54 protein-coding genes, 1 tRNA gene, 3 pseudogenes and 1 riboswitch (1 of these 59 running past the window's edge) are annotated in these 57671 nt (G+C 41.1%); of the genes and pseudogenes, 49 read left to right on the top strand and 9 right to left on the bottom strand.

Annotation, left to right across the window (positions count from 1 at the left end; all coding sequences use genetic code 11):
• Positions 1–85, top strand: partial view of a DUF1294 domain-containing protein gene (locus SB660_RS17125; protein WP_058015110.1) — the end only. Its footprint begins 182 nt before the window's first position; the window shows 85 of its 267 coding nt (coding positions 183–267); its start codon lies off the left edge, out of view; it ends in the stop codon at positions 83–85.
• A gap of 17 nt (positions 86–102) precedes the next feature.
• Here the strand turns inward: SB660_RS17125 and SB660_RS17120 are convergent, their stop codons facing one another.
• Positions 103–507 (bottom strand): hypothetical protein, encoded by a 405-nt coding sequence (locus SB660_RS17120; RefSeq protein WP_003216690.1) that lies wholly within the window; start codon positions 505–507, stop codon positions 103–105.
• A 179-nt stretch (positions 508–686) separates the two neighbouring features.
• On the opposite strand from SB660_RS17120, the gene SB660_RS17115 reads away from it, so the two are divergent.
• A complete protein-coding gene (locus SB660_RS17115; protein ID WP_050943605.1) occupies positions 687–1775 on the top strand; it encodes a M42 family metallopeptidase in 1089 nt (362 codons plus the stop codon).
• 353 nt (positions 1776–2128) lie between these two features.
• Positions 2129–3925: a carbon starvation protein CstA gene (cstA, locus tag SB660_RS17110; RefSeq protein ID WP_410583490.1), complete on the top strand. Its 1797-nt coding sequence runs from the start codon at positions 2129–2131 to the stop codon at positions 3923–3925.
• A 41-nt stretch (positions 3926–3966) separates the two neighbouring features.
• On the opposite strand, the gene sspI is transcribed toward cstA, so the two are convergent.
• Positions 3967–4188: a small acid-soluble spore protein SspI gene (gene sspI / locus SB660_RS17105; protein ID WP_003216243.1), complete on the bottom strand. Its 222-nt coding sequence runs from the start codon at positions 4186–4188 to the stop codon at positions 3967–3969.
• A gap of 113 nt (positions 4189–4301) precedes the next feature.
• Between sspI and SB660_RS17100 the strand changes: the two genes are divergently transcribed.
• The 3 genes from SB660_RS17100 to pheT all read left to right on the top strand — a co-directional run bounded on the left by SB660_RS17100 (position 4302) and on the right by pheT (position 8887).
• Positions 4302–5045 (top strand): TrmH family RNA methyltransferase, encoded by a 744-nt coding sequence (locus SB660_RS17100; RefSeq protein ID WP_410583488.1) that lies wholly within the window; start codon positions 4302–4304, stop codon positions 5043–5045.
• Positions 5046–5422: 377 nt separating this feature from the next.
• The gene (gene pheS / locus SB660_RS17095) at positions 5423–6457 is read left to right on the top strand and encodes a phenylalanine--tRNA ligase subunit alpha (protein WP_044139943.1); all 1035 of its coding nucleotides are present in this window, start codon (positions 5423–5425) and stop codon (positions 6455–6457) included.
• A 15-nt stretch (positions 6458–6472) separates the two neighbouring features.
• Entirely contained in the window at positions 6473–8887 is a 2415-nt protein-coding gene (gene pheT, locus SB660_RS17090; RefSeq protein ID WP_410583486.1) for a phenylalanine--tRNA ligase subunit beta, read from the top strand.
• 38 nt (positions 8888–8925) lie between these two features.
• Here the strand turns inward: pheT and rnhC are convergent, their stop codons facing one another.
• On the bottom strand, positions 8926–9849 hold the full coding sequence (rnhC, locus tag SB660_RS17085) for a ribonuclease HIII (protein ID WP_081042328.1): 924 nt from the start codon (positions 9847–9849) through the stop codon (positions 8926–8928).
• Between the two features lie 134 nt (positions 9850–9983).
• Between rnhC and zapA the strand changes: the two genes are divergently transcribed.
• The 15 genes from zapA (at position 9984) to SB660_RS17010 (ending at position 26883) form a co-directional block, all read left to right on the top strand.
• Positions 9984–10250 (top strand): cell division protein ZapA, encoded by a 267-nt coding sequence (gene zapA, locus SB660_RS17080; protein ID WP_058015117.1) that lies wholly within the window; start codon positions 9984–9986, stop codon positions 10248–10250.
• A gap of 7 nt (positions 10251–10257) precedes the next feature.
• Positions 10258–10791: a CvpA family protein gene (locus tag SB660_RS17075; protein ID WP_180310399.1), complete on the top strand. Its 534-nt coding sequence runs from the start codon at positions 10258–10260 to the stop codon at positions 10789–10791.
• Positions 10792–10905: 114 nt separating this feature from the next.
• The gene (polX, locus tag SB660_RS17070) at positions 10906–12618 is read left to right on the top strand and encodes a DNA polymerase/3'-5' exonuclease PolX (protein ID WP_061409019.1); all 1713 of its coding nucleotides are present in this window, start codon (positions 10906–10908) and stop codon (positions 12616–12618) included.
• 21 nt (positions 12619–12639) lie between these two features.
• A complete protein-coding gene (locus tag SB660_RS17065) occupies positions 12640–14997 on the top strand; it encodes an endonuclease MutS2 (protein WP_410583498.1) in 2358 nt (785 codons plus the stop codon).
• A 14-nt stretch (positions 14998–15011) separates the two neighbouring features.
• A complete protein-coding gene (locus SB660_RS17060; protein ID WP_007501637.1) occupies positions 15012–15416 on the top strand; it encodes a DUF350 domain-containing protein in 405 nt (134 codons plus the stop codon).
• 165 nt (positions 15417–15581) lie between these two features.
• A complete protein-coding gene (locus tag SB660_RS17055) occupies positions 15582–16037 on the top strand; it encodes an immunity 63 family protein (protein ID WP_058015119.1) in 456 nt (151 codons plus the stop codon).
• Between the two features lie 101 nt (positions 16038–16138).
• Complete coding sequence (locus SB660_RS17050; RefSeq protein ID WP_410583483.1) at positions 16139–17860, top strand: AMP-binding protein; 1722 nt, start codon at positions 16139–16141, stop codon at positions 17858–17860.
• A gap of 167 nt (positions 17861–18027) precedes the next feature.
• Positions 18028–18612 (top strand): fatty acid metabolism transcriptional regulator FadR, encoded by a 585-nt coding sequence (gene fadR, locus SB660_RS17045; RefSeq protein WP_003216590.1) that lies wholly within the window; start codon positions 18028–18030, stop codon positions 18610–18612.
• Positions 18613–18638: 26 nt separating this feature from the next.
• Positions 18639–19418 carry an enoyl-CoA hydratase gene (locus SB660_RS17040; protein WP_180310401.1) on the top strand — a complete coding sequence of 260 codons (780 nt, stop codon included), beginning with the start codon at positions 18639–18641 and terminating at the stop codon, positions 19416–19418.
• A 31-nt stretch (positions 19419–19449) separates the two neighbouring features.
• A complete protein-coding gene (locus tag SB660_RS17035; protein WP_410583481.1) occupies positions 19450–20223 on the top strand; it encodes an electron transfer flavoprotein subunit beta/FixA family protein in 774 nt (257 codons plus the stop codon).
• A gap of 44 nt (positions 20224–20267) precedes the next feature.
• Positions 20268–21245, top strand: coding sequence for an electron transfer flavoprotein subunit alpha/FixB family protein (locus tag SB660_RS17030; RefSeq protein WP_410583479.1), 978 nt, complete (start codon positions 20268–20270; stop codon positions 21243–21245).
• 75 nt (positions 21246–21320) lie between these two features.
• Entirely contained in the window at positions 21321–22799 is a 1479-nt protein-coding gene (locus SB660_RS17025) for an alpha-N-arabinofuranosidase (RefSeq protein WP_410583477.1), read from the top strand.
• A 245-nt stretch (positions 22800–23044) separates the two neighbouring features.
• Positions 23045–23359 (top strand): thioredoxin, encoded by a 315-nt coding sequence (gene trxA / locus SB660_RS17020; protein WP_007501629.1) that lies wholly within the window; start codon positions 23045–23047, stop codon positions 23357–23359.
• A 139-nt stretch (positions 23360–23498) separates the two neighbouring features.
• The gene (gene uvrC / locus SB660_RS17015; RefSeq protein ID WP_410583475.1) at positions 23499–25271 is read left to right on the top strand and encodes an excinuclease ABC subunit UvrC; all 1773 of its coding nucleotides are present in this window, start codon (positions 23499–23501) and stop codon (positions 25269–25271) included.
• Between the two features lie 63 nt (positions 25272–25334).
• Positions 25335–25512: riboswitch (Lysine riboswitch) on the top strand.
• 141 nt (positions 25513–25653) lie between these two features.
• Positions 25654–26883, top strand: a complete 1230-nt coding sequence (locus SB660_RS17010; RefSeq protein ID WP_061409010.1) for an aspartate kinase — start codon at positions 25654–25656, stop codon at positions 26881–26883.
• Between the two features lie 142 nt (positions 26884–27025).
• On the opposite strand, the gene SB660_RS17005 is transcribed toward SB660_RS17010, so the two are convergent.
• Positions 27026–27469 (bottom strand): YslB family protein, encoded by a 444-nt coding sequence (locus SB660_RS17005; protein WP_058015126.1) that lies wholly within the window; start codon positions 27467–27469, stop codon positions 27026–27028.
• Between the two features lie 280 nt (positions 27470–27749).
• Between SB660_RS17005 and SB660_RS17000 the strand changes: the two genes are divergently transcribed.
• From SB660_RS17000 to SB660_RS16980, 5 genes are all read left to right on the top strand, one after another.
• Positions 27750–28358, top strand: a complete 609-nt coding sequence (locus tag SB660_RS17000) for a succinate dehydrogenase cytochrome b558 subunit (RefSeq protein ID WP_058015127.1) — start codon at positions 27750–27752, stop codon at positions 28356–28358.
• Between the two features lie 37 nt (positions 28359–28395).
• Complete coding sequence (sdhA, locus tag SB660_RS16995; RefSeq protein WP_058015128.1) at positions 28396–30156, top strand: succinate dehydrogenase flavoprotein subunit; 1761 nt, start codon at positions 28396–28398, stop codon at positions 30154–30156.
• A 1-nt stretch (position 30157) separates the two neighbouring features.
• Positions 30158–30922, top strand: coding sequence for a succinate dehydrogenase iron-sulfur subunit (gene sdhB, locus SB660_RS16990; protein ID WP_088001954.1), 765 nt, complete (start codon positions 30158–30160; stop codon positions 30920–30922).
• A gap of 121 nt (positions 30923–31043) precedes the next feature.
• Positions 31044–31505: an acyl-CoA thioesterase gene (locus SB660_RS16985; RefSeq protein ID WP_058015130.1), complete on the top strand. Its 462-nt coding sequence runs from the start codon at positions 31044–31046 to the stop codon at positions 31503–31505.
• Between the two features lie 78 nt (positions 31506–31583).
• Positions 31584–32303, top strand: coding sequence for a biotin--[acetyl-CoA-carboxylase] ligase (locus SB660_RS16980; RefSeq protein WP_410583471.1), 720 nt, complete (start codon positions 31584–31586; stop codon positions 32301–32303).
• A 226-nt stretch (positions 32304–32529) separates the two neighbouring features.
• Here SB660_RS16980 and SB660_RS16975 read toward each other — a convergent pair whose 3' ends face one another.
• Positions 32530–33660 carry a 2-methylaconitate cis-trans isomerase PrpF family protein gene (locus tag SB660_RS16975; protein WP_410583470.1) on the bottom strand — a complete coding sequence of 377 codons (1131 nt, stop codon included), beginning with the start codon at positions 33658–33660 and terminating at the stop codon, positions 32530–32532.
• Between the two features lie 135 nt (positions 33661–33795).
• Here SB660_RS16975 and SB660_RS16970 point away from each other — a divergent pair, with 135 nt between their 5' ends.
• The 10 genes from SB660_RS16970 (at position 33796) to SB660_RS16925 (ending at position 41362) form a co-directional block, all read left to right on the top strand.
• Positions 33796–34656 carry a LysR family transcriptional regulator gene (locus SB660_RS16970; protein WP_061409004.1) on the top strand — a complete coding sequence of 287 codons (861 nt, stop codon included), beginning with the start codon at positions 33796–33798 and terminating at the stop codon, positions 34654–34656.
• Between the two features lie 153 nt (positions 34657–34809).
• Positions 34810–36126, top strand: a complete 1317-nt coding sequence (locus SB660_RS16965) for a CitMHS family transporter (RefSeq protein ID WP_410583467.1) — start codon at positions 34810–34812, stop codon at positions 36124–36126.
• A gap of 206 nt (positions 36127–36332) precedes the next feature.
• Positions 36333–36557 carry a spore germination transcription factor GerE gene (gene gerE / locus SB660_RS16960; protein ID WP_003184172.1) on the top strand — a complete coding sequence of 75 codons (225 nt, stop codon included), beginning with the start codon at positions 36333–36335 and terminating at the stop codon, positions 36555–36557.
• Between the two features lie 149 nt (positions 36558–36706).
• A complete protein-coding gene (locus SB660_RS16955) occupies positions 36707–37147 on the top strand; it encodes a MarR family winged helix-turn-helix transcriptional regulator (RefSeq protein ID WP_003216546.1) in 441 nt (146 codons plus the stop codon).
• Between the two features lie 7 nt (positions 37148–37154).
• On the top strand, positions 37155–37973 hold the full coding sequence (racE, locus tag SB660_RS16950) for a glutamate racemase (RefSeq protein WP_410583465.1): 819 nt from the start codon (positions 37155–37157) through the stop codon (positions 37971–37973).
• Between the two features lie 101 nt (positions 37974–38074).
• Positions 38075–39136 (top strand): GerMN domain-containing protein, encoded by a 1062-nt coding sequence (locus SB660_RS16945; protein ID WP_410583463.1) that lies wholly within the window; start codon positions 38075–38077, stop codon positions 39134–39136.
• Positions 39137–39287: 151 nt separating this feature from the next.
• A complete protein-coding gene (rph, locus tag SB660_RS16940; RefSeq protein ID WP_058014504.1) occupies positions 39288–40016 on the top strand; it encodes a ribonuclease PH in 729 nt (242 codons plus the stop codon).
• A gap of 10 nt (positions 40017–40026) precedes the next feature.
• Positions 40027–40629 (top strand): XTP/dITP diphosphatase, encoded by a 603-nt coding sequence (locus SB660_RS16935; protein WP_410583461.1) that lies wholly within the window; start codon positions 40027–40029, stop codon positions 40627–40629.
• A gap of 14 nt (positions 40630–40643) precedes the next feature.
• Positions 40644–41168 (top strand): YfcE family phosphodiesterase, encoded by a 525-nt coding sequence (locus tag SB660_RS16930; protein WP_180310409.1) that lies wholly within the window; start codon positions 40644–40646, stop codon positions 41166–41168.
• 120 nt (positions 41169–41288) lie between these two features.
• A tRNA-Arg gene (locus SB660_RS16925) sits at positions 41289–41362 on the top strand.
• Between the two features lie 535 nt (positions 41363–41897).
• On the opposite strand, the pseudogene SB660_RS16920 reads toward SB660_RS16925, so the two are convergent.
• Positions 41898–42832, bottom strand: a pseudogene (locus tag SB660_RS16920) (SDR family oxidoreductase).
• A 1713-nt stretch (positions 42833–44545) separates the two neighbouring features.
• On the opposite strand from SB660_RS16920, the gene SB660_RS16915 reads away from it, so the two are divergent.
• From SB660_RS16915 to SB660_RS16900, 4 genes and pseudogenes are all read left to right on the top strand, one after another.
• Positions 44546–45274: a hypothetical protein gene (locus SB660_RS16915; protein ID WP_410583459.1), complete on the top strand. Its 729-nt coding sequence runs from the start codon at positions 44546–44548 to the stop codon at positions 45272–45274.
• 213 nt (positions 45275–45487) lie between these two features.
• Positions 45488–45598, top strand: a pseudogene (locus tag SB660_RS16910) (ArpU family phage packaging/lysis transcriptional regulator); the annotation flags it as partial.
• 17 nt (positions 45599–45615) lie between these two features.
• Positions 45616–46130: pseudogene (locus tag SB660_RS16905) on the top strand (site-specific integrase).
• A gap of 233 nt (positions 46131–46363) precedes the next feature.
• Complete coding sequence (locus tag SB660_RS16900) at positions 46364–47137, top strand: hypothetical protein (protein ID WP_410583457.1); 774 nt, start codon at positions 46364–46366, stop codon at positions 47135–47137.
• 413 nt (positions 47138–47550) lie between these two features.
• Here SB660_RS16900 and SB660_RS16895 read toward each other — a convergent pair whose 3' ends face one another.
• The 3 genes from SB660_RS16895 to SB660_RS16885 form a co-directional block, all read right to left on the bottom strand.
• Entirely contained in the window at positions 47551–47895 is a 345-nt protein-coding gene (locus SB660_RS16895) for a hypothetical protein (RefSeq protein WP_328699197.1), read from the bottom strand.
• Positions 47896–47911: 16 nt separating this feature from the next.
• On the bottom strand, positions 47912–49459 hold the full coding sequence (locus SB660_RS16890) for a T7SS effector LXG polymorphic toxin (RefSeq protein ID WP_410583455.1): 1548 nt from the start codon (positions 49457–49459) through the stop codon (positions 47912–47914).
• A 94-nt stretch (positions 49460–49553) separates the two neighbouring features.
• Complete coding sequence (locus tag SB660_RS16885; protein WP_019744112.1) at positions 49554–49742, bottom strand: hypothetical protein; 189 nt, start codon at positions 49740–49742, stop codon at positions 49554–49556.
• Positions 49743–49934: 192 nt separating this feature from the next.
• Here SB660_RS16885 and SB660_RS16880 point away from each other — a divergent pair, with 192 nt between their 5' ends.
• The 9 genes from SB660_RS16880 to SB660_RS16840 all read left to right on the top strand — a co-directional run bounded on the left by SB660_RS16880 (position 49935) and on the right by SB660_RS16840 (position 57570).
• Positions 49935–50114, top strand: a complete 180-nt coding sequence (locus tag SB660_RS16880; protein WP_339163374.1) for a hypothetical protein — start codon at positions 49935–49937, stop codon at positions 50112–50114.
• 282 nt (positions 50115–50396) lie between these two features.
• Complete coding sequence (locus SB660_RS16875; protein WP_410583453.1) at positions 50397–50981, top strand: DUF4241 domain-containing protein; 585 nt, start codon at positions 50397–50399, stop codon at positions 50979–50981.
• A 267-nt stretch (positions 50982–51248) separates the two neighbouring features.
• Positions 51249–52529, top strand: a complete 1281-nt coding sequence (locus SB660_RS16870; protein WP_410583451.1) for a Kelch repeat-containing protein — start codon at positions 51249–51251, stop codon at positions 52527–52529.
• Positions 52530–52780: 251 nt separating this feature from the next.
• Entirely contained in the window at positions 52781–52930 is a 150-nt protein-coding gene (locus tag SB660_RS16865; protein WP_024427820.1) for a teichoic acid D-Ala incorporation-associated protein DltX, read from the top strand.
• A gap of 14 nt (positions 52931–52944) precedes the next feature.
• Entirely contained in the window at positions 52945–54450 is a 1506-nt protein-coding gene (gene dltA, locus SB660_RS16860) for a D-alanine--poly(phosphoribitol) ligase subunit DltA (protein WP_410583449.1), read from the top strand.
• On the top strand, positions 54447–55631 hold the full coding sequence (gene dltB / locus SB660_RS16855) for a D-alanyl-lipoteichoic acid biosynthesis protein DltB (RefSeq protein WP_058014512.1): 1185 nt from the start codon (positions 54447–54449) through the stop codon (positions 55629–55631). The genes dltA and dltB overlap by 4 nt, the downstream gene beginning before the upstream one ends.
• A 21-nt stretch (positions 55632–55652) precedes the next feature.
• Complete coding sequence (gene dltC / locus SB660_RS16850; protein WP_003216498.1) at positions 55653–55889, top strand: D-alanine--poly(phosphoribitol) ligase subunit 2; 237 nt, start codon at positions 55653–55655, stop codon at positions 55887–55889.
• Positions 55889–57055 (top strand): D-alanyl-lipoteichoic acid biosynthesis protein DltD, encoded by a 1167-nt coding sequence (dltD, locus tag SB660_RS16845; RefSeq protein WP_061408854.1) that lies wholly within the window; start codon positions 55889–55891, stop codon positions 57053–57055. The genes dltC and dltD overlap by 1 nt, the downstream gene beginning before the upstream one ends.
• 95 nt (positions 57056–57150) lie before the next feature.
• Positions 57151–57570, top strand: a complete 420-nt coding sequence (locus SB660_RS16840) for a YkvA family protein (RefSeq protein ID WP_058014514.1) — start codon at positions 57151–57153, stop codon at positions 57568–57570.
• Positions 57571–57671 lie beyond the last annotated feature (101 nt).

The raw sequence follows: 57671 nt of genomic DNA, 5'->3' as shown, positions 1-57671 counted from the left end.
AACAAAACATCCTGCCTTTCAAATTGGCATGCCAGTGTTAATCATCGTGCAGTTGATTATATTAGGATATATCAAGTTCATCTGAAAAAGGAGCAGACGCCATCAAGACGGCGTGTCTGCTCCTTTTTTTTGTTTGATTTTTTTAATGGGCTGATCCCAATCAATTTTTGTTTGAGGATAACGTTCGATAATGTTTTCCTCCAATTTTTCAAAGTCTTCTAATGTAAATTCACTTAGCTTCTCAGGTGACTCCGTCCAAACGTAAATGGAGTGGACAAACAGAGGATGATCCTTAGAAGGAACATGCTTTTCCCCTTCAAACAAGACACCTTTATAGACGAAATTAAAATTTTTACGTGCATTTTGCTGTTCGTCCATAAAATAAAAGCCTTCTTTTAATTGTGCTTGTTTCAGCTTTCTTCTCGGGTTTGAGAAGAATTTTACCGCCATGTAGAAGATGTAGACAAGCAGTGCAACAAGAGCTAGTCTAATGAGGATTACAAACATGACAGGATGCACCTCCAATACCGTTATCTGATGTACTACGAATGAAAAGGGCAAAAGGTTTCAACTTTTTTTAAAAAAATATTTCGGAAAACGAAAAAATATTCATAAAAAGATCGTATTGAACGAAAGAGGTTTTGTATAATAAGAATGCACCATGAAGATAAAGGAGGATATATGGAATGACGAAGCTAGATCAAACATTAACTATGCTGAAAGACCTAACGGATGCAAAAGGGATTCCAGGAAATGAACGTGATGTCAAAAAAGTCATGCAGACATACATAGAATCATATGCAGATGAAGTCTCTAGTGACCGCCTTGGCAGCTTAATCGCTAAAAAGGAAGGAAACGCAAACGGACCTAAAATTATGCTCGCTGGTCACTTAGATGAAGTAGGATTCATGGTGACAAAAATTGATGACAAGGGCTACATTCGCTTCCAAACTGTCGGCGGATGGTGGTCACAGGTCATGCTCGCGCAGCGTGTGACCATTGTAACGAAAAAGGGAGACATTACAGGTGTGATTGGCTCAAAGCCGCCGCACGTCTTGTCACCTGAAGCTCGAAAAAAATCGATTGAGATTACAGATATGTTTATTGATATCGGTGCATCAAGCAAAGAACAGGCAATGGAATGGGGCGTTCTGCCTGGAGATCAAATCGTCCCTTATTTTGAGTTTACAGTGATGAATGATGAAAAAATGCTCCTTGCAAAAGCATGGGACAACCGTATCGGCTGTGCAGTAGCGATTGATGTCATGAAGAACTTACACAATACTCAGCATGAGAATATTGCTTACAGTGTTGCAACTGTACAGGAGGAAGTTGGCCTGCGCGGGGCCAAAACAGCAGCGGCTACAATCCAGCCTGATATAGGGTTTGCCATTGATGTTGGTGTAGCAGGAGACACGCCGGGCATTACTGAAAAAGAAGCAACAAGCAAACTTGGCAAAGGGCCAACGATTGTTGTATTTGATGCTTCGATGGTATCTCATAAAGGGCTTCGAGATTTTGTTGTCCAAACAGCGGATGAATTGAACATCCCTTACCAATATGACTCCATGCCTGGCGGCGGGACAGATGCTGGCGGCATCCATTTAACTGGTCATGGTGTGCCATCACTATCAATCGGGATACCAAGCAGATATATTCATACCCATGCAGCGATGATTCACCGAGATGATTATGAAAATGCAGTGAAGCTTTTAACAGAAGTGATCAAAAGACTTGATCAAAAAACGGTTGAACAGATCACGTACGGTTCTTAAGTAAGAATGCCTTTCCTCAGTATAGGGGAAGGGCTTTTTTTTATTTCTTTGAATTTCCCAGGAAATGAACGCTGTTTTTTCATTACGTCAAAAGAACTGTTTTTGACAGAAGAAGAAAAAATATTCTAGTGAATAAGGCACATGTGATCTGGCTTTTATTTTTGTAAGATGAAAGCAATAAAAAGGACAGAGCCTAAAGAATGCCCTGTCAAAAGAGAGTTTATGGAAGTAGGTGAAGCTACCTCAAGAATAAACAGATTATTCACATTTGTCAACTCGGTTTTAAAAGAAAGAAAAATCAATCAATTTATGTTATATTTGTAACAAATTGTTTGTGCAAAGGGGATGGTTAAATGAATGCGGTTACAATTGTCATAGCATCTATGTGTATTTTAGCGATTGCCTATCGTCTTTATGGCACATTTATGATGGTCAAGGTCTTAAAGGTGACAGACGATCATCCTACACCTGCTCACACATTAGAGGACGGGAAAGATTATGTACCAACTAATAAATGGGTCACATTTGGGCATCACTTTGCTGCGATTGCAGCTGCCGGTCCGTTAGTGGGGCCGATTTTAGCTGCACAATTCGGGTATTTACCGGGTCTCCTTTGGCTGTTAATTGGCGCAGTGATTGGCGGAGCTGTACATGATCTTGTCGTCTTATTTGCGTCGATGCGAAAAAAGGGGAAATCGTTATCAGAGGTAGCGAAGGAAGAGCTGGGACCTGTCGCAGGATTTTGTACAGGGCTTGCGATGCTGTTTATCATTACGATCACAATGGCAGGTTTGTCTATGGTGGTGCTTCATGCATTAGAACGTAACCCTTGGGGGACATTTGCAGTCGGAATCACGATTCCAATTGCGATGGGAGTTGGTCTTTATTATAAAAAGACAGGCAATTTAAAACTAGCCACAACTGCGGGATTTATTTTGCTGATGGTTGGTGTATTCCTTGGGCCGAATATTCAAGGCACGGCACTTGGCGAGCTTTTAACACTTGATACAAAAACGCTTGCCCTTGCTCTGCCGATCTATGCTTTTTTTGCTGCGGCATTGCCGGTATGGCTGCTGCTTGCACCGAGGGACTATTTAAGCAGCTTTATGAAAATAGGTGTTTTTATCGCCTTGATTGCTGGAATCTTTGTCGTCAATCCAACAATTCAATTCCCAGCCTTTACGGAGTTTGTGAATGGAGGAGGTCCTGTTTTAGCTGGTCCTGTCTGGCCTTTTATTTCAATTACCATTGCTTGCGGTGCCATATCTGGTTTCCACGCATTTGTTGGATCTGGGACAACGCCTAAGATGCTTGACCGCTGGAGTGATATGAAGCCTGTCGCGTTTGGCGCAATGCTAGTAGAATGTCTAGTTGGAATTATGGCGTTAATTGCCGCTACGGCTCTTCATCCAGGCGATTATTTTGCGATCAACAGTACGCCAGAAGTTTTCAGAACACTTGGGATGAGTGTCGAGAACCTTCCGCAGCTGAGTAAGGAAATTGGTCTTGATTTAGAAGGAAGAACAGGTGGAGCTGTGACATTAGCTGTAGGAATGGCGTATATCTTTACGGGAATTCCGTTCTTTGGTCATTTGGCGTCTTATTTCTTCCAATTCGTCATTATGTTTGAAGCTGTCTTTATTTTAACCGCTATTGATGCAGGGACACGTGTGGCACGCTATTTAATTCAAGACTTCTTTGGTGAAGCTTATAAACCGCTTAAACGAAATGACTGGGTCCCTGGGTCAGTGTTCGCAAGTGCGCTTGCTTGTTTTATGTGGGGGTACTTGCTGTACTCTGGAGACATCGGGTCGATTTGGGCGCTGTTTGGGGTGTCAAACCAATTAATGGCATCGGTCGGTCTCATTATCGGAGCAACCGTTGTATTAAAAATTGCAGATAAAAGGCGATATATGCTGACTTGTTTAATTCCACTTGCTTACTTATATGTGACAGTGAATTATGCGGGCTATTGGATGGTAGCAAATGTATACCTTAATCCCGCGGCATCAGGTTACAGCGTGCTGAATGCGGTGCTGTCGATCATTATGCTGATCTTAGGATTTGTGATTATTGTGTTTGCAATTAAAAAATGGGTCGACATTTGGCGTGATCCAGCGCTTCGGATGGAAACACCGATCACTGGCTAAATGAAAAAGCCGGTTTGCTTATGATAGCAAACCGGCTTTTTTTATTGCTGCTGATGAGGCTTTAAGCCTTGCTCTAATGTTTCAAGAATCTCGTTTTTCTCGTTTTCTGATGCTTCTTGCCATAGCACTTCGAACAACACGCCAAGACCTGGCAGCATTTTTTCCTCACCGCTTTGAATGGCATCTAAAATCGTATGCTCAAGCTGCTCTTGATTATGGCCAGTGATGTTTTGAATGACTGCGCCTCTTAAATTAAAATCCATTGCCCACACTCCTTTTTTGATGGTAATAGCCCTATTCTGTCTCAAAGACAGGTTTATTATGTAGTGTGCATGAGATATAATAAATTCATGATATTTAAAGGAGTTAAAGTCGCTTGAAATATATAGAATCAGCAAAAAACACAAACATTAAACAGTGGAAAAAGCTCCATACAAAAAAAGAACGAACGAAAATGGGGCTGTTTCTCGTGGAGGGAATCCACTTAGTAGAAGAAGCATTGAAGAGCGGGGTTGTGAAAGAATTAATGGTCACATCGCCTGATAAGCTTCCTTCTCATATCGATCCTGACATTGAGCTTTATGAACTGAGCGAGGAAGCCTTTTCTGCCATGACCGAAACGGAAACGCCTCAGCACATCGCGGCAGTTTGTACAGTTCCTGTATTTGAAGAAAAGAAGTATGAACGACTTCTTCTGTTAGATGCAGTGCAGGACCCAGGGAATTTAGGCACACTCATTCGGACAGCAGATGCCGCTGGTCTTGATGCTGTGATCTTAGGCGATGGAACAGTTGATGCATATAACGGAAAAACGCTCCGTTCCGCACAAGGGTCGCATTTCCACCTGCCAATTTTAAAGCAAAGCCTTCAGCAGACCATACCAGCATGTAAGGAGCAAGGCATTCCTGTATACGGAAGTGCGCTAAACAATGCGAATGCGTATAGAAGCGTAACGGCAGAAGGTCCGTTTGCATTGATTGTTGGCAATGAAGGAGCGGGTATAAACCCAGAGATTCTGCAAATGACAGACCACAATTTATATGTGCCAATGTATGGCCAGGCAGAATCATTAAATGTGGCTGTTGCAGCGGCTGTACTTGTTTATCATTTGCGTGGATAGTGTTGCAACATGCGCTCATTTTCACTATAATGAAACTAATATTTTAAAAACCATGATAGAGGAAGATTGTTTCAAGGAGCAGCCTTATAGGGAGAATGCATCGTAGACTGAAAGTGCATTTAAGGAATGCTGAAACAGGAATTCACCTCTGGAGTTGTCACCGGGACCGCAAGCTTTGCGTAAAGGTGAACCGGATTCGTTTGATTCCGTTATGTCAATGAAGCTTATTCGCACATGTATTTGTGCTTAACAAGGGTGGTACCGCGACCACAACTCGTCCCTTCTTTTCTAGAGGGGTCGGGTTTTTTTATTGTCTTCAAACGATCAAACAGCCGTTTATCCAGGCGGTTTTGTATATCAAAAGGAGGATTACACTCATGCAAGAAACGTTAAAACAGCTTGAATTAGAAGCGATAGCGAAGGTTGAAGCAGCTAGCTCGCTCAAAGAAGTCAATGACATTCGTGTTCAATATTTAGGGAAAAAAGGACCGATCACAGAAGTACTCCGCGGAATGGGCAAGCTCTCCGCAGAAGAAAGACCGAAAATGGGCGCACTCGCAAACGAAGTGAGAGAGCAGATTGCTGGTGCCATTGCTGAAAAAAATGAGCAGCTGGAAAAAGAAGAAGTGAAGAAGAAACTTGCGTCTCAAACGATCGATGTTACATTGCCAGCAAGCCCAATCAAAATAGGGGCAAGACATCCATTAACGATTGTTGTCGAAGATATTGAAGATTTATTTATTGGCATGGGCTATACCGTTGAGGAGGGTCCTGAGGTAGAAACGGATTATTATAACTTTGAGGCGCTGAATCTTCCAAAGGAGCATCCGGCACGTGATATGCAGGACAGCTTCTATATTACCGAGGATACACTGCTCAGAACACAAACGTCACCAGTTCAAGCACGTACACTTGAAAAATATAAAGGACAAGGTCCTGTGAAGATCATCTGCCCTGGGAAAGTATATAGACGAGACAGCGATGACGCGACTCATTCACATCAATTCATGCAGATTGAAGGGCTTGTTGTCGATCACAATATTAGCATGAGTGATCTAAAAGGTACGCTTGAGACAGTCGCAAGAAAAATGTTTGGTGAAGATCGTGAAATTAGACTGCGTCCAAGCTTTTTCCCATTCACAGAACCATCTGTCGAAGTGGATGTGTCCTGCTTTAAATGCGGAGGAAAAGGCTGTTCTGTATGTAAAGGAACAGGCTGGATTGAAATTTTAGGAGCTGGGATGGTTCATCCAAATGTTCTGAAAATGAGCGGATTTGATCCAGAAACTTACCAAGGTTTTGCTTTTGGAATGGGTGTTGAACGGATTGCAATGCTCAAATACGGCATTGATGATATTCGCCATTTCTACACAAATGATATTAGATTCACAAAGCAATTCAAGCAGGACTAAGAGGAGGAAATCAACATGTTTGTTTCATATAAATGGTTAGAAGACTATGTCGATTTAGAAGGCATTCAGCCGGATGAATTAGCAGAGAAAATCACAAGAAGCGGAATTGAAGTGGAAGCCGTTGAATATAAAGGCGAAGGCATTAAAGGAGTTGTCGTTGGACACGTCGTGGAGCGAGAACAGCACCCGAATGCCGACAAGTTAAATAAATGTCTCGTGGATATCGGAGAAGACGAACCGGTTCAAATTATTTGCGGGGCTCCGAATGTGGATAAAGGTCAATATGTGGCTGTCGCAACGGTTGGCGCAGTCCTTCCTGGGAACTTTAAAATTAAAAAAGCAAAGCTGCGCGGCGAAGAGTCTCATGGCATGATTTGTTCTCTGCAAGAATTAGGTGTCGAAAGCAAACTCGTACCAAAGGAATATGCAGAAGGTATTTTTGTTTTCCCAAATGACGTCAAACCCGGGGATGATGCCCTTCAGGCACTTCAATTAGACGATGCAGTACTTGAGCTTGGCTTAACACCAAACCGTGCGGATGCTCTGAATATGCTAGGTGTCGCCTATGAGGTTGCAGCCATCTTAGGGAAAGACACCAAACTTCCTGATACAGCACATGACACGTCTTCAGAAAAAGCAGCAGACTATATTTCGGTGAAAATTGAAGATCAAGAAGCGAATCCACTTTATGCAGCGAAGGTCATTAAAAATGTAAAGATTGGACCAGCACCGCTTTGGATTCAAACAAGATTGATGAATGCAGGCATTCGCCCAATTAACAACGTCGTCGATATTACGAACTTTGTACTGCTTGAATATGGTCAACCGCTTCATGCGTTTGATTATGACCGCTTTGGTTCAAAGCAAGTGGTCGTACGTAAAGCGACTGATAGCGAAAGCATTCAAACACTTGATGAGCAAGAGCGTACACTTTCATCAAAGCATCTTGTGATCACAAACGGAACGAAAGCGCACGCTGTCGCAGGCGTCATGGGCGGTCTTGAATCAGAAGTGCGTGATGAAACGACAACAATTCTTTTAGAAGCGGCATATTTCAACGGTCAAACAGTCCGTCAAGCATCTAGAGACTTAGGGCTTCGCAGTGAATCAAGCACACGATTTGAAAAAGGACTTGATCCGCAGCGTACGAAATCTGCAGCCGAAAGAGCAGCGCAATTGATCAGCATCTATGCTGGTGGTGAAGTGCTAAGCGAGACTGTGGAGGAAAACCACCTTGAAATAAATATGAATGTCATCCACGTATCTACTGAGCGTGTGAACAAGGTGCTTGGCATGAGCATTTCAAAAGAAGATATGATTCAAATTTTCAAAAAACTGGGCTTTACAGTAGGCGAATCAAATGACGTTCTTGTCGTAACGGTTCCTTCTCGCAGAATGGATATCACGATTGAAGAAGATCTGATTGAAGAAGTTGCGAGATTATACGGATATGATAATATCCCATCTACACTGCCTGCGACAGCTGGTACAGTTGGCGGTCTCACGCCATATCAAGTGAAGCGCAGAAAGGTGAGACGTTTCTTAGAAGGCGCAGGTCTTTCTCAAGCGATCACGTATTCATTGACAAATCAGCATAAGTCTACTGCCTTTGCATTGAATCCAGCTTATAAAACAAGACTTTCCCTGCCAATGAGTGAGGAACGAAGTGTGCTCAGACAAAGTCTTCTGCCAAACTTACTTGATTCAGTTGCATATAACTTGGCAAGACAAGCTGATTCCTTTGGTTTTTATGAAACGGGTTCTGTGTTCTTAGCAGAAGCTGAAGGGGCAAAACCGGTGGAAAAAGAACATGTCGCTGGTGCGCTGACAGGTTTATGGCATAAAAATCTTTGGCAGGGCGAGAAAAAAGCTGTCGATTTTTATGTAGCGAAAGGAATTGCAGAAGGTCTATTTGAAAAGCTTGGTGTATCAGACCAAATCACATATGTTCAAGCAGAGCGTGAAGGTCTTCACCCAGGTCGGACAGCAGATGTTCATTTAAATGGAAAAGTCATTGGGTTTGTTGCTGCACTTCATCCAGTCATTGAAAAGGAATTAGATTTAAAAGAAACATATGTCTTCGAGTTTGATTTAACAGATGTGATGACGTCGGAATCGAAGGATATGAAATATACAGCGATTCCGAGATTCCCTGCTGTGACAAGAGATATTGCACTTGTTGTAGATCAGCATATCTCAAGCGGACAGCTGGAGCGTGTCATCTATGAGGCAGGCGGGGATTTACTGACTGATCTATCCGTCTTTGACGTGTATGAAGGTGAACACATGGAAGAAGGCAAGAAATCTGTTGCATTCTCTCTCCAATATTTAAATCCGGAACAAACTTTGACAGAGGAAGAAGTCACCGCAGTTCATACGAAAGTATTGAAAGCATTAGAAGATACGTATCAAGCCGTCTTGCGCGGTTAAAGAAAAAAGAGCTAAGGCCATATGGGCCTAGCTCTTTTTTATAACCATTTTTTTGCTTTTTGTGTGTTGGCAAAATGCAGTTTTGTAAATTGACGTAAAGCCTCTTCGCCGTGCAGCTTGATGAGCTTTGCAGCCGCCTTGTCTACATGAGGGCCGGCTCCTTTTGGAATGTCAAACCCTGCTGCTTTAGATAACTTATCCATTTCAATTAAAAAAGCGTACCTTGCAATAATGGAAGCCGCAGCAACTGACAAATGAATGCCTTCTGCTTTTGTGCTAAAGTACGTCCGTTCCCGAATAATTTTTTTTCCAGCAAGATGCTTGAAATAAATACCCGGTTCTGCAAATTGGTCAATTAAAATAGCTTCAGGCTGTTTCCCATCTAATTTCTCCAGCACAGAGGTGATGACTTGGTTGTGAAGGAGCGCCTTCATTTTTCCTTGGCTCATGCCCTTTTCCTGCATCGCATTGTACTTTTCATTTCGGAGTACAAGAAGGCTGAACGGAATGGTTTTGATGAGATCTTTGGCAATGTTGATAATTTGCGGGTCTTTTAGGCCTTTTGAGTCTTTTACGCCAAGCTCTTTCATGAGAGCAAGCTTGCTTGAATCAACATAGGCGGCACAGACCGTTATCGGTCCAAAATAATCACCTGTTCCTACTTCATCTGAACCGATGACGGACATAGAAGCAATCCCTGACGGCGGACTATATTTTGTGACAGCAGGTGCTTTTGGACTTTTCGGATCAGCAGTTTGTAAATGGCTGAATTGACTGGCTTCAGCTTCTGCCTTTTGACCTTGAAACAGCACTTTTCCAGATCGATAGGCTGTAATCGTACAGCCAGGAACCTTTGCTTGAAAAAGGGCGCCTGGTGGTAACGTATCAGTTAAGTGGTGCGCATACGCGCTCTTCATCTTTTTAAGGTCTTCTGATGTTGCTTTTAAGACGGATTGGGGCACAGTGGATAACTCCTTTTTACCTTGATATCATTGATTTCTAAAGTGTACCATAACAGGGAAGGGCTCGTCTTTCCATTCAATGTCTAAACATGTTATGATAGAGACTAGGATTCTCGTGGAATGGAGGAGAAACGTTGTCTGACGGCGGTAAAACGAAAACAACAAAAACAACAGTTGAGATTTACGGACAGTCCTTTACGATCATCGGTCAAGAAACGAAGATGCATATGCGACACGTTGCTTCAATTGTTGATGATAAAATGAGAGAAATAAATGAAAAAAACCCATACCTTGATATAAACAAATTAGCTGTACTGACAGCAGTCAATGTCGTCCACGACTACTTGAAATTAAAAGAGCAATACGAAAAACTAGAGAATCAGCTTAGAGAAAAGGAATGAAATTACCGTGATCGATATCATCATTTTGTTTTTGCTTCTTATGGGAACGCTTGTCGGTCTAAAACGCGGGTTTATTCTTCAATTTATTAAATTGATCAGCTTTGTTGTTTCTATCTTAGTGGCTTCCATGTTTTATCAGTCACTTGCACCACAGCTTACGTGGATTCCAGCACCTAATTTTAGCGGCGGTCAAGCGCAGCTCGCTTTCTTTAGTGGGAATCTAGAAACAGCTTATTATAATACCATTGCGTTTATCATTCTGTTTATCTTGACCAAAATCCTGCTCGCCATCATTGGCGGATTGCTCACAACCATTGCAAGTATACCTGTGATTAAGCAGGTCAACAAACTGCTTGGCGGTGTTTTAGGATTTCTTGAAACCTATCTATTTGTATTTATTCTCTTGTTTGTCGCTGCATTACTTCCAGTCGATGCACTGCAAACAATGTTGAGTAAATCCATATTAGCAGATGCGATCGTAAGCAACACCCCTTATCTGTCCGGTCTTATCAAAGACTTATGGACGACGTATGGAGTTTAAAAACTTCTCCTTTCTTGGAGAAGTTTTTTCTCATTCCATGACAGAAAGTTGTAGGATGAAGGAAAAGTTTGTATATTTATAAAGGAAGATGCCAAAGCGGCTGGAGGATGAGAGATGAATAAAAAAGATATTATCAAACTTCTTGAAACAATTGCAGTATATATGGAGCTAAAAGGAGATAATCCTTTTAAAATTTCTGCCTTTCGTAAAGCAGCAGCGGCACTGGAACAAGATGACCGCAGCCTTTCTCAAATAGATGATCTATTAGCATTACCCGGCATTGGAAAAGGAACCTTTGCTGTGATCACTGAGTATATCGAAAAAGGACAATCAGAAACACTCGAACAATTAAAAAAAGAAGTGCCTGAAGGACTTGTCCCGCTTTTGAAATTGCCAGGACTCGGCGGGAAGAAGATCGCTAAGCTTTACCAAGAGCTTGGCGTCCATGATGCACAGTCTCTAAAAGAAGCATGCGAAACGGAAAAGGTACAAGCGCTTGCTGGCTTCGGCAAAAAAACAGAAGAAAAGATTCTCGCAGCTCTTGAGGAAGCAGGAAAGCAGCCGGAACGACTGCCAATTGGATTTGCATTAGATGTGGCAGAGCGGATTGATCACGCGCTTGAAGAGATGAAAGGTATCATCCGTTTTTCAAGAGCTGGCAGCTTAAGACGTGCTCGCGAAACCGTCAAAGATTTAGATTATATCATTGCAACAGACAATCCTGAGCAAGTCAGAGAGCAGCTCGTTGCACTTGATGATGTGAAAGATGTGATCGCAAGCGGTGATACGAAGGTATCTGTTGTGCTTGCCCTTGATTTTGAGATCAGTGTCGACTTCCGGCTTGTGACAGAAGACCAATTCGCAACTACGCTGCACCATTTCACTGGCTCAAAAGATCACAATATTCGAATGCGTCAGCTTGCAAAGGAACGCGGAGAGCGCATTAGCGAATATGGTGTGGAAACGATTGAAACTGGAGATGTAAAAACGTTTGAAGACGAAAGCGCTTTTTATGCACATTTTCAACTTCCGCTCATTCCTCCAGAAATTCGTGAAACCGGAGCAGAGATTGATACGTATAAAGAAAGTATGCAGTTTGTAGAACTGAAAGATATCAAAGGCGACCTTCATATGCACTCGACATGGAGTGACGGAGCCTTCTCTATTCGTGAAATGGCGGAAGCATGTATCGCAAAAGGCTATGAATACATGGCGATTACAGACCACTCGCAATATTTAAAAGTAGCAAACGGCTTAACAAAAGAACGTTTGCGCCTGCAAGCAAAAGAAATTGATAAGCTTAATCAGGAATTCGAGCATTTTCACATTTTCAAAGGGGTCGAAATGGATATCCTTCCGGATGGATCGTTAGATTATGATGATGACTTTTTAAAAGACATGGATTTTGTCATTGCGTCTATTCATTCTAGCTTCTCTCAGCCGGAAGAAGTCATTATGGAACGCCTTGAAAATGCCTTGCGTAATCAGCATGTCGATTTAATTGCACATCCAACAGGCCGTTTGATCGGCAGACGGGATGGCTATGCCTTAAATATAGATCAGCTCATAGAACTTGCGAAGAAAACAGGCACTGCACTTGAACTCAACAGCAATCCGTCAAGACTTGATTTGAAAACAGAGCATTTAATCAAAGCAAATGAAGCGGGTGTGAACATCATGATCAATACAGATGCGCACAACATCGCCATGCTGGAACATATGGAAGTCGGTGTAACAGCTGCAAGAAAGGGCTGGACACCAAAAGCAAATGTCGTGAATACTTTTACTCTAAACGAGATCAAAAAGTTTTTAACGCGTGACAGGTAGTCGTTAGGAGGCTGGACCATGCTGCAACAAAAAGTGTTAGCATCATTAGAATTTCATAAAGTAAAAGAAAAAGTGATGTCCTATACCGCATCCACATTAGGAAAAGAAAGAGCGCAGGATTTAACACCTCTGACGGATATAGAAACCATTCAGCATTTGCTGGAAGAGGTAGCAGAAGCGCAAGATGTGATCCGATTAAAGGGATCGGCGCCATTTGGCGGGTTAACAGATATTAGACGCGCAGTGAAACGGGCAGAAATCGGAAGTACATTAAGCCCTTCTGAGCTGATGGAAATCGCAGGACTATTATATGCGGTGAAAAATATGAAGCACTTTCTCGCGTCCATGTATGATGATGGAGTAGACATACCGCGTCTTCATACATATGCTGAGTCGCTCATATTACTGCCTGAAATCAGAAAAGAAATCGAAAGCTGTATTGGTGATAATGGAGAAGTACTTGATCATGCAACCCCAGCACTTCGTTCATTGCGCATTCAATTACGCTCACTAGAATCAAAGGTCCGTGATAAATTAGAAGCGATGATTCGTTCACAATCGGCTTCGAAAATGCTGTCAGACACAATTGTCACCATTCGTAATGACCGGTTTGTTATTCCTGTGAAACAAGAGTACCGCTCGAATTACGGCGGCATTGTTCATGACCAGTCTTCATCAGGGGCAACCCTTTTTATTGAGCCGCAAGTGGTCGTGGATGTAAATAATACCTTGCAGCAAACCCGTTTAAAAGAGAAGCAAGAGGTTGAAAAGATCCTGCAAATGCTGACAGAGAGTGTGTCAGAGCACATTGGGGAACTGCTTCACAATGTAAAGGAGCTGCAAACGCTAGATTTTATTTTTGCTAAAGCTAAATATGCAAAGGCAGAAAAAGCCACAAAACCTGCTGTGAATGATCAAGGAGAAATCTATTTAAAACGAGCAAGACATCCTCTATTGCCTCGGGATCAAGTTGTCGCAAATGATATTGAGCTCGGTAAAGATTTTTCAACAATCGTGATCACTGGACCAAATACAGGGGGAAAGACCGTTACCTTAAAAACGCTGGGTCTATTGACGCTGATGACACAGGCGGGCCTCCATATTCCAGTTGAAGAAGGCTCTGAAGTGGCTGTGTTCGACCAAGTTTTTGCTGATATTGGAGACGAACAATCCATCGAACAAAGCTTGAGTACGTTCTCATCTCATATGGTCAATATTGTCGATATCTTAAAGCATTTGACTTCTAACTCTCTCGTTTTATTTGATGAATTAGGGGCAGGAACAGACCCAGCTGAAGGTGCGGCACTTGCGATGAGCATATTAGATGAAGTGCATCAAACAAATGCACGTGTCATTGCAACGACTCATTACCCCGAGCTGAAGGCATATGGGTATAACCGGGAAGGCGTCACGAATGCAAGCGTGGAGTTTGATATCGAAACCTTATCACCAACGTACCGCCTGCTCATCGGTGTGCCTGGTCGAAGTAACGCATTTGAAATTTCAAAGCGTCTTGGTTTGCCAGATCACCTCATAGACCGGGCAAAAGCGGATATGCATGCAGAGCATAATGAAGTAGACCAAATGATTGCTTCATTAGAAGATAGCAAGAAACAAGCAGAAGAAGAACTGCATGAGACAGAAGTCTATAGAAAAGAAGCAGAAAAGCTTCATAAAGAATTGCAAAGACAAATTCTTGAATGGAATGAGCAAAAAGACAAACTGCTTGAAGAAGCTGAACAGAAAGCGAAAGAGAAAATTGATCAAGCATCAAAAGAAGCAGAAGATATCATTCAAGAGCTCCGTTCGATAAAAAGTGAACACCGCTCATTCAAAGAGCATGAACTCATCGATGCGCGAAAGCGTCTTGAAGAAGCTGTTCCTGAGTTTGACAGGAAGAAGAAGCCAGAGCCAGCGAAAAAAGCAGTAAGACAGCTGAAGTCAGGCGACGAAGTCAAAGTGCTTACCTTCGGACAAAAAGGAACACTGCTTGAACAAACAGGCGACAAAGAATGGAGTGTCCAAATGGGCATTCTAAAAATGAAGGTAAAAGAAAAAGACATGGAATTTATCAAATCAGCACCTGAATTTAAGCAAGAAAAAGCCATCACGGCAGTCAAAGGGAAAGATTATCATGTCTCGCTTGAACTCGATTTAAGAGGCGAGCGTTATGAAAATGCCTTAAGCAGAGTCGAAAAATATTTAGATGATGCTGTATTAGCTGGTTATCCTCGCGTGTCTATTATTCACGGTAAAGGAACTGGCGCCCTTAGAAAAGGGGTTCAGGAATTATTGAAACAGCACCGAAGTGTGAAAAATGCTCGTTTTGGCGAACAAGGTGAGGGAGGATCAGGCGTCACCATCGTCGAATTAAAGTAAAAAGGAGAAAACGCATGAAAGCCTTTTGGGAAAATGAACTTGTGGAAATTGCCGCCTATTATAGTGTGGCCGTCCTATGTCTCGTCTTATTTCTAACCATTTTTGAACTCGTCACTTCTTATAAGAACTGGGAAGAGATCCAGCGGGGGAACTTAGCTGTTGCCATGGCAACAGGCGGGAAGATCTTTGGGATTGCGAATGTGTTTCAGCATTCAATCGCACAGCACAATTCCCTTCTTCAAATGGTTGGATGGGGCGTATACGGCTTTGTGATGCTGCTTGTCAGCTATTTCATTTTTGAATTTTTAACACCGCGTTTTAAAGTAGACAAAGAGATTGAAAATGATAATAGAGCGGTCGGGTTTATTTCACTCATCATTTCAGTTGGGCTGTCTTACGTAGTCGCAGCCGGCATTTAAGGAGACGACATGGAAAAGCTAGCAAAAGTATTAATCGTAGTTGCCTGCACTTTTGCAGTCATTGGTGCCGTTTATCTGTTCCTGTGAGAAATGAAAAAAAACAACGTTAGAAAGCTGTCAGGGAATCCCTTGGCAGCTTTTATCTCATCAAAGGCGGCGAATGACATGAAGCACATTCTGCAACAAGACGAACTGATCAAGCGCATTGATACTTGTCTTCAAATGACATCCCTTCCAAGAGACATATACGAACCGTATATGGCACGTCCATTTCAAACGTCAGGATTTTTTGATGATTTGAGTCCCTATATTCAAATCGATTCGAGTGGTTATATCCTCATTCAATATGAACGAGGAATTCAAATGCTGCATAAAAGAACAAAAGTGGCAGATGAAGTCATTTACTGGATTTTAGAAGATACCATTTTTCTCACGGTTTACATCGACATGATGAAAAAGCATCAAGTCGACAACATCCAGACGCATTTACCGAATGATCCGAGTATCCATCAACAGATCGTGGATAGAGTGAACGAATCATTTCGTGCCATCGGCGGTTTATATGAACAGTGGCATCATGAAGGAAAAAGAGCTTCTATCGAAACACCGGCGAAAAAGTAAACATGTGCAATTGAACCAAGCTCTATTAGAAAAAAGCAAACTGCCCTAAGGAAAAGTTTGCTATAATATAATAGTACGAAAGTTCAGGAAGGAGGGTTTTTATGCAGTCAGATAAACGTTGGCTTCTGCATTACCCGAATCAAATTCCCCACGAACTCACCATCCCAAACGAAACATTACAATCTTACTTATTCAGCTCCGCAGAGGCTGCACCTGAGCATACAGCCATTCATTTTCTAGGAAAGAACATCACCTATGAACAGCTGCAAGAAGACGTATTGAAACTAGCCAGTCATCTGATGAAAATTGGCGTGAAAAAAGGCGACAGAGTAGCGATCATGCTGCCGAACTGTCCTCAATCGGTCATTTCTTATTATGCTGTTTTAATAGCAGGCGGCATCGTTGTTCAAACAAACCCGCTTTATACGGAGAAAGAACTGGCATACCAAATGGAAGACAGCGGCGCCAAAGTGCTGATCACGCTTGATCTGTTGTATCCAAAGGCTTATAAAATGAAAGCGCTGACAAGTGTGGAGCACTTAATCGTTACCAAACTACAAGATTATTTACCATTCCCGAAAAACATACTGTTTCCTATTGTGCAAAGAAGAAAAAATAAAATGGTCATCCAAGTCGAGAAAAATGACACCATTCATCACTTCGTGCAGATTATGAAAGAATCGGAAGGTGAACAGCAGATACCCGCACTTGCCTTTGATCCGAAAGAGGATATCGCTGTTTTGCAATATACAGGCGGAACGACCGGTTTACCAAAAGGGGTCATGCTCACACATGAAAATATTTTAGCGAATACTGAAATGTGCGCTTCCTGGATGTATAAAACAAACAGGGGGAAAGAACGCATCCTCGGCATCATTCCGTTTTTTCATGTCTACGGAATGACGACCGTCTTAAATCTTGCTGTCAAAGAAGGACATCAAATGATTCTTCTTCCACGCTTTGATGTCGCTGATACCCTCAAAACCATTGAAAAACAGAAGCCGACGCTATTTCCAGGCGCTCCAACCATGTATATCGCCTTGCTGCATCATCCGAACATTGAAAAGTATGACCTGTCGTCCATCACTGCATGTCTAAGCGGCTCAGCGGCACTTCCTCTTGAAGTCAAACAAAGCTTTGAAAAATTAACCGGAGGACGCTTAGTGGAGGGGTATGGACTTTCAGAAACCTCACCTGTGACTCATTCTAACTTTTTATGGGGAGCGAACAAAACAGGCAGCATTGGCTGTCCTTGGCCTAATACAGATGCCGGTATTTTTTGCGAGGAAACCGGAGGCCTGAAAGAACCATATGAGCATGGAGAAATTATTGTTAAAGGCCCTCAGATCATGAAAGGATACTGGAATCAGCCAGAGGAGACAGAGGCTGTATTACGAGATGGCTGGTTTTTCACCGGAGATATAGGGTATATGGATGAGGACGGTTTTTTCTATATCGTCGATCGGAAAAAAGATGTCATCATTGCGAGCGGCTATAATATTTACCCAAGAGAAGTCGAAGAAGCTCTTTATGAGCATGAGCTTGTACAAGAAGTCGTCGTGGCAGGTATTCCAGATCCGTACAGAGGAGAAACAGTGAAAGCATTTATTGTACCGAAAAAGAATGCCTACTTAACAGAGGACGAACTTGATCGCTTTGTCAGGACGAGAATTGCCTCATTTAAAGTACCGCGCGTGTACGAATTTAAAGAATCACTGCCTAAAACAGCCGTCGGGAAGATTTTGCGCAGAGTATTAATTGAAGAAGAGAAAAGAAAGCACGCTTCATCATCTGAAACGCCTGCCGATCAACCGAAAACATAACGGCTGCATCATCCGGTCTACCGGCCGGATGATTTGAATGTTGACCGTCTGGTCTGTTATGCTAAAGGTTGAAAAGAAAGAAGAAGATTACTTGACAAATCGCCCGTTTCTTTTTAACATAAAGTTATGAATGAATACTCATTCAATCCAGAAAGGGACGAAGCACATTGAAGCAGAAAAGACCGAAGTACATGCAAATTATTGATGCAGCAGTTGTGGTGATTGCAGAGAATGGCTATCACCAATCACAAGTGTCAAAGATTGCGAAACAAGCAGGGGTAGCAGACGGAACCATTTATCTTTATTTCAAAAATAAAGAGGATATTTTGATCTCATTGTTCAAAGAAAAAATGGGACAATTCATCGAACGGATGGAAACAGATATTCAAAAGAAACCGTCGGCGAAAGAAAAGCTTCTACTACTCATTGAGGAGCATTTTCGTATGCTTGCGCAAAATCATCATTTGGCTCTTGTGACACAGCTTGAACTCAGGCAGTCAAACCTTGAGCTGCGGCAAAAAATCAATGAGGTGCTGAAAGGGTATTTAAATATGCTCGAATCCATTTTAGCAGAAGGAAAGAAAACAGGAGAATTTAGACAAAATCTAGATGTCCGCTTAGCGAGACAAATGGTATTTGGGACGATTGATGAAACCGCTACAACATGGGTCATGAATGATCAAAAATATGATCTTCCTGCACTCGCAGAAAACGTACGTGATCTACTCTTAAACGGAATACATCAATCTTAAAGACATTTTGAAAAAGGATGATTGACATGGAAAAGATACTCAGCTTACATCATGAAAGGCAGACAGCACTTATCACGATTCAGCATCCACCAGCAAACGCCTTATCTTCTCAGCTGCTCGCAGAGCTTAATGACATGTTTGAACAGCTCGAACAAAATGAAGAAGTAAGAGCCATTGTGATCCACGGAGAAGGAAGATTTTTCTCAGCAGGTGCTGATATTAAGGAATTTACGACGTTACAGGAAGAGTCTGATTATTCAAGTCTTGCAGACAGAGGGCAGCAGGTCTTTGAGCGGATTGAACAATGTCCAAAACCGGTCATTGCTTCAATTCACGGAGCTGCATTAGGCGGGGGTCTTGAGCTTGCTATGTCTTGTGATATCCGAATCGCAACAAAAGATGCGAAGCTTGGACTGCCTGAACTAAACCTAGGTATCATTCCAGGGTTCGGCGGTACGCAGCGCCTGCCGCGCTATGTTGGTTCTGCTAAAGCGCTGGAAATGATGGGTACAGCTGAACCGATTACAGGTGAAGAAGCATTCGCCTGTGGACTTGTGTCAAAGCTGGCAGAAACAGAGGAAGAGGCGCTCGAAGCAGCCAAAACACTTGCATTAAAATTTGCAACGAAAAGTCCAAAATCACTCGAGTATGTGCTGGATTTATTGAATGCGACAAAATTGTATTCATATGATGGCGGTATGAAGCTAGAAGCCAAAAAGTTCGGTGAAATTTTCCAATCGAATGACGCCAAAGAAGGCATCCAAGCCTTTATTGAAAAACGCAAACCGAATTTTAAAGGGGAATAAGGGATTCAAACGACACAAGGGGGAGAAATGAATGAATATATTTGTTTTGATGAAGCGTACGTTTGACACGGAAGAGAAGATTTCCATTCAGTCTGGTGCAATTCAAGAAGATGGGGCAGAGTTCATTATTAATCCTTATGACGAGTACGCCATAGAAGAAGCGATCCAGCTTCGCGACGAGCACGGGGGAGAAGTGACCGTTGTGACAGTTGGCAGTGAGGATGCGGAAAAGCAGCTGAGAACAGCGCTTGCTATGGGCTGCGATCAAGCCGTTTTATTAAATGTGGGAGACGACTTAGAAGAGTGGGATCAATATTCAGCTTCTACGATTCTTTACCATTATTTAAAAGACAAAGAGGCTTCCTTGATCTTAGCAGGGAATGTGGCAATTGACGGGGGCTCTGGTCAGGTTGCCCCGCGTCTTGCTGAATTACTTGGGTTTTCATATGTCACAACCATCACAAGTATTCAAATTGACGGCGGCTCTGCTTCGATTGAACGAGATGCAGAAGGTGATGTGGAAGTCATTTCTGCTGAGCTTCCGCTTGTCGTCACTGCGCAGCAAGGTCTCAATGAGCCTCGCTATCCATCATTACCTGGCATTATGAAGGCAAAGAAAAAGCCTTTAGAAGAGTTGGAACTTGATGATTTAGATCTCGATGAAGATGATGTCCCATATAAAATCAAAACAATTGAACGTTTCTTACCGGAGAAAAAAGAGGGTGGCAAGGTGCTGAGCGGTGAGCTTCAGGATCAAGTCAAAGAACTGACAGATTTACTAAGAAATGAAGCAAAGGTCATCTAAACATCCACTTTACGATATCACGAGAACAAGGGGGAACTTGAAAGATGAGTAAAAAAGTTGTTGTACTTGGAGAAAGTCGTGACGGTAAATTAAGAAATGTGACATTTGAAGCCATTGCTGCCGCTCATCAAGTGGCAGATGGCGGTGAAGTCATTGGCGTGTTAATAGGGGATGACGTCAAAGACCAAGCGAATGAACCGCTTTACTATGGAGCGGATCATGTCATGATTGTGGAACATCCGCACCTTTCATATTATACGTCAGATGGTTTTATGCAGGCACTTCAAGCCATATTAGATCAGGTTGACCCAGATGCGGTCCTCTTTGGACATACGTCTATCGGAAAAGACTTGTCGCCGAAAATAGCTGCACGCTTGCAAACTGGTCTAATTTCAGATGCAATTGATGTAAGCGTTACCGGAGAACATCTTGTTTTCACAAGACCGATTTACTCTGGAAAAGCCTTCGAAAAGGTGATTTCAACAGATCGTCTGCTTTTGGCAACCATACGCCCAAACAACGTGGCACCTCTTGAGCGGGATGCCTCACGAAGCGGAGACATTACACCGGTTTCTGTCGATATTCAGAACCTGCGAACGATCGTGAAGGAAGTCATTAAAAAAACGTCAGAAGGTGTAGATTTATCTGAAGCAAAGGTCATTGTTGCCGGGGGACGCGGGGTCAAGAGTAAGGAAGGGTTTGAACCGCTGAATGAACTCGCTGAGACGCTGGGCGCAGCAGTCGGTGCCTCGCGTGGCGCCTGTGACGCAGACTACTGTGATTATGCCCTGCAAATTGGGCAAACAGGCAAGGTCGTCACACCTGATCTCTATATTGCATGCGGGATATCAGGGGCGATTCAGCATTTAGCCGGAATGTCTAACAGTAAAGTCATTGTGGCGATTAACAAAGACCCAGAAGCCGAGATCTTCAAAATTGCCGATTACGGAATCGTCGGTGATTTGTTCGAAGTGGTACCGCTTTTGAATGAAGAGTTAAAAAAGATGAATATCCACTCGTAACGCTCATACACTCAGAATGCCTAGGTATTCTGGGTTTTTTTGTATGTAATCAATACACAAAGGAGCGGTTGACAAGTGAAGGGGAAAGTAAAAGTCAATGACGTGATCGGACGTATTTCTAAACACATCTATGGACATTTTCAAGAGCATTTAGGAAGAGGGATTTATGACGGGATTTGGGTCGGAAAAGATTCTGAGATTGATCATATTGAGGGGATTCGTACCGATGTGCTAAAAGCCCTTCAAGCACTACATATTCCGGTGCTTAGGTGGCCGGGCGGCTGCTTCGCAGACGAGTATCATTGGGCAAATGGTGTGGGAGATATGAGCGAACGAAAGCCGATGGTGAACACTCATTGGGGTGGTACCGTTGAATCCAATGCATTTGGTACGCATGAGTTTATGAAATTGTGTGAGCTGCTTGAATGTGAGCCTTATATTTGCGGAAATGTGGGAAGTGGGACTGTTCAAGAATTAGCAGACTGGGTCGAGTACATCACATTTCCAAAGGGAACACCTATGTCTGATTGGCGCATTCAAAATGGAAAACAAGACCCTTGGGACCTGACCTATGTTGGTGTAGGCAACGAAAGCTGGGGCTGCGGCGGGAATATGACGCCTGAATACTATGCAGATCTATATAAACGTTATCAAACGTATGTAAGAGAGTTTGCAGGTCAGACCATATACAAAATTGCATGCGGCGCCAATTCAAATGATGTGAATTGGACAAAAGTATTAATGGAGCGGGCCGCACCTTGGATGGATGGACTCAGTTTGCATTACTACACCGTACCTGGTACGTGGGAGAAGAAAGGGTCAGCGACTGAATTTGATGAAGATGAATGGTTTATCACATTGAAAAAAGCCTATGAGATGGAACGGCTTGTCGTGGATCATGGAGAGATTATGGATCGTTATGATCCAGACAAGCGAATCGGGATGATCATTGATGAATGGGGAACATGGTATGACCCAGAACCAGGTACGAATCCAGGATTTTTGTATCAGCAAAACACACTAAGAGATGCACTTGTTTGTGCCCTTCATTTTCATATCTTTCACCGTCATTGCCAGCGGATTCATATGGCGAATATTGCCCAGACGGTCAATGTTCTGCAAGCAATGGTGTTAACGAAAGACGAAAAGATGCTTCTGACGCCTACTTATCATGTGTTTCACATGTTTCAAGTGCATCAAGAGGAGGAAGCACTTGAAGTGGAATTCGTGTCAACACCTTATGAACGAAGCGGTGAAAAAATACCTCAGGTTAGTGTGTCAGCTTCGCGTTCGTCCGATAAGATGCATATTAGCTTTTGTCACCTGAATCCGCATGAACAAAACGAAGTATCCCTTGCCATTGAAGGTTTGGATGCAGAAACGAAAGTTACAGGCCGTGTGCTGACAGCAGATCGCATGAATGCGCACAACACATTTGATGATCCTCATGCTGTCCAGCCAGCAGAGTTTCAGCAATTTGCTGTAAAATCCGGTGAGTTGACCATAGATCTGCCGCCAATGTCTGTGGTGATGATCACGATCGATCTGGCTTGATCGCATATTTAGATGTTTGATGAGGAGGATGTTGGGGCATCATACATTGTAAACGAAGCGGAAAGGGAGTTATTTATATGCTTAGAACGATTCTCATGATTATCGGTGCAATTGTTGTCATTGGTGCGATTATACGGTTTGTTTTTTAATTCATTTCATAAAAAATGATTCGTAAGCATTTCATTCGCAAGTCACATTGGTAGATGCTATACTAAAAAGCATAATTTACATTGGAGGAATGAATAATGGCAATCGTAAAAGCTACTGACGCAACATTTTCACAAGAAACTGCAGAAGGTGTTGTTCTTGCGGACTTTTGGGCACCATGGTGCGGACCTTGTAAAATGATTGCTCCAGTTCTTGAAGAACTTGATCAAGAAATGGGCGATAAAATGAAAATTGTAAAAATTGATGTAGATGATAACCAAGAAACTGCTGGTAAATACGGCGTGATGAGTATCCCAACACTTCTTGTCTTAAAAGACGGTGAAGTGGTAGAAACTTCTGTTGGTTTCAAACCAAAAGAAGCACTTGCTGAGCTTGTTAACAAACATCTATAAACCTGTCTATGCCCTAGCGGCATACTCACTGAAGCGGTTCTCGTAAAGACGAGAGCCGCTTTTCTTTCAATATGGTATAAAACAAATGTTCGTGATACACTAGAAGGAGTGAAAGAGGAAAACAAGGACGGATGAAAATATGAACAAACTGATCAAAGAAAAGCTATCGGTCTTGCCAGATCAACCAGGCTGCTATTTAATGAAAGATCGACAAAATACAGTCATTTATGTGGGGAAGGCAAAGGTCTTAAAAAATAGAGTACGCTCTTATTTCACTGGATCTCATGACGCCAAAACGCAGCGTCTTGTCAGTGAAATTGAGGACTTTGAATACATTGTCACCTCTTCTAATATCGAGGCACTCATTTTAGAGCTAAATTTAATCAAAAAATACGACCCAAAATACAATGTCATGCTCAAGGATGACAAAACGTATCCTTTTATTAAAATTACGAATGAACGACATCCTAAATTGATCGTCACCCGTCATGTGAAAAAGGACAAAGGGAAATATTTCGGACCATACCCGAATGTACAGGCAGCACGTGAAACGAAAAAGCTGCTCGACCGTTTATATCCTCTCAGAAAATGTGCCACCCTCCCTGATCGCGTCTGTTTATATTATCATCTTGGACAATGTCTCGCGCCATGTGTGTATGACATTTCTGAAGAAACGAATAAGCAGCTCGTGGACGAAATCATAAGGTTTCTAAACGGAGGACATCAGCAAATCAAAAAGGAACTTACCGAAAAGATGGAAGAAGCCGCCGAACAATTAGAGTTCGAACGCGCAAAAGAATTGAGAGATCAAATCGCATATATCGACTCTACGATGGAAAAGCAGAAAATGACGATGAGCGATTTATCAGATCGAGATGTTTTTGCCTATGCCTATGACAAGGGCTGGATGTGTGTCCAAGTCTTCTTCATCAGGCAAGGAAAATTGATTGAACGCGATGTCAGCCTGTTTCCTATGTATCAAGACCCTGAGGAAGAGTTTCTCACGTTTATGGGGCAATTTTATGAAAAGAACAATCACTTTCTGCCGAAGGAAATTCTGGTGCCAGATAGCGTAGATCAAGAGATGATTGAACAATTGCTTGAGACGAACGTTCATCAGCCGAAAAAAGGAAAGAAAAAGGATTTGCTTTTACTTGCCCATCAAAATGCTAAAATCGCCTTGAAAGAAAAATTTTCGCTCATTGAGCGTGATGAAGAGCGGTCCATTGGTGCAGTGAAGCAGCTTGGAGATGCGCTGAATATTTATATGCCTTACCGGATTGAGGCATTTGATAACTCGAATATTCAAGGTGCAGACCCGGTTTCTGCCATGGTCGTCTTTCAGGACGGGAAGCCGTATAAAAAGGAATACCGAAAATACAAAATTAAAACCGTCACAGGTCCAGATGATTATGCATCGATGCGTGAAGTCATTAGAAGGCGATATACCCGCGTGTTAAAGGATGAGCTTCCGCTGCCAGATTTGATTTTAATTGACGGAGGAAAGGGACAGATCAATGCAGCGATAGATGTGCTTGAAAATGAATTGAATCTGTCTGTTCCAGTAGCAGGTCTAGTAAAAGATGAAAAGCACAGGACGTCGAATCTGATGATGGGCGATACACTGGAAATTGTTGCACTGGAGCGGAATAGCCAGGCCTTCTATTTATTGCAGCGCATTCAAGATGAAGTGCACCGGTTCGCGATTAGCTTTCACCGGCAGCTGCGAGGAAAAAATGCATTTCAATCTATTTTAGACGATGTGCCAGGTATCGGAGAAAAGCGTAAAAAACAGCTTCTTAAACATTTCGGCTCTGTCAAAAAGATGAAAGAAGCCTCTATCCAAGAATTTCAGGAGGCTGGCATCCCGAAACAAACGGCCGAGCTTTTAATGGAAGCTTTTAAAAAATAGATTGTACTTTTTCCAAAAGTCTGTTAAAATTGTGACTAAATTTAATAAATGAACGTGTTGTTTGTTGAAGATAGAGGTGCGAACTTCAAGAGTAAGCCTTCAGAGATCGATGGGATCTAGGAAGAGGGCTGAAAGGGGAGCGTCGCCGAAGTGAATAAAATCCACTCATTTTATTCGCTGGCTGTACATTGAAGAAATGTAGGGCTGTCAAGAATTTATTTCTTGGAGGGCTATCTCATTGTTTGCATCGTTTGATGATGATTATAAAGCAATGGGAGATCTGTTCTCTCATTGCTTTTTTTATTTGCAGTGAGCAGGCAGTCTCCAAAGCCGCTTCTTGCCTCTTCTCTCACACGTGATCTTTTGAAAAAGGGTGGTAGACATGGGACTAATTGTACAAAAATTTGGCGGAACGTCTGTTGGATCGACAGAAAAAATTCGCAATGCTGCAGAAAGGGTCATCGCTGAACGCGAGGCCGGACATGATGTGGTTGTGGTTGTGTCGGCAATGGGTAAATCAACGGATGTTCTAGTAGACCTAGCGAAAGAACTCACAGATCATCCGAGCAAAAGAGAAATGGATATGCTGCTCGCAACTGGAGAGCAAGTGACCATTTCCTTATTAACGATGGCGCTGCAAGCAAAAGGCTATGATGCCATTTCCTTTACAGGCTGGCAGGCTGGTATGAAAACAGAGCAAGTACATGGTAACGCAAGAATCGTCGATATTGATGAATCAAGAATAAAAGAGGAATTAAGTGCTGGGAAAGTGGTGGTTGTGGCTGGCTTCCAAGGAATTGCAGATGATTTGCATATCACAACGCTTGGACGCGGTGGATCAGATACAACAGCTGTGGCACTTGCTGCTGCACTAAAAGCGGATAAATGTGATATTTACACAGATGTACCAGGTGTGTTTACGACAGATCCGCGTTATGTACCGGCCGCGCGGAAACTTGCAGGTATTTCATATGATGAGATGCTAGAGCTGGCTAATTTAGGAGCTGGTGTCTTGCATCCGAGAGCTGTCGAATTTGCGAAAAATTATCAAGTCCCGCTAGAAGTCCGTTCTAGTATTGAAAATGAATCGGGTACGTTAATTGAGGAGGAATCATCCATGGAACAAAATTTAGTCGTCAGAGGCATTGCATTTGAGGATCAGATTACACGCGTGACGGTGTGCGGTCTTTCAAGCGGTCTTACCACATTGTCGACCATCTTTACGACACTTGCGAAGCAAAATATCAATGTCGATATCATCATTCAGTCTGTCACAAGCACCAATCAGACGTCGATCTCTTTCTCTGTGAAAACGGATGATTTGTCTAAAACAGTTGAAGTGTTAGAAGAATATAAAGGAGCACTCGGCTACGAACAGATCGAGACAGAAAGCAAATTAGCCAAAGTATCCATCGTTGGATCTGGTATGGTTTCAAATCCAGGCGTAGCCGCTGAAATGTTTGCTGTGTTAGCAGAAAAAGACATCCAAGTGAAAATGGTCAGTACGTCTGAAATTAAAGTCTCAACAGTGGTTGGCCGAGACGATATGGTCAAAGCAGTTGAAGCATTGCATGATGCGTTTGATTTATCAAAGGTAGCTGCGCATTCTTAAAAAGGCGGGAGGTGTATCTCATGAAAGAGTGCACCTCTTTTTTATATTCGAAACCTCCGCAAACCCATTCACTAAGTATGCTATGATAGAAGAGGCAAACAAAAAAGGCGTGACCTGAAGTCTGCGCCTTTCATAAAGAGAGTTAGCTTGGGTCTCTTAAATCCCATTTAACGGTTAAAATGACTTTATCAGCACGCTTTTTCACTTGTTCATAAGATTCAGCCACGTACTCGTTGAGAAGCTGGATTTGTTCAGCAATAAAACCTGCTTCCATCTGAAAGCATGGCTCCTTTTGATAGGTGAGTCGATTTGATACAAGTGGACCTTCGAGCTCAAACTCAATTTCCTGTTTTTTCGAATGGACCATCGTGAGAGTTCCCCATCCGGCATCATGGAAAAATTCGGGGATCTTCTCCCATGACTCTTGAGGAAATTTACGAGCAAGCAGCTTACCCGCAAAATACATCATAGATGAATGATCCTGACCAAGAATATCAGGCAGCAGAACTTCGCGTATCAGCTCGTAGGCAAATCCATTGACTTCAATTTCTTTTAGCTGTTCTAAGTTAGATTCGAATTTATTCATTGTACGGCTCCCCTCTTTCAACAATTTATTATAGCTTATGTGAGCATATGATGACAGAGTTTTCCCTGAAGTCTAAGAAATTCTTATTGTAGTAAAACGAATTTTGATTTAAAACTTTTAAATTTCGGAAAATTTTAATTTATGTACGCGGTTTCTTGACGCTTTTTTGACATAGGAGTAAAATGAAATTGTCAATAAATTTGAATAAAGTGCTTACAATTGAAAGAAGCGGGGGTAAGACAATTTTCAGCAATTGCACTTTTTACTAGGGGGTAAAGTAATGTCGGGGAACAAAGAATTTTTTTATCGGAGATTGCATTCTTTGCTTGGCGTCATTCCGGTCGGTCTATTTTTAATTCAGCACTTAGTGGTGAACCACTTTGCGACGAATGGACCAGAGGCGTTTAACAAAGCTGCACACTTTATGGAACAGCTTCCATTCAGATATGCACTTGAGCTGTTCGTGATTTTCTTACCACTGATCTATCATGCTGTTTATGGGGTGTACATAGCCTTTACGGCACAAAACAACACGTCTCGCTTCAGTTACTTAAGAAACTGGTTGTTCAGACTGCAAAGGATTTCAGGTATCATCACATTGATTTTTGTGACTTGGCATGTATGGGAAACACGAATTCAAGCTCAGCTTGGAGCTGAAGTGAACTATGACATGATGGCGAATATTTTAAGCTCTCCATTTATGCTAGGCTTCTATATTGTCGGCGTTTTATCTACTATTTTCCACTTTGCTAATGGCTTGTGGTCATTTGCTGTCAGCTGGGGAATTACTGTTTCACCACGCTCACAAAGAATCTCCACATATGTGACATTAGGTATATTTATAGCGCTTTCATATGTAGGGCTAAGAGCAATTTTCGCTTTTGTTTAAGAGGAAATAGATTAGTAGAAGAGGGAGAGGGGCTACAATGAGTAATTCTAGCATCATCGTTGTCGGAGGCGGCTTAGCTGGTCTCATGGCAACTATTAAAGCAGCAGAAGCGGGAACAGCTGTTAAACTATTTTCAATCGTACCTGTAAAACGTTCGCATTCTGTATGTGCACAGGGCGGAATCAACGGAGCGGTGAATACAAAAGGTGAAGGGGATTCACCTTATGAACATTTTGATGACACGGTGTATGGCGGAGACTTCTTAGCCAACCAGCCGCCAGTAAAGGCAATGTGTGAAGCAGCGCCGTCCATTATCCATTTACTTGATCGGATGGGTGTAATGTTTAACAGAACACCAGAGGGATTATTGGACTTCCGCCGCTTCGGGGGAACACAGCACCACCGTACAGCATTTGCTGGAGCTACAACAGGTCAGCAGCTATTATATGCACTTGATGAGCAGGTTCGCCGCTATGAAGTAGCAGGACTTGTCACGAAATATGAAGGCTGGGAATTCCTTGGCGCTGTGTTAGATGACGAGGAAGTATGCCGAGGCATTGTCGCGCAGAACTTGACGACAATGGAAATTGAATCCTTCCGTTCAGATGCAGTGATCATGGCAACAGGCGGTCCTGGAATCGTGTTCGGAAAATCAACGAACTCCATGATTAACACTGGATCTGCTGCATCCATCGTCTATCAGCAAGGGGCTCATTACGCAAATGGAGAATTCATTCAAATTCACCCAACAGCGATCCCTGGAGATGACAAGCTTCGTCTCATGAGCGAATCGGCTCGTGGTGAAGGCGGACGTGTTTGGACATATAAAGACGGGAAGCCATGGTACTTTCTGGAAGAAAAATATCCAGCATACGGAAACCTTGTACCGCGTGATATCGCTACACGTGAAATTTTCGACGTATGTGTCGAGCAAAAGCTTGGCATCAACGGAGAGAACATGGTATATCTCGATCTTTCTCATAAAGATCCAAAAGAACTTGATATTAAACTTGGCGGTATCATTGAAATCTATGAAAAATTCATGGGTGATGACCCGCGTAAGCTTCCAATGAAAATTTTCCCTGCTGTTCATTACTCAATGGGCGGATTATGGGTTGATTATGATCAAATGACAAATATCAAAGGTCTATTTGCTGCCGGAGAATGTGATTACTCTATGCACGGCGGAAACAGACTTGGAGCAAACTCACTGCTTTCTGCCATTTACGGCGGAATGGTCGCTGGACCGAATGCTGTGAAGTACATTAGCGGTCTTGAAAAGTCTGCAGAAGACCTATCTTCTGCAACATTTGACAGCGCCGTGAAGAAAGAGCAGGAGAAATGGGACAACATCCTGAGCATGGACGGAACAGAAAATGCGTATGTGCTTCATAAAGAGCTTGGAGAATGGATGACGGATAACGTCACAGTCGTTCGTTACAATGACAAACTCTTAAAAACAGATCAGAAGATCGAAGAACTAATGGAGCGCTACAAAAAGATCAACATCAATGATACAGCTTCATGGAGCAACCAAGGCGCTGCCTTCACACGTCAGCTTGACAACATGCTTCAACTGGCAAGAGTCATTACGATCGGGGCTTACAACAGGAATGAAAGCCGAGGCGCACACTATAAACCGGACTTCCCAGAGAGAAACGATGAAGAGTTCCTAAAAACAACGATGGCTACGTTCAAAGGAAAAAATCAAAAGCCTGCATTCCACTATGAGGACGTCGATGTATCGTTAATTGCACCTCGTAAACGAGATTACTCGAAGAAAAAGGTGGAGAAATAAGATGAGTGAAAAAAACACGATTCAATTCATAATCACACGTCAAGATACAGCAGATGGAAAGCCTTATGATGAAGAATTTGAAATTCCTTACCGCCCAAATATGAACGTCATTTCCGCACTCATGGAAATTAGACGGAACCCGGTCAATAAACAAGGGGAAAAAACAACGGCGATCAACTGGGACATGAACTGTCTTGAAGAGGTGTGCGGAGCTTGTTCTATGGTCATTAATGGAAAACCGCGCCAGTCATGTACAGCCCTTATTGATCAGTTAGACCAGCCGATTCGTCTTCAGCCGATGAAGACATTCCCGGTTGTGAGAGACTTGCAGGTTGATAGAAGCCGGATGTTCAATTCATTGAAAAAAGTGAAAGCATGGGTGCCGATCGATGGCACGTATGACCTTGGTCCTGGACCAAGAATGCCTGAGAAAAAACGTCAATGGGCATACGAGCTTTCGAAATGTATGACATGTGGTGTCTGCCTTGAAGCTTGTCCAAACGTGAATGATAAGTCTTCCTTTATGGGCCCTGCACCGCTTTCGCAAGTTCGTTTATTTAACGCACATCCGACAGGTGCGATGAATAAGTCTGACCGTCTAGAAGAAATTATGGGAGACGGTGGGCTTGCGAACTGCGGGAACTCCCAAAACTGTGTGCAGTCTTGTCCGAAAGGAATCCCGCTGACAACGTCAATTGCTGCACTTAACCGAGATACAACTTTACAAGCATTCCGTAACTTCTTCGGAAGCGATCACGCAGAATAACATCACATTCAGTCCTCTTTGCCAATCATGATGAGTGTTTAAGAGGCTGGATGCAACATATAAACAAACGCCTCTTCCAATACGGGAGAGGCGTTTTGTTTCCAAATAAGGAGATGATCAAGTGAGATTGCCGTCATATATTGAAGAGCCGTTTGAAGAGTGGAGGGCATCCTTTCGATTTTATGTCGAAACCACTGTTCGTTTTTCAGAAACGGATATGTTTGGCCATATGAACAATGTCACCCCTTTTGTGTATTTTGAAGAGGCGCGCATTGCCTTTTTTCAAAAAACAGGTATTGTTGATAAACGGATGAAGCGTGTGAGAGAGACCATGACAGTCGTCGCTAATCTGCAATGTGATTACATCAAGCAGGTAGAGATTGGAGAGAGGCTTCGTGTGTATGTCAAGCCGGAAAAGGTAGGCTCAAGCTCACTCATTCTTCATTACTTAGGAGAAAATGAGCAGCAGGAACCATGCTTTACAGGGTCAGTCACGATGGTGCAAATTAGTAAAGATACAGGCACATCTGTCCCATTTACTGAAGAAGAAAAAAAGACATTTCAGGCGCAGCGAAATGAGTAGCATGCTGCCTTATCAACGTGCACACTTCATTTTGTTATAATAAAAGCATCATATCAAGAAGAAACAAGAGGAGAACACATGAAGATTTTTCAATATGACACCATTGATAGTACAAATAGTGAAGCGAAAAGGCTCATGCAGCAAGGAGGAAAGCCCTCATTTGCTGTCTATGCACGCCAGCAGACAGCAGGAAGAGGCAGACTCGGCAGGCCATGGGAAACGCCTTTAGGGAATGTGGCGGTAACCATGACAGTCATGCCGCCAGAAGAACTCTCCACTCAATCAACGATCGCTCCGCTGACAGCACTAGCAATCTATGATGTGCTGAAACCACTCATAAGAGCGGACGATCAGCTGGCGATCAAATGGCCGAATGATATTCTCATTAATGAAGCAAAGGTATCCGGCACATTAATAGAAGCAGACCGCAGCGCCATTTATATTGGTGTCGGTATCAATGTAGAAACGAAGCCGGAGCATGTCCCGTACAAAACCATTTGCTTATCTGAACTTACAGAGGTAAAAGCCGATCAGCTTGTGAAGGACCTTGCCACGGCTTTTGAAAAATATCATACACGCTGGAAGAATGAAGGGTTTGAAGCACTCACTGCCCTCTATAACAAACGGTTATATCGATTCAACAAGCCGCTTCGCATTTCGTTAGATCGTGAAAAACAAACATGGGAAGAAGGCATTTGCATCGGTGTTAACCGCTTTGGTCATCTTCAGCTAAAAGATGATAAAGGACAGATCAAAGCTCATTCTGCGGGAGATATTGATGCCCCGCTTCAACATTAAAAAAAGCAGACGTCTTCTCGTCTGCTCTCAGCGTGTAGACAAACCCTCGCATTCGTTGTCAGGTCTGCGCGCCGGTGCTCACGAATGTTTCATTCGCTCCGCTCCGGTACTCGTCCTTCCTAGACTGCAAAGGTTTTCTATCACGCTGAAAAGAAGACAAAGGACTAAAATAACTCATTTTAGCCCTTTGTCAACAATATCAAAGCAGACGATGTTCTCGTCTGCTTCAGGCTTCTCTTTTTATATGAGGCTGCACAATATAATCTTGTTTCGTAAAGACAACCCCGTCTAGGATTTCTCTTGCGGTTCGAATGACTTTGACTCTGTTTTGAGACACGTCAATGTCCGTTTGCATAATTCCGGCAGGATGCCCGATTCGAAGCGTATCATGTTGTCCATCATAAAGCTGTGCAGGAAGTGTTTGTTCCATAAAACAGCTGGCTGACACACAGACAGATCCGGTAATGGCAAGCGCTTGGTGTGGTCTTTGCATTGATAGCATGCGTACGATGATGTCCATATCGGCTGCTCGTCTCATCACTCCATTTGTATCGACATAATCAGCAGGTTCGCTAATAATCGCAAGCTTCGGAACGGCTGGTGACTGTAATGTTGCCATGTCTTTTGGCGCAAAGTGACACATTTCAGCAGCGATGGAACGAATCTCTTCTAAATCATCCAGTAATGCGTCTGAAAATTCCTCAGGCAATTCGGTTCCTTTTAAATGAAGATCCTTCGCTCGGACAAAGGCAATGGGATTTGCGATGTCAACGATCGAGATCGGAATCTCTCCGAATTTTGTCTGAATCGTATCCATGCGGTTCCCTGTCGGAAAGGTTTTACCTGTTACAGCGCCTTCAGGTTTTTCAAATGATAGATAGATGGGAGATCCTGTCCCTTTTACTCCTTGAATTTCTACATCTCCCTCAAATTTCACTTCGCCGTTTTCAACCTCAACTTCTGCTACAATGACTTTATTGGTGTTGGTATTGAGGATACGTACAGTCGTAATGGGCTCAATTGCTTGAACAAGTCCTTTAATGATGGCATATGGTCCAACCGCTGATGAGATATTCCCGCAGTTCCCTTTAAAGTCGACATATCTCTCATTGATGCTGACTTGTGCAAACGTATAGTTCACATCCACATCTGGACGTGTGGCTTTATCAATAATGGCTACTTTACTTGTTAAAGAATTACCGCCGCCGATCCCATCGACCTGCAGCCGGTCAGGACTGCCCATAATGTCTAAAAGAAATGCCTCGAGCTCATCGTGTTCATAGGGTGCATCGTTTGCTTGAATGAATACCCCTTTGCTTGTACCGCCTCGCATAATTGTGATTGGAACTTTTCTCATTGCTCTCACCCTCAATTTTTAATGAACTGTTTATCTAATCAAAATGGTAAAGTATAATAAGAAATAAGTTAAATACATTATTTTAAGAGGAATCAATAAAAATTTTTTATAACTAGTGAAAAAGGAGGGCACACAATGGATGAGAAAGACTGGCGGTTTTTAAAGGTGCTCTATGAAGAAAAGAACATCACAAAAGCGGCGGAAAAATTATTTGTCTCTCAGCCTGCCTTAAGCTATCGGTTGAAGCAGCTTGAAGAGGAGTTTGATATGAAGCTTTTCTTTAAAAGAAAACGAGGGATTGAATTTACGTCAGAAGGCGAGTACTTGGCTGCATATGCAAATGACATGCTCAAACAGCTTCAGCAAACAAAAGATGGCATGCTCAACATGCAAAAAAAGGTCAAAGGGACAATCCGGTTAGGGGTCTCAAGTAACTTTGCTCAGTATAAGCTGCCGGAAATTTTAAGAGAATTTTCTAAGCAGTATCCACATGTTCAATTCATGGTGAATACAGGCTGGAGCACGAAAGTCATGGATTTATTAGGCACATCAAGTGTCCATTTAGGGATTTTAAGAGGGGATTACGATTGGAATGGAGAGCGGTTTTTGCTTGATAAAGAGCGGCTTTGTATCATTTCAAAATCAGAAATCCAGCTAAAGGACCTCCCAAAGCTTCCGCTCATTGACTATCATACAGATAGTTCATTAAAACGATTGATTAACAGATGGTGGCAGGAAACGTTTACCATGCCTCCGCTTGTGACGATGGAGACAGACCGCCAGGATACATCAAAAGAGATGGTTAAGCACGGTTTAGGCTACGCCATTGTCCCGGAAATTTGCCTCAGACCAAGTGATGAGCTATTTGTAAAAGGTCTTTCGTATAAAGATGGCCAGCCTGTTTTAAGAGATACATGGCTTATGTACCAGCCAGACTCCCTTCATTTATCTGTTGTGAAAGCATTCATAGAGTTTTTAAGAAGCCAGCAAGGTTGATTATAAAAGAAATTTATAGAATATACGAAAAAATCAATATTTTCATTATAAATAGAGCTATTATATCCTTGGAATAGAAAGCGCTAACATTTAGGTCGCAAGTGCAAAGGGGCGCTTGCTGACTGCGCAAAGAAGAGGATGGAGGGATATAAAGTGCTAGCTATTTTAGGACTCTTAATGGTCGTAACTTTTACATTTCTTATTATGACAAAACGTATGCATCCGGTGGTGGCATTAACCGTTGTGCCGATCATTTTTGCATTGATCGGTGGGTTTTACAGTGGATTAGGGGATATGATGCTTGATGGACTCAAAACGGTTGCACCGTCTGCTGCTTTATTATTATTTGCCATTTTATTCTTTGGTGTCATGCTGGATGCAGGGCTGTTTGATCCACTGATTAAACTCATTTTACGTATTGTGAAAGGGGATCCTGTCAAAATTGCGTTTGGGGTAGCGATTTTGTCCATGCTTGTTGCATTAGATGGGGATGGGACGACAACGTACATGATTACCGTATCAGCTTTGCTGCCACTTTTCTTAAGAATTGGGATGAACCCGCTGATTTTAGGGACGATTTCATTATTATCATTAGGCATTATGAGCGGTATGACCCCATGGGGAGGTCCTGCTACTCGTGCAATTGCTGCACTTGGCTTGGATGCAGCTGAATTTTTTATTCCATTAATTCCAACGATGGTAGCTGGCGGTCTATTCATCCTTTTTACTGCCTATGTGCTCGGGAAAAAAGAGCGGAAACGAATTGGGATCGCAGAGATTCAGTACAAAGAAGAGATTTCGATCTCCCCTGAATTGGCAGCGTCAATTGAAGATGGCGTCGAAGACATGAAGAGACCAAACCTCATTTGGGTAAACTTCTTTTTGACAATTGCGGTGATGGCGACACTTGTTTTAGATATCGTACCGATTCCAGTTCTCTTCTTAATTGGATTTGTCATCGCGCTCATGATCAACTATCCAAAGGTTGAAGATCAGCGCGAGAGAATTTTATCGCACGCAGGAAATGCCTTAACGGTCATTACCCTTGTGTTTGCAGCTGGAATTTTCACAGGGATTTTTTCGGGAACAAAAATGGTGGAGTCCATTGCTAATTTGGTTATTTACATGATTCCGGATTCCTACAGCTCATTCTTTCCACTCATTGTCGCTTTAACGAGTATGCCATTTACATTTGTTCTTTCAAATGATGCGTATTATTTCGGGGTGCTTCCGATCTTGGCTGAAGCGGGTGCTGCTTACGGAATTAATCCAGTGGAAATTGCGCGTGCCTCTATTATCGGACAGCCTGTCCACTTGCTGAGCCCTCTTGTGGCTTCAACGCTCCTTCTTGTCAGTATGTTGAACAAAGATATTGGCGATTTGCAAAGATACGCCCTGCTATGGACCGTGTTAACTGCCCTTTTTACAACATTGATCGCTTTGTTAACAGGTGCCATTTCTATCTTTTAAATATGTGTATGAAAAGGACGATGTCTCGGGTAGGAGACTCGTCCTTTTTTTGTGCGGATAAAAGCGCACAAAATGGACGCTCATATGCGGGAATTCTCGATTTTAACGTCACCTACCTCGGGCAGCCGGCATATGATATCTCGACTATACAGAATCCCATTCTATAGAGACTAGAGCTCTCACCTTAGCAAGGAGGGTTACAATACTTGAAGGAGAAAGAGTTTCAATCCAAGCCGCTATTAACCAAAAGAGAAAGAGAAGTATTCGAATTGCTCGTCCAAGATAAAACAACAAAAGAAATTGCAAGCGAGCTTTTTATTAGCGAAAAGACTGTTCGAAATCATATTTCGAATGCCATGCAAAAGCTAGGAGTCAAAGGTCGTTCACAGGCCGTAGTCGAGCTTCTGCGTATGGGTGAGCTAGAGCTCTAAAGTCAGCCGGTTTTCCTTCCAGACCAGGGAGGAACCGGTTATTTCTATATGGTTTCCATGAGTCTCTTCTTGCATTTTCTCTGAAAAACGAGGAAAATAGGAATGTACGTTTTAATCAAAGTGAGATGCTATAGTGAGGTATCAATGAAATGGAAACGAATGAGTTCGACCATGTAGCAGAGATTGAGAAATCATTGCGCCATATTGCGGCAATTATTAAGCAAAAAGGCAGAGAAATCCTGAATCAATATACGATTACACCTCCTCAATTTGTAGGGCTTCAGTGGCTTTATGAATTCGGAGATATGACAATAGGTGAGCTGTCACAAAAGATGTATTTGGCTTGCAGTACAACCACCGACTTAATTGATCGAATGGAAAAAAGTGAACTTGTCGAACGAGTAAAAGATCCTTCTGACCGCCGCGTGGTTCGCATTCATTTATTGCCTGAAGGCGAGCGGATCATTCAAGAAGTGATTGTCAAACGCCAAGAATACGTCAGTGAACTTCTAGGGGCTTTCTCAGAAGAAGAAGCCATCGTTTTCAATCAATCCTTAACGAAACTACAGCAGCAAATGAAAAGAAAATGAGGCGATTTTGTTGGATCAACCAATCGGCGTCATTGATTCCGGCGTCGGCGGTTTAACCGTTGCAAAGGAAATCATGAGACAACTGCCAAAAGAAAAAATCATTTACGTAGGCGATACAAAACGGTGCCCGTATGGCCCTCGAAAAGAAGAAGAGGTTCTTCAATATACTTGGGAAATGGCACACTACTTATTAAGACATCATCATATTAAAATGCTCGTCATCGCATGCAACACAGCGACGGCGATCGCACTAGATGAAATCAAAGCAACACTTGATATTCCGGTCATTGGCGTGATTCAGCCCGGTGCCCGCACAGCCATCAAGGTGACAAACAATCAGCAGATTGGTGTCATTGGTACGGCCAATACGATTAAAAGCGAGGCATACAAAGAAGCTCTGCTATCTCTAAAAGCAGGACTAGCGGTTCAAAGTCTGGCATGTCCGCTGCTTGTCCCATTTGTGGAAAGCGGTACATTTTTAGATCAAACAGCAGATGAAGTGGTGACAGATTCCCTTGAACCGATGAAAGAAACAGGAATTGATACACTTATTCTTGGCTGCACGCACTATCCGATTTTAAAAGAGTCGATTCAGCGCTTTATGGGCAGTGATGTGAGCATCATTTCATCAGGGGATGAGACCGCTAGGGAAGCGAGTACAATTCTTTCCTATAAAGGGCTGTTAAACACGTCTCAAGTAGCACCTGTCCATACATTTTATACAACAGGGCAGCAGCAAAATTTTGAAAACATCGCTCGTGACTGGTTTGGCTACCTGCCAGGGAAAGTCGAAACCGTTTCACTCGAACACGTCTATCAGCAATAATCCGCTTCTTCTTGAGGTGGGTTATTTTTTTATGAAAAGGGTCTAATCCGCAGAGGGAGCTCGTATACATAGTAGTACAAACTACTAGAGGAGGGTGAAGTATGCTGAAAAAAGGATCAACAGCAGCTGTGACGTGTATCGCGTCAGCCATGCTTTTGTCAGGATGCGGATTGTTTCAAACAGACCAAGCGAAAACAGAGATTGACCCGCCACAAAACGTCACATATGTGAAAGATAATAAAGAAGATAAACAAACAGCGAAAGAAGGAAAAGAAGAGAAGAAGGCAGATACAGTCATGAGAGAATTATATTTAATTGATAAAAACGGGTATGTCGTCTCTCAATCCATTCCACTGCCGAAAAATGAAGGAAGTGCCAAACAAACCCTTGAATACCTCGTGGACGGAGGACCGATTTCTAACCTTATGCCAAATGGATTCCGGGCTGTTTTGCCGGCCGACACGAGCGTCTCAGTCGACATTAAAGACGGAACGGCCGTAGTGGATTTTTCAAATGAATTCAAAAACTATAAAAAAGAAGATGAACAGCGCATCCTGCAATCGGTCACTTGGACGTTAACGCAGTTTGATTCCGTCGCCAAAGTCAAATTGAAGATGAATGGACATGAACTAAAAGAAATGCCTGTGAACGGTACGCCCATCTCAGATGATTTAAGCAGAGAGGACGGTATTAATATTCAGCATGAGGCTGCCGCTGATATGACATCGACAAAGCCAGTGACGGTGTATTACTTAGCTGAATCTGATGAACAGACGTACTATGTTCCAGTGACCAAAAGAGCGCCAAAAGATGAGGATGATCAAATTACAGCAGCCATTCATGAGCTCGTCTCTGGCCCAAGCAAAAAAAGCCATTTGCTCACAGACTTTGATCAAGATGTAAAGCTGAATGATATCCCGAAAGTAAAAGATGGACATGTGACACTTGATTTCAACGAATCCATTTTTGGCAGTGCAGATGAAAAGAAAAAGGTCATTTCACAAAAAGTTCTTGATAGCATTGTGCTCACATTAACCGAGCTGCCGGACGTCAAAAGCGTATCTGTCAAGGTGAACGGCAAGGCTGAGCTTGTGAACGAAAAAGGAGCAGAGCTGACAAAGCCGGTTTCACGACCAGAACAAGTGAATACAGGTAGTTTTTAACGTCACACATTGATATAATGGAGAAAAAGAGGCATGCATATTCGCTGCCTCTTTTTTATTCCAAGCGATTAGAACGAGCTGAGGTTGTCAAAGTTAGTAGGAGAACCCCGCTGGCTTACGCGCGGAATGTATATTGTAACGGAGGTAAATCATGAGATTAGATGAAAGACACTATGACGAATTAAGAAAAATTGAAATAGAGGCAGGCTACATTACGCATCCAGAAGGCTCTGTCTTAATCTCAGCGGGCAATACGAAGGTGATTTGTAACGCATCCATCGAAGACCGCGTACCTCCTTTTTTAAGAGGAGAAGGAAAAGGCTGGATTACAGCAGAATATAGCATGCTTCCAAGAGCAACTGCTCAAAGAACTATTAGAGAATCATCTAAAGGAAAAGTGACAGGACGTACAATGGAAATTCAGCGATTAATTGGACGAGCACTCCGTGCAGTCGTTGACTTAGAAAAGCTTGGCGAACGCACGATTTGGATTGACTGTGATGTCATTCAAGCAGACGGCGGCACACGCACAGCATCCATTACAGGTGCTTTTGTTGCCATGACGCTTGCGATTCAAAAGCTTCGAGCAGAAGGTGTCATCAAACAAAACCCGATCACTGATTATTTAGCGGCGATATCCGTCGGAATTGATTCTCAGCAGGGTCTTCTGTTAGATTTAAATTATGAAGAAGATTCTTCAGCTGAAGTAGATATGAATGTCATCATGACAGGCGCTGGACGCTTTGTTGAACTTCAAGGGACAGGCGAAGAAGCGACATTCTCAAGAGAGCAGCTAAACGGACTGCTTGATTTAGCCGAAAAGGGCATCAAAGAATTAATTGAAAAGCAAAAAGCAGTGACAGGAGAAGTCATCGAATAAAAAGAAGGGTTTGATCAGGATGAAAACAGCCATCATTGCAACGCACAATGCGGGCAAAGCGAAAGAATTCAAAGCCATTCTTGAGCCAAAAGGATTCACGGTCAAAACACTAGCAGACATCGGCTTTACTGAAGAAATTGAAGAAACAGGACATACCTTCGAAGAAAATGCCATTATCAAAGCTGAGGCGATTCAAGCCAAAGCGGGTGAAATGGTCATTGCAGACGATTCCGGTTTGTCAATTGACTATCTTGGCGGAAAACCTGGCGTCTATTCAGCGAGATACGCTGGTGAACATAAAAACGATGCTGAGAATGTGGAAAAAGTGCTGAGCGAACTGCAAGGCATTGAAAAAGAAGACCGCACAGCTAGATTCAGATGTGCCCTAGCTGTCAGCATACCAGGTAAAGAAACAAAAACGGTAGAAGGATCAGTAGAAGGCTTTATCGCAGAGGAACCAATCGGCGAAAATGGCTTCGGATATGACCCGATTTTCATCGTCAAAGACAAAGACCAGACGATGGCTGAATTAACACCAGAGGAGAAAAACAAGATCAGCCATCGAGCGGTCGCGCTTCAAAAGCTTTCATCACTGCTAGACGCAAATGAATAAGGGGGAATGAAGCCATGAAGATACTCATCATTAGTGACAGTCATGGACTCACAGATGAACTTCAAACCATTGCCAAACGGCATGCAGCTGAAGTGGACATGATGATTCACTGCGGAGATTCAGAACTCGACACGAACCATCCAGCACTCGAAGGATACAAAGTCGTCAAAGGAAATTGTGACTTTATGGGCGATTTTGAAGAAGAGCTCCTGCTCCCACTTGATGGAGGCGGAAAACTATTTCTCACTCACGGACATCTGCATGGCATCAAACAATCCTTGCTTCAAGTCTACTACCGTGCAGAAGAGCTAGGCGCAGACATTATCTGCTTTGGCCACTCGCACATCCCAGGCAGTGAGCTGCTAAGAGGAAAACTGCTCATTAACCCAGGCAGCGTGCACCTACCAAGAGTGCGTAAAGAGCGCAGCTATGCTATACTGACACTAGATGGAAGCGAAGCGAACGTACAGTTTTTCACAGACGAAGGTCAAGCCATACAAGACCTCGAAAACACTGTCACATTGGAAGGTATTTCATAAGGGTGCAGCATTTGCCCCTTATGAAAAAACTTTCGAAAAACCGTTGACTTTAAAGAACAATAGTAATATAATAAATCTTGTCGGTGAGGTACTCACCAAAAAAACACTACATAACAACATGTCCCAGTAGCTCAGCTGGATAGAGCAACGCCCTTCTAAGGCGTCGGTCGGGAGTTCGAATCTCTCCTGGGACGTATAATAAATCGGGTGCTAAAGCCCGTCAAATCAACCTTCTATATCATATAGTGAAACGGACAGTATAACGGTCATGTAAGAAATTACACCTGTTATTGGCTTATATCACTTTAGGTATAGGAGGTTTTTTGTTATGATCAAAAGAAAAGGACGATTAGATGTTAAAATTGATGTAAATGGGCTACTAGAGGGCTGGTCAGTCATCATTACACAACCGATTATTAAAACTGTGATTTTATGAAGAGTAACCACCCTTTACTCATTTGCCCATATTTGCCCATTTACCCGTAATATCTGAAATGAAGAAAAAACTTCCATCTTTGTTTCGGAAGTTTTTTGTCTGCGATTTATTTAAATTATGGGATAATTCAGTTCATAATTTGGGTAGCAATAATAAGGCGGTCTACGTCCAATTTCAGACATTAGCCATGAATGCTCCATATAAACCATAGTAACTTTTTTCATTGAATGGTTCACAAGTAATAACTCTACTTCTGGATTAAATTCATATCTCAATTCAATGACCTCCTTATATTAGGAATGTGTGGATTCCCCACCGTTAACATGCAGCACTTGACCTGTAACAAAACGTGAATCATCAGAAGCTAGATAAACAAATGTTGGTGCGAGTTCAAATGGATGTGCAACTCGTTCCATTGGGTTAAACGCTCCATATACAGCCACTTGGTCTGACGAGAAGCTTGCTGCAATTAGTGGCGTCTAGATTCGACCTGGAGCAACAGCGTTTACACGAATTCCTTGTTTTACAACATTTTTAGCTAAAGCACGTGTCCAACCAACAATTGCACCTTTTGTGGCTGTATAATCAATCATTTGTTGCTCACCTACATACGTTACGACGGAAGAAGTGCCGATAATAGAACTGCCTGGTTTTAAGCAAGGAAGCGCTGCTCTGGTTGTGTAAAAATGTGAGTATATGTTGACTTTAAAGGTGTCATCGAATTGTTCGTCTGTAATGTCAAGAAGGCTTGGTTGTTGAAATTGGATACCAACGTGGTTACATAGAACATCTAGACGTCCGAAGGTTTTTACTGTTTTCTCTACAATGGTGATACATTGTTGTTTATCTCGCAAGTCTCCTGGCATCAATAAACAACGTTGCCCGAGTTCTTCGATTCTTGCTTTTGTTCTATTAGCATCTTCGTGTTCATCTAAGTATGCAATCGCAACGTCAGCACTTTCCTTTGCGAAGGCAATGGCTACTGCTGCACCAATACCACTATCCCCTCCTGTAATAAGAGCAACTTTTCCCGCTAACTTACACTCCCTTTGTAATTTGTATTTTCAATAATTGGAAGTGGTACCATTAAACCTTCTACACCAGGATGACGAAGTTGACGTTGTTCAGGTAAATTAATTGGGATTTCTTCATAGTGTGTGATTTTTCCGTAATTAGGGTACATGGGATAAGGTTGAGTTTTCATTTTCTCTAAAAACATCTGTTGCATTTGTTTTATTTGTTGCAACTTACGCTCATCAGATTCTTGTGTCATTTAACTCCCTCCAAATGTACTTATTCCCTTTAAATGTTTATGTTGTTGACTGCTAATCCAAGTATTAATAATGAATAAACTTGTGAAGGAGTTATTTGAAGGTTTTTAGTAAGCTTTTATGAGTAGGTTGGAATTTCCATGTATTTGTACATGCGTCAGCAATCAAGGTTGGGAAGTAATAAAAGTTGCAGACAAATTTATCGGAAGTTGAAAAATGTATGAAGGCGAAGGAGAGTAGTTTACAGGTCTTATTAGGTATCCAAATTTTGTTCATGAGATTTTCAAAGTAGGTGGTCAGACTTCACTCTTTAAATATGTAAAGCTAATTGCTGCAGAATGGTTTCCCTTTCTCTTATTGGTAAAGAAACTTTTGAAGTTTCCGACCATGCTCCTGGCTTATATAATCCTGCTCGGATTGGAAAACAAATGCGTAAGGATAACGAAAATAAAATTGTGAAAGCTTTAATTGAAGGAAGTAGTTACGAATTGAATGAATATTTCATATTGGATAAGAGCATGAAGGCAGGAAGTTGCTGAAGATTAAGCCAGGCTGCAAGCAAATAAACTTCAAACTGTTTGGAGAACGAGCTGAACAAATGGCGGAGAGAATGAGGAAAGGGGGGAAGATCCTCCTGCAATATTCAGGCCTAAGAAAACGCGCCACATCCCGACCAAACTGCATTGGATCTTTTTCCTAAATCAGTTTAAACTATTTGAAAGTTCTTTATACTAGGTAGTGAATTCCTTAACACCTTTTATTAATATAGTAAATGAGGATACGTCTAATTTCGAAAAGTGATCATTATACATGACTAATAGATGAGCATATCAATAGGTTTAAGGTAGTGTATAGCAACGGCGTTCTAAGCCGTCGGTCGGAAGTTCGAATCTCTCCTGGGATGTATATGCTTTAAAACTGTTTAAAAGCCAGAAACATTGTCTTATCAATGTTTCTGGCTTTTTTATTTTTTCCTCTATTGTTTGGACAAAGAAGGCCATATAGATGTTATCTATTTTAGCGATATATTATGACTCCAGTAAATGATGCATTGGAAGGAGCATGAGTCCCTACTTTACATAGATAGAATATTTCACACCTTTGTCTAGCCAAACGTCGGTACTCTCAGGTTTATTGCCTTTTGATCCGTCAACATAAAATCTTTGTACTGAATTAGATGGTGAAGCATTTCTTCTAACTTCACATAAAGAATCTATATTATCTTTAGACGCACTTCCAGAATAAGTACATGTGAATTTCATATACTTACCATTTCCGGTGAATTCAATTTCTGAGAAAAACAAAAGTGCTGTTAATGCTACAACTAATATTTAGGATTATCCTTTTCCTTTATTTTTTGGTATAATATATATAATTTAACAAATTTCACGTGTAATCCCTTCTCTATCTGAAAAAAGGAGTATTTTTCATAATTAATATTTATTTTTTAAGGTCAAAACAAGCCACAGCTGATATAGGTGCTTGGTTAGGAGAGATACGTCATTATGCATTTGGAACAAATTTGAAGTTTCCTTGTACTATATAGATGAACTATTGCATTTATCATATGATAAATAAAGAATTGTGAAAAAATATTTGATAGTGCTATTTAGTTTTATTTTGAAAGTAATTAAGTTGGTATTTTAGACTAAGTAAAGAGGGGAAACAAAGTGGATTTATATAATATTTTGGTAGATATAAGTAAGTACTTGAGGGTTCCAGGTATTCTTGTATCTCTAATTTTTTTAGGAAGAATTATCAAACCAGTTTCATTTATTTCTGCAGGGATAATTGAACAGAGGATGTTTTCAAAAGATAAATTGTTTCTCTTAAGAGTCAGTAAACATTTAATTTACACATTTTATTGTATTTTATTTTTTATTTCGATTGCAACGTTAGAATTTGAACCATCATTATGTATTGTCTATTTTTCAATTTTACTCGCGGTCATAATTTTGTGTAATATTATTCTAATTAATACGGGTGAAATAAAGGGTAAAATTTTAGAAAAGATCCAAGAAAAACATTGGCTAAGAGCATTACATATTATATTATTATTCATTTTTATTATATTGGTATTTCAATCTCTCTACTACATATTATTAACAGTGGTTAAAAACGGAACCTATAACGATATGGATTTAATAATATTAATTATTATGATATTTGTTTTTACATCGTTACTCCCTTCTTTAAGAGGTCAAATTTCAAAATTTATGAATATTTCGAATGAAAAAAATGCATATTGGAGATGTCAAGAATATCAAAAGTGGTATCTTTTGCATGCGATAAATAAAGATACAGTTCTCTTAGGAGATAAAAGTAATTATAAACTGTGTAGTCAAGTTAAAATAATGAAATTAGAAGATTTATATAATGAAACACTCTATATTGAATAAAAAATAAGTCCAAGACGAATAGCATGTGGATACTGATCAATACCTTTTATGGGTGTTGGTTGGTGTCCGTTTTTTATTTTTCGGAAGGGAGCAACAACATGAAGAAGGAAAAGCCGAAAACGACCGCAGGACATTACAGAAAGAGAGATATATGAGCTCATGGTGTATAAAACATGTAGCGGTTAAAAAGAGTCAAAGGCGGGGCCATGCGCAGAAATGAGCCTCAGGCAAAGGAATTATTATAGTGTTAAAAATAAAGCATATTATAGACTGGCCTTTGCTTTGAGAGAAGAAGTGTACAGGCAGGGGGATAATAAACCATGAATTTTGTTTAGCCAATAATGGATCTTGATCAGATCCATTATATAAAGAAATATCTTGGAGAGAGGAACAAACGAAATCTGCTGCTTTTTGTGGCCGGAATCAATTTAGGCTTGAGAATATCTGATCTTCTTCAATTACGTGTCCAAGATGTTAAGAAACAATATGTGTCTTTAAGGGAGAAGAAGACAGGCAAAGAAAAAAGAATCAAGATAAACAAGACACTTCGGAAAGCACTAGATCAATATATTAAAGATCGTGATGATCAAGAGTATGTATTTAGAAGCAGAGAGGGACTAAACAAGCCCATCAGTCGCAGCAGTGCATACAATATATTGAGAGAGGCAGCGGAGTATGTTGGCCTCGATAGCATAGGGACACATACACTAAGGAAAACGTTTGGTTACTGGCATTATAAGAGGATGTGGCCTTGCTGCAAGAAATATTCAACCACTCAAGCCCAGGTATTACTTTGAGATATATTGGAATCACGCAAGACACAATGGATAGAACAAAGGACGATTTTGGCTTATAGACTCATCTGTTCAACTGGCAGGTGGGTCTTTTTTTGTGCTTTTTTTCATCAACTAACTATAATGAGAAAATGTCCAACTCATTTTAAGGAATTGGCTGAAAAGCAAGAGGGACAAAGGATTCAGCGATTCCCTGAGTTAGACACAATAATAGATATGGTGAATTGGTGGATTTTGTGGATAAATGAATAGCTTGGTTATATAATGAAATTAAAAAAAAGATTGGGGATATATGGTGATAAGTAAAAAAATAGGCATTGCACATTTTGTGTACAATATAATTATTGCAATCTTACTCATTACATTTATATTAGTATTATCATTTGGAGATAAGGAGGATGCTGGAAATCAGATTAATGTAATGGCGACTGGAATTTCTATAATTTTAGCGGTAATAGCTATTTTAATGACTTTAGTAGACGTAGCTGGTCAAAGGCAGTCTATCATTGATATTAAAGAGACTTCCGAGAAATTAACAATAACCCAAGAAAAATCTCAGGAAACATTAATTAGAACAATAAAAGCATTTGAAGAGTTGAGCGGATTTAAAGAAGAATTGCTAGACTCTGTGGCAACATATAAAAATGGAACAGAAGGTTTGATAAAAAACCTTTCAGAGGAACTTACAAAAAAAGAAACCGTGAGTAGAACAGAAATAGAAGAAGTTTTAAAACAGTTTAATGAAAAGTCTTCTCATCTAGATTCAAAGGTGAAACATTTAACTAAGGCAGAATTAAGTTATAGACCTTCAACTTCCTTTACTGTTGAGAGACAAATTTCGAACCAGCTATTCTTAGTAACTATAAATTCTTTATATCCTCATCGAGAACAAGTTCCATTGTCAGAACTCAAAGCTGATTTACAGAGTATTAATCCACATTATTTCAATAAAATTATATTAAAGGAGTTAATTATGGATTTAAAAATCCAGAATTTCATATTTAGGGATGATGAAGGAAAAGAAGTGTTTTTAGCACATGAATTTAAAAAAGAGAATAATAAAAATTAAAAATGGCACATTTTTGGCACGGTTTTGGCAAAGTATTTTGTCTGAGAGCGGTTATGATGGTATTAGGTGATAAATTGAGAGCGGCTTCTATTAGAGGGCGCTTTTCGTACGACAAAATTCGCAAATAGTTCCATATTCTTATTCCCTGTCGATAATAAGTGGGAGGTGAGAAAATGGAGAAAAAAGCATTTGAAAAATATATTGATAAATATAAAGAGGAATTTAATGAACCTTATTTGGTCAGCAAAGTACAAAAAAGTAAAGTCGGGTGAAGCATTCGCGATTGATAGATCGTTTCAGTCAATGAGACAAAAATGTACAAGCTGAAATCAGGCCATTACATTACAACTGCTTCAAAATATGTTGAAGTAAAGCAGAAGTAAAAGAAAGCCCTTCCGACACGGAGGGGCTTTTCATTGGTATTCATCGCTGTCAAATTCCCATAATTTTTGACCGTCTACTAAATATACAGCCTTAGGTGGATCATCATAAAGGGAAATTTCCACATAAGAATTTCCTTCTTGTATTACCCAATCACATACTCTTCCTTCATTATAAGTAGGGTGGGCAATGATGTCCTTGACAATAAAGGCAACTGCGTAATATTCTGTATAATTTATATCATCGTCTTCTAGCCCATTATCTGTTTCATAGAGTGCATCTGGTTTTCCGATAATCTGTAATCCGTTTTTCCATTCTAATCGCAATTCGTTGGCACCATATTTATTTAATATTTTGATTAAAGAGTTATATCCCAAGAGTATCAATCCTTTTTTATGGTATTGGTTTTGTTGGAACTATGTGAGCACCATCTTTTGAGTAATGTATTGTTCCTCTATTGGTTTCTATATATTTTCCAGTTTCTAAGTCATATGCTTTACCTATTTTGTGATCAAACTTAACAACTTCTCTTCCTTTTGATGGGATGTGTCCTGTACCAGCATATTTATCAAGCAATTCTTGTGCTTTTTTATTGTCCCCGTAAAAGATGCTTTTTTTCTTTCCATTAGCTATCTCCTGTTTATAGTTAGGTGCATCAGGAATATGTTTTTCTTGAGCGCCTGGTTTTACTTTTACAGGGAAACCATTTACTTCACGATACGGACCTTTTGGTACGGAGTGTTTGCCGAAGGAAGGTGTTTTGACAATCTTCTTGGCTACTTTCTCTCCTTTCGTTACTTTAAATACGTATTTTCCAACTTTAGCGATTTTAGCTCCTGGTATCATGTACAAGCTTGATACTAGACGGTCCATGTCAGCGACTTTGTCACCTGTGACAGGGTCTCTCCCTGTGATGACTCGAATGGCATCATTTATTCCTGTAAATTCAACCGCTGTATTTAAGATGTTTGAGGTTTGTTTCAAGTCGGAAATCTTTGTGATGCTTTCAATCTTCACTTTGTTTTGATCCGATATTCGTAACCGATAGAGCATTCCATCTCGAATAACGTCAACTGTTTTGGCATTTGCGAAGTCAATCTTTTCATTTGTATTATATACTTTTCCATTTACGAACACGGCGTCTTGATTGATTTTATTAGACGGTTTCCTATTTAAAATCGTATCCACATTTGATCGCTCTTTATCATTCAGCTTCTTCAGCATGATCATCATTGGGTTTTCTTTAGGGTTGTCTATTTTTTCATTCAATCCGCTGATGTTGCTGCTGATTTTTTCTTCTTTTCCATCTTTGAAGATAGAGCCTTTTTGATAACTAGTAATTTCAATTTTCGGGCCAGTGAACATCTTGCTTAAAGTATCTATGTATTGCTTCATTGTGTGAAGGGAATTTTTTGTTTCATTTAGTGCACTTGTTTGTTCTCTGTCAAATGCATGAAGTAGACCAATGGTTTTGGACGTCTCAAGCCATGCCTTTTGATAGCTTTGTTGGAAAGTAGATTCGTCTACATGAGGCAAATGCTCAATATGGCTGACCCTGCTGAGCGCTTGATTCACCTGGGATACAATATCAGAAATGGTCCGTTCGGCTTTTTTTAACCCTTGGTCAAGTTCTTGTTCAATGAATGATTGAGAGATAAAACCATTCGGGTTTGATTCAAAAGCATGAAGTGCATGTTTTGTCTTTTTTAGCGCACCACTGTATTCTTCAATGACGATCTGAAAGAATTGCAAAAAGGGAATGTGACACTCCATATAAAAATCTTTTATCGCTTGTCCAGCTTCTCCCTTTAATGAGCCATCTAAGAAGATGATTTGATTGATTTGTTTTTCTAGGGACTTAACATTATGTGATTGCTGCTTCAACTTGTTCAACGTTTGGTCAATTCCATTCTTCAACTCAAAGACATCAAGGGTTTTCATTCCGTTCTCCTTTACTTTCTGTTAGTACTCGAAGCAATTAAGCGTCCACATAAAGAAAGGGAGCTGCATAAACGACAGCTCCCAAGATGAGGAGTTAATTTTTCTTTTTTCTGTAGTCTTTTACTAAGCTTGAAACAACTAAACCCATCACACTAAAAGCCACAAGATAAAATAAAACATTTGTTACAGGTGTATCAATTTTCCCTAAGATCATCACAAGGGCAATAATAGCGCCGGGTAAAGTAATTAATAACATTTTGGATGGCGTGCTTTGCTGTGACATTTAATGACCTCCTGATCGATCCATTAAATAGATATTTTAGTTGATTTTAACATATGGAGATTGTGCGAACAACATAAGGGGGATAGCAATCTACTTTAAGAGCGGACAAATGAAACTTACTGATTTTATGGAAATAATTTCAATTAAACCTTTTATGTAATAAAATGTATATGATTTATACAAAGGAGTGAGATGGCGGTGAAGCATTTTTTAACGGCAATCGTAGTGGCTATCATTGTGGGGATCATTGTATATGTTGCAAATGATCGTTTAAGCATGTTTCCGTTGATGCTGATTTTAGCGGTTGCGATCTATATCGTAAGCAGGATTAGCGAAGCATTGATTAAGAAATACTCAAAAGAAAATAGTTAATAGCACAGCCCTCCATTGGAAGGGCATTTTTAAATTAACCTTCCTAATGAAAAAGGCATTGTAAAGCGGTAAATATGCAAAAGAGAGAATATTCTTTCTCCAACTAAAAAAAGTAAGGTGTATAGTAGAAGGAGAAGATGAATTGAGTTTTAAGTAAGAACTTGCATTATGGACGAGAATGGAGATGAAGCTTAACTCGTTACAGCTTTTTTATCGATGGATTAAATGGGGGAAAATACATAATGCCAAACACCCCAGAAAAACAATGAAAGGAATGATCACTTGTACAACATCAATCCAACACACCTGTTATATAGAAATAGAGAGACAAGCAGTCAAGAGGGTCATCAATTATTTGCTAAACAGTTAGGCTATATCGAGATCACGGGCGGTCATATCGTTGCCTGTGATCCTTTTGATTCAGATGGGGACCAATCGTTTACGAGGAAAGTTACTCTAGGAAAATATCCTATTATACTGGTAGTTAAGCGTTTGGAAAGCGGAGACGAACGAGTAGCCTATGCAATGATCAAGTTTCCAAACGAGCAAGCAATAAAATGGGAGCTTGCCACAAGAGCAGGACAGGATCTCAAAAATTTGAAAGAAGACGAGTTTTTCGGTTACGGTGTGAATACGGGAATGGGCTGTTTCATGGATGCGGAGGCAGCACTATATCTTCAAGCTTATGAGGATAAGCGATATAAAGAGGACAATGTTTTTTATCTTTATGAGGAATTTGCAGAAGCGCTTGAGCAAAACTACAAGCACACATGGGACTGGCTCGTCACCCGTTTTCATGACAAGGTGGACATTGCCGTGTTTACCACAGGCTTCGGTGACGGGATGTATCCAAGCTTTGGGGGCTAGATGAAAACGGAGAACCCGCTTGCCTTTTAACGGATTTTCTAATAATGGACTGATGAGAAACTCATGAAATCATGGGTTTTTTTATTGTTCTTTGATTATAGACTTAGACAGTTTTTGATTGAACCTATTATTTAAGCGACTCTTTAGTAAGTCACTTTTCCGATGCTTTTTTCTATTAATTTCTCTTTAAAAAGATCAATTATTCTATAAAAATAAAAAAACGCTCCGATAATGAAGAAGTAAGATAATGAAAAGGGAGTGTTATTTTTGAAAAAATGGATCGTCATGATGTTACTAGTAATCCTTTCATTCACGCAGTCAATTCAAATGGTACATGCGGCTAAGGATGAATGGAATCAATTAGCTGATTTGCCAACAGCAAGAGTGGGAGCTGTAGCTAATGCTGTAGATGGGAAAATTTATGTAATTGGTGGGTTTAATTCGGACAAAGAAACGTTAGAATATGATCCATCTATAAATAAATGGACTAAAAAAAATAATATACCAACTGGAAGAGGGGGAGCAGCATCAGTAGTAGTAGGTTCAAAAATTTATGTCCTTGCTGGAAAACATACGGGTTTTACTTATAATAAGTTCGAAGTGTATGATACAAAAAAAGATGAATGGGAAGCACTACCTGATATTCCCTTTATTAGCAAATCAAAAGGCTCTTATAACGTTCAAGCGGGTGTTATTGGAAATAAAATTTATGTACTAGGCGGTAAAGAATTTTTTAGTTATGATCTAACCAGTCAAACATGGAAAGAGGAAGCTCCTCTAAATGTTAAAAATGAAGGCGCAATTGGCCTAGTATTAGACGATAAATTTTATATATTTGGAAAAAATGATAAAGGTGAAGTTTTTGAATATAATGCATCAAAGGAAGTCTGGTCTGTCAAGAAAAAAGGATTTGTTAAAGGGTATCTAAGTGGTGTTACTTATAAAAATAACATGGTATTTCCTGCTGCTTCACCAAGAGATTTATTTGTGTATGATACTGAACAAGAAGGATTAGTCAGAATAGAAGTACCTTATCATAATATGCGTATAGGAGCTTCAACAGTAGTTATTGATGATACATTATACCTTATAGGTGGTAGAGATTATAATGCGAATTATACAGAGATTGCAGATCAAAACTACAAATCCGTCATCTCTTTATCTTTAAAAGACCTGCAATTTCCAAACAACACTGAAACACCCGGTGACAAAGATCCAGAACCGACAACACCACCAAAAGACGATTCTACAAATCCAGGCGACAAAGACCAAGAACCAACCACACCGCCTAAAGACGATGCAACAAATGAAGATGGCGATGCTCTCCTCATCATCACAATGGTCAATGGCTTACAGAAAGAGTATGACCTCTCCATGAAAGAAGTCAACGCTTTCCTATCATGGTACAAAAAGCGTGATGCAGGAGAAGGACCAGGGTTTTATGAAATTGACGAGCATGACAACAATAAAGGTCCCTTTGAAAGTAAAAAGGATTATGTGGTGTTCAAAAACATTCTCATGTTCGAAGTCAATAAATATAAGAAGTAATTGAAATCAAAGCCATCTAGGCAAACTAGGTGGCTTTTGTTTTATTCGACAGCTTTCACCAATTTTAAGGCAAATTTAAGCTCGAATTTCATTTCAAATACATTAAATCTTTGTTACAATAAGACAGCTTTGCTCAAAAGAGACGTTCTAAGGTTCGACATTTTTTTAGCATTTTCTTAAAAATTTATGTTTTGATATGAAACTCTTTTAATGATTCATGCGTCTCTATAAGTGTCAAAAGAAAAGAGGTTATCAATATGCTATTCAAAAAGCTATCAGAAAATAAGTCTGTAAAATGGATAGGATATACAAGCTTTTACTTACTTATTTTGCTATTATTGTTCTTTATTTACGGATTCCATACAGCAAATACGGGATCATTCATTTACAACGATTTTTAATTGGAGATTAAACTATGAAACTATTACACACGATTCATGAATACCAACAAACGAAACCAACACAGCCAGCATTTGTTTCTCAACATGCTTCGATCACATATGATGAGCTTTGGCATCTATCAGACCAAATGGCTGGTGCAATCGATGCGGTCGCTACAGATAGTGCACCTGTCATTGTATACGGTCATATGGAGCCAGAGATGCTGATTTCTTTTTTAGGCAGTGTGAAATCAGGTAGACCATACATTCCGGTCGACATTTCAATCCCTGCAGAGCGTATCGTCTCAATTATTGAAAGCTCAAAAGCCAGTCTATTGATTTGTGCAAATGAGCAGAATGTACTAGATGTAGAAGAGCACATTGAAGTGAAGAGTGCGGCATCGCTTTTAGCTCTTGAAAAAGAAGCACCGCCATCATCGCAGTGGGTTCAACAGGATGATGTGTTTTACATCATTTATACGTCTGGCAGTACCGGAAAACCGAAAGGCGTTCAGGTAACAGCCAATAATTTAGAAAGCTTTACAGAGTGGATGTGTAGAGACTTCCCAATTGGTGAGGGGCGCACGTTCTTAAATCAAGCACCGTTTTCTTTTGACTTATCAGTGATGGATTTGTATCCAGCGCTTCAATCAGGCGGCACGCTTTACTGTTTAGTGAAAGATCTTGTGAATAAGCCGAAGGATATGTTTGCAGCACTTGGTCAATCTGACGTTGAAGTGTGGACATCAACACCTTCCTTTGTGCAAATGTGCTTAATGGATCCTTCCTTTACAGGGGAGCTTTTACCAGAGTTGAAAATTTTCTTGTTCTGCGGAGAGGCACTTCCTGTATCTGTAGCAAGTGCACTCCTTGAGCGTTTTCCAAAGGCGCAGATCTTTAATACGTATGGTCCGACTGAAGCAACTGTTGCGATTACATCGATTGAAGTCACGCAGGCCATTCTTGATCAGCACGATTCCTTACCAGTCGGCTATGCGAAGCCTGATACAGATATCGTCATTTTAGATGAAGAAGGCAAGAGCCTTCCTGATGGTGAAAAAGGGGAAATTGTCATCGTGGGGCCAAGCGTCACGAGAGGCTACTTAGGTGAACAAGCCTTAACGGAGAAAGTATTTTTTGAATACGAAGGGCGCCCTGCATACCGCACAGGTGACGCAGGTGTGGCGCAGGATGGTTTGATTACGTGCCACGGTCGTCTGGACTATCAAATAAAGCTGCACGGATACCGGATGGAGCTTGAAGAAATTGAATATCATGTGAGCGAGACAACGTATGTCAATGCTTGTGTGATTGTGCCGTTCCAGCCAAACGGTCATGTGGAGTACTTGATTGCAGCCATTGTTCCAGCAGCGCATTCTTTTGAAAAAGAATATCAGCTGACAAGTGCAATTAAGAAAGAAATGGCGGATTCACTGCCTGCGTACATGATTCCAAGAAAGTTTGTCTATCTTGAGCAGCTATACATGACGCCAAACGGGAAGGTTGACCGTAAAAGAATCGCGAAAGAGGTTCTTCTATGATTCCGTTTAGTTCATTCTTTTTCTTCATTCTAATTGGTGTTCTTCTTTTGCCGACGATCATTCTTGGTCTACGCGGCAAAAGAATGCAGGGCTACAACATGTTTGCAACGGTTGTGGCACTCGCGCTTATTTTCTCAAAGGATGCACATGGCGCGCTGCTTCTCTTCTTATTTACAGTGTGGCAAGTCTTGATCATCCGGTTGTACCTTTCGTACCGGTTGAAAGCGAACAGGGCGTCTGTCTTCTATATGGCAGTGGTTGCATCGATTTTGCCGCTTGTACTATCAAAGGTTTTACCGTTCTTTTTAACTCATCAGCCGCATCAACCGCCGCCAATGAACTGGTTGAGCTTTTTAGGGATCTCGTACTTAACATTTAAAGGTGTTCAGTTAATTATCGAGACAAGAGACGGCTTGATTAAGAAGAAAATTCCAATTCATCGTTTGGTCTATTTCATTGTCTTTTTCCCGACGATTTCATCAGGTCCGATTGATCGTTACCGCCGGTTTGAAAAGGATATGGATACGCCGCCTGAAAAGGAAGCGTACAGTGATCTTTTATACGCGGGTATTCATAAAATTTTTATCGGCTTCTTATATAAGTTCATTATTGGTTATTTGATTCACACGTATATTCTGATGAATATTCATCACATTAGCAGCAGTCACTTTGTTCAACAGTTAACGTATATGTATGCGTACAGTATGTATTTGTTCTTTGACTTTGCTGGTTATACAGCGTTCGCTGTTGGTGTGAGTTATATCATGGGCATTAAATCACCAGAAAACTTTAACAAACCGTTTATCAGCCGGAATATTAAAGACTTCTGGAATCGCTGGCACATGTCCTTGTCCTTCTGGTTCAGAGACTACGTGTTTATGAGATTTGTGTTCTTTATGACAAAAAAGAAGTGGATCAAGAACCGTATGGCTGTATCAAATATTGGGTACTTTGTCCTCTTTCTATTGATGGGTGCTTGGCATGGTCTAGCACTTCAATATATTATTTACGGACTATATCACGCAGTTGTGATGTCCGGTTACAATTTATTTGAGAAATGGAATAAAAAACACAAGTGGTGGCCGGATAACAAGGTCACAATGGTTGTGTCGATCATTATTACATTCCATGTGATTTGTTTCGGATTTTACATTTTTTCAGGAAAACCATTTCATCATTAATGATTAAGGGAGTAGAAAATTATGGAATTTAAAAATCAAGTATACGGTATTATTGCAGAGGTTTGTCAGGACGACGTTGTAAAAGAAAATCCAGAGATTGCAATTTTTGACGAAGGTCTTTTAGATTCATTTGGTACAGTAGAATTACTTATGGCTATCGAAAGTCAACTTGGAATTACTGTTCCGATTACAGAGTTTGATCGTGATGTGTGGGATACACCGAATCACATTGCTGAGCAGCTGGCAGAGATGAAGTAATGAAAAAGCGTTTTTTTGGGCCGCTTATTTTAGCGGCTGTTCTATTCATTGGTGTTCTTCTTGTACCAAATGCATGGCTCTCACATCTGATCCCAAAAGACAAATTACAAAAGTCAGCCACAGAATTAGATCCGGGGATGTTCCAAGGGCTTTATTTACAAGATGAAATGCTAAAAGATCCAACTTATTTGCCGATCTATGGATCTTCTGAACTATCACGTTTTGATCCATATCACCCTTCGAATTTCTTTCATGAGAATCCTCAAGGGTTTACACCTTATCTTATTGGAAAAGGTGGATCTCAATCATTAATTCATGCGATGAACTTTGCAGCGCACATGGATGAATTAAAAGGGAAGAAGCTTGTATTTATCGTGTCTCCGCAGTGGTTTGTAAAGTGGGGATCAGACGAGAATCACTTTGCACCGAACTATTCAGCGCTTCAAGCGCTTAATCTCGCTTATAATAAAGAAATTGAACCAGCTGTGAAAAAAGAACTGATCAAGAGAATCATGACGTTTAAAGCAGTAAAGAACGACATGGTCATCACAGAGCTTTTTAAAGCAGAGCTTTCTGGGAACAAATTCGCTTATGGCGCGATTTCTCCTATTGCCAAAATGTATTATGGCATGCTTCAAAAGAAAGACATGTACTATACCATTGGATCGGGGCATGAACGTAAGCTTCAACCGTCTCCTTCAGTCAAAGGAAAAACATGGACTGAGCTTGAAAAAGAAGCGAGCGTTTTTGGTGCGAAAAGAGCAGGGGACAACCCGTTTTATATTAATCAAAAACTGTTTGACCGCAAGCTGAAACCGATCATGAAAAAGATGAAGGATTCCCGTGAAGATCACTCTTATGCGGAATCACCAGAGTACAAAGATTTTCAAATCATGCTGGATATTTTAAAACAGGCAGGGGCGAAGCCTTTGTTTGTGACGATTCCTGTTAACGGGAAATGGTATGATTATACTGGTTTCCCAAAAGAGGGGCGCACAGAGTATTATGAGAAAATCAATCGTCAAATTCGCGATAATGGGTATGAAGTTGCAGATTTGACTAAGCATGAGTACGATCCTTATTTCTTTAAAGATACGATTCATGTGTCTTATAAAGGATGGGTGTACATCGATAAGGCAATCGAAAAGTTTTACAAAGAGCAGTAGAATGCAGCAGCTTTCTGCTGCTTTTTGTTTGTCGAATTGGCAGATATCTTGTATAACGAATGGAAAAGGGCTATGCTGTAGATGGAGGCGATATGATGAATCGTTCTGAGAAAAAAGAACTATTGAAGCGTTCGAAAAAGCATTTTAATGATCATGCCTTTTGGGAAAAGTTAAAAAAGACGGCACAAAAAGCTGGTGTCTCTCTTGTCTATGCTGTGCTATTACTTTACTATACATTGCAAAAACCTGAAGTACCTGTCAAAGCAAAAACCCTTATTATTGGGGCGCTCGGATACTTTATCCTTCCAATTGACCTTATTCCCGATACATTGATTGGTGTCGGCTATACAGATGATTTAGGCGCGATCACATTTGCTCTGATTCAAGTAGCGGTCTACATTGATGATGATGTGAAAGGAAAAGCGAAGGACAGGCTGTCAAAATGGTTTGGTGAAAAAACCGATACGTCTCTGATTGATCAAAAACTTGAAGATGGCGGGATGCCGTCTGCATAAAGAAAAGCCTCCACAGCTGGAGGCTTCAGACCGTAGACAAACCCCACCTTTACTTCAAGTAAAAGTGGGGTTTTCACATTTTTTTGATAAAAACATCATGT

Source organism: Bacillus sp. SIMBA_005, assembly GCF_046535585.1.
Taxonomy (GTDB): domain Bacteria; phylum Bacillota; class Bacilli; order Bacillales; family Bacillaceae; genus Bacillus; species Bacillus pumilus.
Note: the sequence above shows the minus strand (reverse complement) of the source record. Positions and strands in the feature narration are given on the sequence as shown.

What these genes read in the sequence shown, in the direction of transcription:
- SB660_RS17120 (WP_003216690.1), bottom strand. Translation starts at nt 507, where the DNA reads ATGTTTGTAATCCTCATTAGACTAGCTCTTGTTGCACTGCTTGTCTAC.
- SB660_RS17115 (WP_050943605.1), top strand. Translation starts at nt 687, where the DNA reads ATGACGAAGCTAGATCAAACATTAACTATGCTGAAAGACCTAACGGAT.
- cstA (WP_410583490.1), top strand. Translation starts at nt 2,129, where the DNA reads ATGAATGCGGTTACAATTGTCATAGCATCTATGTGTATTTTAGCGATT.
- sspI (WP_003216243.1), bottom strand. Translation starts at nt 4,188, where the DNA reads ATGGATTTTAATTTAAGAGGCGCAGTCATTCAAAACATCACTGGCCAT.
- pheS (WP_044139943.1), top strand. Translation starts at nt 5,423, where the DNA reads ATGCAAGAAACGTTAAAACAGCTTGAATTAGAAGCGATAGCGAAGGTT.
- pheT (WP_410583486.1), top strand. Translation starts at nt 6,473, where the DNA reads ATGTTTGTTTCATATAAATGGTTAGAAGACTATGTCGATTTAGAAGGC.
- polX (WP_061409019.1), top strand. Translation starts at nt 10,906, where the DNA reads ATGAATAAAAAAGATATTATCAAACTTCTTGAAACAATTGCAGTATAT.
- SB660_RS17060 (WP_007501637.1), top strand. Translation starts at nt 15,012, where the DNA reads ATGAAAGCCTTTTGGGAAAATGAACTTGTGGAAATTGCCGCCTATTAT.
- SB660_RS17055 (WP_058015119.1), top strand. Translation starts at nt 15,582, where the DNA reads ATGAAGCACATTCTGCAACAAGACGAACTGATCAAGCGCATTGATACT.
- SB660_RS17050 (WP_410583483.1), top strand. Translation starts at nt 16,139, where the DNA reads ATGCAGTCAGATAAACGTTGGCTTCTGCATTACCCGAATCAAATTCCC.
- SB660_RS17040 (WP_180310401.1), top strand. Translation starts at nt 18,639, where the DNA reads ATGGAAAAGATACTCAGCTTACATCATGAAAGGCAGACAGCACTTATC.
- SB660_RS17035 (WP_410583481.1), top strand. Translation starts at nt 19,450, where the DNA reads ATGAATATATTTGTTTTGATGAAGCGTACGTTTGACACGGAAGAGAAG.
- SB660_RS17030 (WP_410583479.1), top strand. Translation starts at nt 20,268, where the DNA reads ATGAGTAAAAAAGTTGTTGTACTTGGAGAAAGTCGTGACGGTAAATTA.
- trxA (WP_007501629.1), top strand. Translation starts at nt 23,045, where the DNA reads ATGGCAATCGTAAAAGCTACTGACGCAACATTTTCACAAGAAACTGCA.
- uvrC (WP_410583475.1), top strand. Translation starts at nt 23,499, where the DNA reads ATGAACAAACTGATCAAAGAAAAGCTATCGGTCTTGCCAGATCAACCA.
- SB660_RS17010 (WP_061409010.1), top strand. Translation starts at nt 25,654, where the DNA reads ATGGGACTAATTGTACAAAAATTTGGCGGAACGTCTGTTGGATCGACA.
- SB660_RS17005 (WP_058015126.1), bottom strand. Translation starts at nt 27,469, where the DNA reads ATGAATAAATTCGAATCTAACTTAGAACAGCTAAAAGAAATTGAAGTC.
- SB660_RS17000 (WP_058015127.1), top strand. Translation starts at nt 27,750, where the DNA reads ATGTCGGGGAACAAAGAATTTTTTTATCGGAGATTGCATTCTTTGCTT.
- sdhA (WP_058015128.1), top strand. Translation starts at nt 28,396, where the DNA reads ATGAGTAATTCTAGCATCATCGTTGTCGGAGGCGGCTTAGCTGGTCTC.
- sdhB (WP_088001954.1), top strand. Translation starts at nt 30,158, where the DNA reads ATGAGTGAAAAAAACACGATTCAATTCATAATCACACGTCAAGATACA.
- SB660_RS16980 (WP_410583471.1), top strand. Translation starts at nt 31,584, where the DNA reads ATGAAGATTTTTCAATATGACACCATTGATAGTACAAATAGTGAAGCG.
- SB660_RS16975 (WP_410583470.1), bottom strand. Translation starts at nt 33,660, where the DNA reads ATGAGAAAAGTTCCAATCACAATTATGCGAGGCGGTACAAGCAAAGGG.
- SB660_RS16970 (WP_061409004.1), top strand. Translation starts at nt 33,796, where the DNA reads ATGGATGAGAAAGACTGGCGGTTTTTAAAGGTGCTCTATGAAGAAAAG.
- SB660_RS16955 (WP_003216546.1), top strand. Translation starts at nt 36,707, where the DNA reads ATGGAAACGAATGAGTTCGACCATGTAGCAGAGATTGAGAAATCATTG.
- SB660_RS16945 (WP_410583463.1), top strand. Translation starts at nt 38,075, where the DNA reads ATGCTGAAAAAAGGATCAACAGCAGCTGTGACGTGTATCGCGTCAGCC.
- rph (WP_058014504.1), top strand. Translation starts at nt 39,288, where the DNA reads ATGAGATTAGATGAAAGACACTATGACGAATTAAGAAAAATTGAAATA.
- SB660_RS16930 (WP_180310409.1), top strand. Translation starts at nt 40,644, where the DNA reads ATGAAGATACTCATCATTAGTGACAGTCATGGACTCACAGATGAACTT.
- SB660_RS16890 (WP_410583455.1), bottom strand. Translation starts at nt 49,459, where the DNA reads ATGAAAACCCTTGATGTCTTTGAGTTGAAGAATGGAATTGACCAAACG.
- SB660_RS16885 (WP_019744112.1), bottom strand. Translation starts at nt 49,742, where the DNA reads ATGTCACAGCAAAGCACGCCATCCAAAATGTTATTAATTACTTTACCC.
- SB660_RS16880 (WP_339163374.1), top strand. Translation starts at nt 49,935, where the DNA reads ATGGCGGTGAAGCATTTTTTAACGGCAATCGTAGTGGCTATCATTGTG.
- dltA (WP_410583449.1), top strand. Translation starts at nt 52,945, where the DNA reads ATGAAACTATTACACACGATTCATGAATACCAACAAACGAAACCAACA.
- dltB (WP_058014512.1), top strand. Translation starts at nt 54,447, where the DNA reads ATGATTCCGTTTAGTTCATTCTTTTTCTTCATTCTAATTGGTGTTCTT.
- dltC (WP_003216498.1), top strand. Translation starts at nt 55,653, where the DNA reads ATGGAATTTAAAAATCAAGTATACGGTATTATTGCAGAGGTTTGTCAG.
- dltD (WP_061408854.1), top strand. Translation starts at nt 55,889, where the DNA reads ATGAAAAAGCGTTTTTTTGGGCCGCTTATTTTAGCGGCTGTTCTATTC.
- SB660_RS16840 (WP_058014514.1), top strand. Translation starts at nt 57,151, where the DNA reads ATGAATCGTTCTGAGAAAAAAGAACTATTGAAGCGTTCGAAAAAGCAT.